General features: G+C 46.2%; 46 protein-coding genes and 1 riboswitch. Of the genes, 31 read left to right on the forward strand and 15 right to left on the reverse strand.

Features of this window, described 5'->3' with window-relative positions; translation table 11 throughout:
- Window positions 1–47: 47 nt before the first annotated feature.
- A complete protein-coding gene (locus ACLUWI_RS06435) occupies window positions 48–542 on the reverse strand; it encodes a hypothetical protein (protein ID WP_412146626.1) in 495 nt (164 codons plus the stop codon).
- A gap of 329 nt (window positions 543–871) precedes the next feature.
- Between ACLUWI_RS06435 and ACLUWI_RS06440 the strand changes: the two genes are divergently transcribed.
- The 9 genes from ACLUWI_RS06440 (at window position 872) to ACLUWI_RS06480 (ending at window position 10880) form a co-directional block, all read left to right on the forward strand.
- A complete protein-coding gene (locus tag ACLUWI_RS06440) occupies window positions 872–3028 on the forward strand; it encodes a bifunctional metallophosphatase/5'-nucleotidase (protein WP_412146670.1) in 2157 nt (718 codons plus the stop codon).
- Between the two features lie 383 nt (window positions 3029–3411).
- The gene (gene pxpB, locus ACLUWI_RS06445; protein WP_412146628.1) at window positions 3412–4143 is read left to right on the forward strand and encodes a 5-oxoprolinase subunit PxpB; all 732 of its coding nucleotides are present in this window, start codon (window positions 3412–3414) and stop codon (window positions 4141–4143) included.
- A complete protein-coding gene (locus tag ACLUWI_RS06450; RefSeq protein ID WP_412146629.1) occupies window positions 4130–5146 on the forward strand; it encodes a biotin-dependent carboxyltransferase family protein in 1017 nt (338 codons plus the stop codon). The genes pxpB and ACLUWI_RS06450 overlap by 14 nt, the downstream gene beginning before the upstream one ends.
- On the forward strand, window positions 5143–5583 hold the full coding sequence (locus ACLUWI_RS06455) for an acetyl-CoA carboxylase biotin carboxyl carrier protein (RefSeq protein WP_272208899.1): 441 nt from the start codon (window positions 5143–5145) through the stop codon (window positions 5581–5583). Before ACLUWI_RS06450 ends, ACLUWI_RS06455 begins: the two co-directional genes overlap by 4 nt.
- A complete protein-coding gene (locus ACLUWI_RS06460; RefSeq protein ID WP_412146630.1) occupies window positions 5555–6934 on the forward strand; it encodes an acetyl/propionyl/methylcrotonyl-CoA carboxylase subunit alpha in 1380 nt (459 codons plus the stop codon). Before ACLUWI_RS06455 ends, ACLUWI_RS06460 begins: the two co-directional genes overlap by 29 nt.
- A gap of 21 nt (window positions 6935–6955) precedes the next feature.
- Window positions 6956–7717 (forward strand): LamB/YcsF family protein, encoded by a 762-nt coding sequence (locus tag ACLUWI_RS06465; protein WP_412146631.1) that lies wholly within the window; start codon window positions 6956–6958, stop codon window positions 7715–7717.
- Between the two features lie 42 nt (window positions 7718–7759).
- Window positions 7760–8995, forward strand: coding sequence for an NRAMP family divalent metal transporter (locus ACLUWI_RS06470; RefSeq protein WP_412146632.1), 1236 nt, complete (start codon window positions 7760–7762; stop codon window positions 8993–8995).
- 171 nt (window positions 8996–9166) lie between these two features.
- Window positions 9167–9607, forward strand: coding sequence for a hypothetical protein (locus ACLUWI_RS06475; RefSeq protein WP_412146633.1), 441 nt, complete (start codon window positions 9167–9169; stop codon window positions 9605–9607).
- A gap of 97 nt (window positions 9608–9704) precedes the next feature.
- Window positions 9705–10880, forward strand: a complete 1176-nt coding sequence (locus tag ACLUWI_RS06480) for an MFS transporter (protein ID WP_412146634.1) — start codon at window positions 9705–9707, stop codon at window positions 10878–10880.
- Window positions 10881–10930: 50 nt separating this feature from the next.
- Here the strand turns inward: ACLUWI_RS06480 and ACLUWI_RS06485 are convergent, their stop codons facing one another.
- From ACLUWI_RS06485 to thiM, 4 genes are read right to left on the reverse strand one after another with little or no spacing between them, the layout of a single operon-like run.
- Window positions 10931–11605 (reverse strand): TenA family protein, encoded by a 675-nt coding sequence (locus tag ACLUWI_RS06485; protein WP_412146635.1) that lies wholly within the window; start codon window positions 11603–11605, stop codon window positions 10931–10933.
- Window positions 11606–11619: 14 nt separating this feature from the next.
- The gene (thiE, locus tag ACLUWI_RS06490) at window positions 11620–12261 is read right to left on the reverse strand and encodes a thiamine phosphate synthase (protein WP_412146636.1); all 642 of its coding nucleotides are present in this window, start codon (window positions 12259–12261) and stop codon (window positions 11620–11622) included.
- Window positions 12262–12272: 11 nt separating this feature from the next.
- Window positions 12273–13070: a bifunctional hydroxymethylpyrimidine kinase/phosphomethylpyrimidine kinase gene (gene thiD / locus ACLUWI_RS06495; protein WP_412146637.1), complete on the reverse strand. Its 798-nt coding sequence runs from the start codon at window positions 13068–13070 to the stop codon at window positions 12273–12275.
- Window positions 13071–13072: 2 nt separating this feature from the next.
- The gene (gene thiM, locus ACLUWI_RS06500; RefSeq protein WP_412146638.1) at window positions 13073–13861 is read right to left on the reverse strand and encodes a hydroxyethylthiazole kinase; all 789 of its coding nucleotides are present in this window, start codon (window positions 13859–13861) and stop codon (window positions 13073–13075) included.
- 80 nt (window positions 13862–13941) lie between these two features.
- A riboswitch (TPP riboswitch) is annotated at window positions 13942–14050 on the reverse strand.
- Between the two features lie 223 nt (window positions 14051–14273).
- On the opposite strand from thiM, the gene ACLUWI_RS06505 reads away from it, so the two are divergent.
- From ACLUWI_RS06505 to ACLUWI_RS06515, 3 genes are all read left to right on the forward strand, one after another.
- A complete protein-coding gene (locus tag ACLUWI_RS06505) occupies window positions 14274–15578 on the forward strand; it encodes an APC family permease (protein WP_412146639.1) in 1305 nt (434 codons plus the stop codon).
- Between the two features lie 67 nt (window positions 15579–15645).
- Window positions 15646–16554 (forward strand): alpha/beta hydrolase, encoded by a 909-nt coding sequence (locus ACLUWI_RS06510; protein ID WP_412146640.1) that lies wholly within the window; start codon window positions 15646–15648, stop codon window positions 16552–16554.
- A gap of 154 nt (window positions 16555–16708) precedes the next feature.
- On the forward strand, window positions 16709–17359 hold the full coding sequence (locus tag ACLUWI_RS06515) for a hypothetical protein (RefSeq protein WP_412146641.1): 651 nt from the start codon (window positions 16709–16711) through the stop codon (window positions 17357–17359).
- A 94-nt stretch (window positions 17360–17453) separates the two neighbouring features.
- On the opposite strand, the gene ACLUWI_RS06520 is transcribed toward ACLUWI_RS06515, so the two are convergent.
- Window positions 17454–18500 carry a helix-turn-helix transcriptional regulator gene (locus tag ACLUWI_RS06520; RefSeq protein WP_412146642.1) on the reverse strand — a complete coding sequence of 349 codons (1047 nt, stop codon included), beginning with the start codon at window positions 18498–18500 and terminating at the stop codon, window positions 17454–17456.
- Between the two features lie 611 nt (window positions 18501–19111).
- Here ACLUWI_RS06520 and ACLUWI_RS06525 point away from each other — a divergent pair.
- The 3 genes from ACLUWI_RS06525 to ACLUWI_RS06535 all read left to right on the forward strand — a co-directional run bounded on the left by ACLUWI_RS06525 (window position 19112) and on the right by ACLUWI_RS06535 (window position 21106).
- Complete coding sequence (locus ACLUWI_RS06525; RefSeq protein ID WP_412146643.1) at window positions 19112–20212, forward strand: iron-containing alcohol dehydrogenase family protein; 1101 nt, start codon at window positions 19112–19114, stop codon at window positions 20210–20212.
- A gap of 256 nt (window positions 20213–20468) precedes the next feature.
- A complete protein-coding gene (locus tag ACLUWI_RS06530) occupies window positions 20469–20714 on the forward strand; it encodes a hypothetical protein (protein ID WP_412146644.1) in 246 nt (81 codons plus the stop codon).
- Window positions 20711–21106, forward strand: coding sequence for a type II toxin-antitoxin system death-on-curing family toxin (locus ACLUWI_RS06535; protein WP_412146645.1), 396 nt, complete (start codon window positions 20711–20713; stop codon window positions 21104–21106). The genes ACLUWI_RS06530 and ACLUWI_RS06535 overlap by 4 nt, the downstream gene beginning before the upstream one ends.
- A 241-nt stretch (window positions 21107–21347) precedes the next feature.
- On the opposite strand, the gene ACLUWI_RS06540 is transcribed toward ACLUWI_RS06535, so the two are convergent.
- Window positions 21348–22508, reverse strand: a complete 1161-nt coding sequence (locus ACLUWI_RS06540; RefSeq protein ID WP_412146646.1) for an ArgE/DapE family deacylase — start codon at window positions 22506–22508, stop codon at window positions 21348–21350.
- Window positions 22509–22736: 228 nt separating this feature from the next.
- Here ACLUWI_RS06540 and ACLUWI_RS06545 point away from each other — a divergent pair, with 228 nt between their 5' ends.
- From ACLUWI_RS06545 to icd, 8 genes are all read left to right on the forward strand, one after another.
- Entirely contained in the window at window positions 22737–24260 is a 1524-nt protein-coding gene (locus ACLUWI_RS06545) for a gluconokinase (RefSeq protein WP_412146647.1), read from the forward strand.
- An 18-nt stretch (window positions 24261–24278) separates the two neighbouring features.
- Complete coding sequence (locus ACLUWI_RS06550; protein ID WP_412146648.1) at window positions 24279–25619, forward strand: gluconate:H+ symporter; 1341 nt, start codon at window positions 24279–24281, stop codon at window positions 25617–25619.
- A 139-nt stretch (window positions 25620–25758) separates the two neighbouring features.
- Window positions 25759–26766, forward strand: a complete 1008-nt coding sequence (locus ACLUWI_RS06555) for a LacI family DNA-binding transcriptional regulator (protein ID WP_412146649.1) — start codon at window positions 25759–25761, stop codon at window positions 26764–26766.
- A 113-nt stretch (window positions 26767–26879) separates the two neighbouring features.
- A complete protein-coding gene (locus ACLUWI_RS06560; RefSeq protein WP_412146650.1) occupies window positions 26880–27581 on the forward strand; it encodes an ABC transporter ATP-binding protein in 702 nt (233 codons plus the stop codon).
- Between the two features lie 9 nt (window positions 27582–27590).
- Window positions 27591–30173, forward strand: coding sequence for an FtsX-like permease family protein (locus ACLUWI_RS06565; protein ID WP_412146651.1), 2583 nt, complete (start codon window positions 27591–27593; stop codon window positions 30171–30173).
- 279 nt (window positions 30174–30452) lie between these two features.
- A complete protein-coding gene (locus ACLUWI_RS06570; RefSeq protein WP_412146652.1) occupies window positions 30453–31370 on the forward strand; it encodes an AEC family transporter in 918 nt (305 codons plus the stop codon).
- Between the two features lie 460 nt (window positions 31371–31830).
- Complete coding sequence (locus tag ACLUWI_RS06575) at window positions 31831–33183, forward strand: aspartate aminotransferase family protein (protein WP_412146671.1); 1353 nt, start codon at window positions 31831–31833, stop codon at window positions 33181–33183.
- 21 nt (window positions 33184–33204) lie between these two features.
- Entirely contained in the window at window positions 33205–34464 is a 1260-nt protein-coding gene (gene icd, locus ACLUWI_RS06580) for an NADP-dependent isocitrate dehydrogenase (protein ID WP_412146653.1), read from the forward strand.
- A 514-nt stretch (window positions 34465–34978) separates the two neighbouring features.
- Here icd and ACLUWI_RS06585 read toward each other — a convergent pair.
- The gene (locus ACLUWI_RS06585) at window positions 34979–35977 is read right to left on the reverse strand and encodes a D-2-hydroxyacid dehydrogenase (RefSeq protein ID WP_412146654.1); all 999 of its coding nucleotides are present in this window, start codon (window positions 35975–35977) and stop codon (window positions 34979–34981) included.
- A 423-nt stretch (window positions 35978–36400) separates the two neighbouring features.
- Here ACLUWI_RS06585 and ACLUWI_RS06590 point away from each other — a divergent pair, with 423 nt between their 5' ends.
- Entirely contained in the window at window positions 36401–36847 is a 447-nt protein-coding gene (locus tag ACLUWI_RS06590; protein ID WP_412146655.1) for a shikimate kinase, read from the forward strand.
- 58 nt (window positions 36848–36905) lie between these two features.
- Here the strand turns inward: ACLUWI_RS06590 and ACLUWI_RS06595 are convergent, their stop codons facing one another.
- Both ACLUWI_RS06595 and ACLUWI_RS06600 read right to left on the reverse strand, forming a co-directional pair.
- Entirely contained in the window at window positions 36906–38426 is a 1521-nt protein-coding gene (locus ACLUWI_RS06595; RefSeq protein ID WP_412146656.1) for a glutamate--cysteine ligase, read from the reverse strand.
- A 119-nt stretch (window positions 38427–38545) separates the two neighbouring features.
- Complete coding sequence (locus ACLUWI_RS06600; protein ID WP_412146657.1) at window positions 38546–39532, reverse strand: LacI family DNA-binding transcriptional regulator; 987 nt, start codon at window positions 39530–39532, stop codon at window positions 38546–38548.
- Window positions 39533–39745: 213 nt separating this feature from the next.
- Here ACLUWI_RS06600 and scrK point away from each other — a divergent pair, with 213 nt between their 5' ends.
- Together scrK and ACLUWI_RS06610 are read left to right on the forward strand one after the other, a co-directional pair.
- Window positions 39746–40621 (forward strand): fructokinase ScrK, encoded by an 876-nt coding sequence (gene scrK / locus ACLUWI_RS06605; protein ID WP_412146658.1) that lies wholly within the window; start codon window positions 39746–39748, stop codon window positions 40619–40621.
- A 134-nt stretch (window positions 40622–40755) separates the two neighbouring features.
- A complete protein-coding gene (locus ACLUWI_RS06610; protein WP_412146659.1) occupies window positions 40756–41538 on the forward strand; it encodes a ChbG/HpnK family deacetylase in 783 nt (260 codons plus the stop codon).
- Between the two features lie 392 nt (window positions 41539–41930).
- Here ACLUWI_RS06610 and ACLUWI_RS06615 read toward each other — a convergent pair whose 3' ends face one another.
- Together ACLUWI_RS06615 and ACLUWI_RS06620 are read right to left on the reverse strand one after the other, a co-directional pair.
- Complete coding sequence (locus ACLUWI_RS06615) at window positions 41931–42716, reverse strand: ABC transporter permease (protein WP_412146660.1); 786 nt, start codon at window positions 42714–42716, stop codon at window positions 41931–41933.
- A complete protein-coding gene (locus tag ACLUWI_RS06620; RefSeq protein ID WP_412146661.1) occupies window positions 42709–43347 on the reverse strand; it encodes an ATP-binding cassette domain-containing protein in 639 nt (212 codons plus the stop codon). The genes ACLUWI_RS06615 and ACLUWI_RS06620 overlap by 8 nt, the downstream gene beginning before the upstream one ends.
- A gap of 144 nt (window positions 43348–43491) precedes the next feature.
- Between ACLUWI_RS06620 and ACLUWI_RS06625 the strand changes: the two genes are divergently transcribed.
- The 3 genes from ACLUWI_RS06625 to ACLUWI_RS06635 all read left to right on the forward strand — a co-directional run bounded on the left by ACLUWI_RS06625 (window position 43492) and on the right by ACLUWI_RS06635 (window position 44801).
- On the forward strand, window positions 43492–43890 hold the full coding sequence (locus tag ACLUWI_RS06625) for a hypothetical protein (RefSeq protein ID WP_412146662.1): 399 nt from the start codon (window positions 43492–43494) through the stop codon (window positions 43888–43890).
- 17 nt (window positions 43891–43907) lie between these two features.
- Window positions 43908–44282, forward strand: a complete 375-nt coding sequence (locus tag ACLUWI_RS06630; protein ID WP_412146663.1) for a VOC family protein — start codon at window positions 43908–43910, stop codon at window positions 44280–44282.
- 174 nt (window positions 44283–44456) lie between these two features.
- Window positions 44457–44801 (forward strand): hypothetical protein, encoded by a 345-nt coding sequence (locus ACLUWI_RS06635; RefSeq protein WP_412146664.1) that lies wholly within the window; start codon window positions 44457–44459, stop codon window positions 44799–44801.
- Between the two features lie 214 nt (window positions 44802–45015).
- Here ACLUWI_RS06635 and ACLUWI_RS06640 read toward each other — a convergent pair whose 3' ends face one another.
- Both ACLUWI_RS06640 and mgtA read right to left on the reverse strand, forming a co-directional pair.
- Window positions 45016–45156 (reverse strand): hypothetical protein, encoded by a 141-nt coding sequence (locus ACLUWI_RS06640; protein WP_412146665.1) that lies wholly within the window; start codon window positions 45154–45156, stop codon window positions 45016–45018.
- A gap of 14 nt (window positions 45157–45170) precedes the next feature.
- Window positions 45171–47924, reverse strand: coding sequence for a magnesium-translocating P-type ATPase (gene mgtA, locus ACLUWI_RS06645; protein WP_412146666.1), 2754 nt, complete (start codon window positions 47922–47924; stop codon window positions 45171–45173).
- A 264-nt stretch (window positions 47925–48188) separates the two neighbouring features.
- Here mgtA and ACLUWI_RS06650 point away from each other — a divergent pair, with 264 nt between their 5' ends.
- Both ACLUWI_RS06650 and ACLUWI_RS06655 read left to right on the forward strand, forming a co-directional pair.
- Entirely contained in the window at window positions 48189–49979 is a 1791-nt protein-coding gene (locus tag ACLUWI_RS06650; RefSeq protein ID WP_412146667.1) for a DUF2207 domain-containing protein, read from the forward strand.
- A gap of 163 nt (window positions 49980–50142) precedes the next feature.
- Window positions 50143–51141: an amidohydrolase family protein gene (locus ACLUWI_RS06655; RefSeq protein WP_412146668.1), complete on the forward strand. Its 999-nt coding sequence runs from the start codon at window positions 50143–50145 to the stop codon at window positions 51139–51141.
- Between the two features lie 80 nt (window positions 51142–51221).
- On the opposite strand, the gene ACLUWI_RS06660 is transcribed toward ACLUWI_RS06655, so the two are convergent.
- Window positions 51222–52166: a phosphoglycerate dehydrogenase gene (locus tag ACLUWI_RS06660; protein ID WP_412146669.1), complete on the reverse strand. Its 945-nt coding sequence runs from the start codon at window positions 52164–52166 to the stop codon at window positions 51222–51224.
- Between the last annotated feature and the right edge of the window lie 337 nt (window positions 52167–52503).

Here is a 52503-nt window from a genome sequence, read left to right on the forward strand (position 1 = left end):
AAAAAATCCCGGTCACAGCCTTAACAGTGATCGGGATAATTTTGTATTTATGCCTTTTGATTAGCGGTTTCTTCACGTAAACGCTTTTGCTGGTCTGCAATGAGCTGTTTGGTATGAGCCCAGACATCGGGGTGTTTGGTACCATTGACCCAGTAGTCGACATCAGCAAAGATTTCGGCTTGACTGGCTTGATCATAGTCATGATGCAAAAAATTGGCAGTAGCTTCAGCAGACTGTTTTTCCCACATTGCGGCCATGATAAACTGGCTGCGCGTCCGTTGCAGTTTTTCTTCAGCTGGACCGAAATCGCGAGCTTCGACATCGCTGACCTTAGCCGTAGCAATCGGCGGCTGAACTGAGTTGCTCGGCAGGTACGGTGCTACCGGCACGTTCATCAAAGCATTGTGCATTACTTCATTCCAACTGTTACCGTAAGTATCCAAACGATGCTGCAGACCTGGTTCAACATCATTAGCAATTAGATAGTCACGTTTTTCACCCCAACTAAGAGTGACATGAGCAACAAAAACTTTTTCGGACATAATCGTTCACCTTCTGATTGTTTACATATTCACAATAATTATAACGCGAATTTAAATTTATGAAAGCCCCTAAAAGTGACCCTTGATCTCAAATGTAAATTAAAGGTTTAACTTTATTTTTTTAATATAATAAAATAAAAAAATAAATTTTAAACGCTAATTTCCGCTATAAATAGCGAATTATTAACTAATTACTTACTTTAATCAAGTGCAGGACTTGGCGATCTATGCTAGATTGAAAACGCTTAAGTTTAGATATTGGGGGAATTTAAGATATGCGAAAAAGAAACTATATCTACCTATTCGGTTCAGCAATTTTGGGATTAACGATGTCGGCAATGCCGGTCAGTGCCGATGATACGACGGTAGCAGCGCCAGCTAACCAGGCCAGTTCTGTTCAAGTAGTTACCAATCCAGATTCGGCCAGTCAGCCGGGGCAGGCTGCTGATTGGTCGGATCCTTCCAAATATCAGGGATACGTACCAGTTCAAATACTTGGCATCAATGATTTTCATGGTGGCCTTTCTAATACCGGCACCGCTCAGATTGGCGATCAGACCTATCAAAATACGGGGACGGCCGAAAGACTGGCTGGCTCTTTGAATCAAGCCGAAAGTGATTTTAAGACGACCAATCCAGAGGGGACAACAATTCGTGTCGAGGCTGGTGACATGGTGGGTGCCTCGCCTGCCAACTCGGCGCTTTTGCAGGATGAATCGACCATGCATGCGCTCAAGGCAATGCATATTGAGTATGGCACGCTGGGCAACCATGAATTTGACGAGGGACTGGGCGAATTTAACCGGATCGTTACCGGTGGTCAGCCAACCAAGCAGTATAATGACGCCGAAATGGCTTACCCACACGAAGCCTCCGATATTAATATCATTACGGCAAATGTGATTCTCAAGGGCACCAAGACCGATGATAATTATGGCGAGATTCCATATGGTTTCCAGCCCTACATCATCAAGGAAATCCATACGAGTGACAATAAAATCGTTAAAATCGGCTTTATTGGTATTGAAACAACCGATCTGCCAATTTTGACACTTTACGACAACTATAAGGACTACGAGATTCTTGATGAAGCCGAAACTATTGCGCATTATGAAAAGATTCTGCGCAATCAAGGCGTCAACGCGATCGTCGTCTTGGCACATACTGGGGTGGAGACCAAGAATGGTGAAACCAAGGGCACAGCGGTTGATATCATTGAAAAACTCTACCAAATCGATCCTGATAACTCAATCGACATCTACCTGGCTGGGCACTCGCACCAATATGCCAATGCCACGGTTGGTTCAGTCAAATTAGTGCAAGCTATTTACACCGGTAAGGCCTATGACGACATTATTGGCTACATCAATCCAGCGACCAACGACTTTGCGTCTGACAGCATCGTTTCTCATGTCTTCCCAGTTCTTTCTGAAAAAGACAATCCAGCTGCCGTCAGTGACCAAACCGTTGCGGGGATCGTTGCGGATGCTACCAAGCGAGTTGCACCAGTTATCAACCAAAAGATAGGGGAGGCAGCAACTCCAGAAACCATCACGGGTCGTCTGCATAACACGGCAACGCGGGAAAACCAAGCTGGCGAACTGGTAGTTGATGGACAGTTGGCTGAAGCTAGAAAACTGGGCGTTAATGCTGATTTTGCAATGACTAATACTGGTGGGGTGCGGGCCGATCTGGTAGTTGAACCGGACCGCACGATTACTTGGGGTGCCGCTCAGGCAGTGCAGCCATTTGGTAACATTCTGCGGGTAGTTGAGATGACTGGCCAGCAGGTGATCGATGCCTTAAACCAACAGTATGACGAGGATCAGAAGTATTATCTGCAGATTGCTGGGCTTAAGTATTACTACACTGACAACAACGACCCTAACCAACCATATCGCGTAGTGGCCGCCTATGATGAAAACGGGCAGCCGTTAGACATGAACAAGACTTATCGTGTGGTCATCAATGACTTTTTGGCTGGCGGTGGTGACGGCTTTACGGCCTTTAAGGGTACCAACCAGATTGCAGTAATTGGTGCGGATACGGAAGTCTTTATGAACTACATTGCTGATCAAACCAATGCTGGTAATTTGATTAAGGCGCCAATTACTGATCGCAAAAACTATTTGACGCCGGCAGAAGCTGAAGCCATGCTGCATCCTATCGTGCCTGATACTCCATCAGACAGCCAAAATGACCAGACTGATACTGAAATTACCGGTAATACTAATAGTTCAACAACTGAGGCAAATCAGAGTCAGGAAACCACGTTCGGCAATTCGGCAGTTGCGCAATTGAAGATCGGCAATGGTCAAACAGCTCCAGTTATGGTTGCGGTTCAGTCAACTGAATCAAAACATGGTCAGACCGCGCTGCCGCAAACCGGTAATGATGAAAAATCTGCCTTGGCATTGCTTGGTACGGCGCTGATTGGGCTGTCAGGCATGCTTATAATTCGTCGTCGGCCACGGCGGCAAAAATAGTTTGATCAATCAGCGGTAAATTTAGGATTGAATTGCAGAAAAACATTCTCAAATGACGATGAGAACTGTTTGACAGAAATACAAAATATTTGATCGCGTTATGTCGGATTTCAGCATCCAGGCATGACGCTTTTTTAAAATGAAAATTTTTTTAAAATATGAAAATTCTTATTTTTCTTAATTTTTAAGATTATTTTATTTATTTTATTAAGAAAAACTAAGGAAGTAGCTTTGGCTGAAAAAGTAAAATAAAATTGTCGATTAACATTGAGTATGTGCAAGGTTGACAAGTTAGGACGATTACAATAGCATGAAAGTTACTCTAATCATTTTATAATGATTAATTCAGAAATTTAAGTCACTGGCTGAAGGGGGGATGTTCAGTGACCAGCTATCAGATTATCCCGGTTGGTGATCAGGCTTTAGCCATTGAGTTTGCCAATCGGATTGATCCAGTTGTCAATCGGCACTTACAACAGATTGGGCGTTACATCTTAAAACAGCATTTATCGGCAGTCAAAACGATTATTCCAGCCTATCGTACGCTGACGGTAACCTTTGATGGCGGCCAGACCAGCTTTGAAGAACTAAAAGATCAGCTTGAACCGTTAATTGAGAAATCAATGAGCGCGCCATTGCCACCATCCAAGACCTGGCTGATTCCGGTCTGTTATGGTGGTAAGCATGGTCCTGATTTGGATGATGTCGCGCGTTTTGCCGGGCTGAGCACTGAAGAAGTCGTTAATGAACATGTTTCCAAAGCGTACTTGATCTACTTTTTGGGCTTTTTGCCTGGTTTTGCCTATATGGGTAGTGTTGATCAAAAAATTGCCATGCCACGTCTTGAACAGCCGCGACTGGAGATTCCCGCGGGTAGCGTCGGCATTGCCGGCAAGCAGACGGGTTTTTATCCAGTTGCTTCACCAGGCGGCTGGCGAATTATTGGGCAGACACCTTTGAAACTCTATGATGAAAAAAATCCCGCAAGTTTTTATCATGCCGGTGACAGTGTTAAGTTCTTTGCCGTCGATGAAGACGAGTTTCAAAAAATTCAGCTGGCTGATCAATTGGGAAAGTATCAAGTAAAGGCGGTGACAAGCGATGCCGATGATTAATGTAATTGAGCCAGGACTGCAGACTACCGTACAAGATCTGGGACGACCAATGCATCAGATTAATGGTTTTCCGGCTTCTGGGGCAATGGATCAGACTGCTTTGCAGGTTGCTAATTTGTTGGTAGGCAACTCGCCGTATGCCGCTGCTTTAGAGTTTTCACTGACTGGGCCAACGCTGCGCTTCATGACGACAACGTTCATTGCCTTAACAGGGGCTGAATTTCATGCTCAGCTTAATGGTCAGCCAGTCAAAGGATATCGCTGTCTACAAGTACATACTGGCGACATATTGAAAATCGGACCCGCAATCAGAGGACGGATTGGCTATCTGGCAGTGGCGGGTGGTCTGCATTTGCCATTAGTACTTGACAGTCGTTCAACCACGCTGCGTTTAAAACTGGGCGGTATGGATGGACGAGCGTTAGTCAGTGGCGATCGCTTGCCAATCGAAGCTAAACCTACTTTAGTCAGTTATTATCATCGACACGCACCAATGCCGGAATTGCCTGATTTGAAAACCCCAGTTAAGATTCACGTTTTAAAAGGACCACAGTGGGAAAAATTTGATGAAAAAGATCATGAGCGATTTTTGTCTGAAACGTATACGGTGACGAATCAATCTGATCGAATGGGTTACCGATTAAAAGGCGATGCCATGCAGACCAAACAGGAAAGCATGTTATCGGCAGCCACGGTAATGGGTGGCTTACAGGTGCCAGCCAATGGTGAACCAATTGTTTTAATGGCTGATCGACAAACGACTGGCGGCTATCCACTATTGGCAGTCGTGGCGACAGCAGACTTGTCTAAACTGGTGCAATGCTGTCCAAAACAGCAGATTAAATTCGAACTGATCGAGCTGAATGCAGCCCAAGAACTGTTAAAACAGCAGCAGCAAAATTTAAAAGAGCTGCGTTATCGCATCAAAATGGCACGCTACCAGATGCCATATGGAATTACGCGCGAGGCCAGCCAGCGCATTCAACGACTTTTTAAGGGGTGATAGATTTGGATACCAAAAATATTGAAGAATTGATCAAACTGCTCAAGGAAAACGATCTAACTGAACTGGAATATGAAAAAGATGACGAGCATATCCGCATTAAACGTGCCAATAGTGAATCGTTTGCGCAGCCGGTCAGTGTTAGTCCACAGCATAGCAATCCCAGCCATCACATCATGGCCCCTAAAGAAGTCGTTACCAGCAGCAATACGATTAATGCACCAACGATCGGTGTGTTTTATACGGCTAAATCACCACAGGATCCTCCATACGTCAAGCCAGGCGACCATATTAAGCAAGGCGATGTCGTTGGGGTGATCGAAGCCATGAAGGTCTTTACCAATGTGGTTGCTGATCGTGACGGCATCGTTGAAAAGGTTTTGGTAAATAATGAAGAGGGGGTTGAATATGACCAGCCACTTATTCAAATTAAATAATTCCGTTAGTAAATGGCCCTTTCATAAGGTGCTGGTAGCCAATCGCGGTGAAATTGCGGTTCGGATCATTCGTACCTGCCGGGTATTAGGCTTGGCAACAGTGGCCGTTTATTCCGAAACCGATGCCAAATCGCTAGCCGTTCAGCTTGCAGATCAAGCAGTCTGCATTGGTCCCGACAACGTTAATGCCAGTTACCTCAACATTGCAGCCATCATCTCAGCGGCCCAGCTGACTGGCGCTGATGCCATTCATCCTGGCTATGGCTTTTTGTCAGAAAGTCCTGAATTTGCCGATGCCTGTCTGGAAAACGGGATTAAATTGATTGGCCCAAGTGGTGATGTAATGCGGCTGCTAGGCGATAAGGAACAGGCGCGGATGACGGTGGCTAAAGCTGGTCTGCCGGTCGTCAAAGGTAGCAGTACAACGATTGACAATTTGGCTGATGCTTTGGACCAGGCTCAAGAGATCGGTTACCCAATTATGGTTAAAGCTAGTGCAGGTGGCGGCGGGAAAGGCATGCGGATCGTTAATTCGCCTAAAGAAATGGCGGCTAAGTTTACGGTTGCCCAAGACGAAGCCAAAGCCGCATTTGGCAGCGGTCAGATGTATCTGGAACAGTATCTGGCCAATCCGCGGCATATTGAGGTTCAGATCGCTGCTGATCGATATGGTAATGCAATTGCACTGGGCGAGCGAGACTGTACGATTCAGGCGCGCCATCAAAAAGTTATGGAAGAAGCACCGGCTGTGGTAGTGCCCGCGCGAATTCGTGATGAGATGCTGCGGCGTTCAGCAGATGCGGTTGCCCAATTGAATTACGAGGGTGTCGGGACGATTGAGTTTTTGTATAACCATGATGGCTCTTATTACTTCATGGAGATGAATACCCGGATTCAAGTCGAGCATCCGATTACCGAAATGATTACCAATGTGGATTTGGTTGAGCTGCAGCTTAGATTGGCGGCCGGTGCCGAATTGGAGCCGCAGTTGGTTGCCACGCACGGCTTTGCTTTAGAATGCCGCATCAACGCTTTAACGCCGGGTAAGATTACCGGACTGCATCTGCCTGGCGGTCAAGGTGTCCGGGTTGATACGGCAATCTATCAAGGCTATGTCGTACCCAACAGCTATGACGGCATGATTGCTAAGATCATCGTCTATGGTGATCGCCGCCAGCGGGTTCTCCAACAAATGCAGGCAATTATTGATGAAACGGTGATTACTGGAATTCAGACCAACCTGGGATTGCTGGCACAGATTTTAAAGGAGCCATCGTTCCAACGGCTAACAGCAACAGTCAACTGGCTTGATGAACTGCAGAAAAAAAGCACTAGCAGGAAAGATAAATGATCTAAAGGGAGGGGCTGCAAAATGAAAGTTGATTTGAACAGTGATCTGGGTGAAAGCTTTGGTCATTATGTTTTGGGAAATGACGAACAGATTCTGCCGCTGATTACCACGGCCAACGTTGCCTGTGGGTTTCATGCTGGTGATCCCAACGTTATGGCTCAAACGGTAGCAATTGCTGAAAAAAATGGCGTGGCTATCGGTGCCCATCCCAGTTATCCAGATCGGATTGGCTTTGGTCGTCGGCGCATGGATATGCAGCCGGAAAACGTTGAAAATATGATTACCTACCAAGTGGCGGCACTGCAAGGCTTTGTCAAAGGACATCGGTTGCATCATGTAAAACCGCATGGCGCGCTTTACAATGCCGCGGCTAAGAGTCTGCCATTGGCACTGGCAATTTGTCGCGGGATTAAGCGCGTTGATCCTGAATTGCCAATTTATGGGCTGGCTGGCAGTCAACTGATTACGGCAGCTCGTGAAGTTGGTTTGCCTTATGCCAGCGAGATCTTTGCTGATCGGGCTTATCAAGCTGATGGAACGCTGGTACCTCGGGTCAAGCCGCATGCAGTGCTGCATGATCCGCAAGAAGTTGCCAAACGTGCGGTCCATATGATTCAAGATCAGGCCGTTACCGCAATTACTGGTGAGCATGTTGAGCTGCAAGTCGATACGATTTGCGTGCATGGTGACAATGAAGAAGCGTTGGCAATCGTACGGGCGCTGCGCTCAGCACTTAAAGATGCGGCAATTGAAATCGCACCTTTTGATCCCCACCATGCTTGATTTTGTAACTAACGACAGATTGCATAAGGGAGGAAGATGTCTATGCAAAAGCACTCAAAAAATGGCGCATCTGAGCTGCCGGCAACTCATGATAAAAAACTTCGCTCGGCCGCGATTGGTGGCGCGTTTTTAATGGCCATGTCCGCGGTTGGTCCTGGCTTTTTAACGCAAACGGCCACTTTTACGGGACAATTAGGAGCAGACTTTGGTTTTGCTATTTTGATCTGTATTTTAGTTGATATTGTCGTGCAGCTGAATATTTGGCGCATCATTGTCGTTGCCGGCAAACGGGCTCAGGTTGTTGCCAATGACGTTTTTCCTGGCTTGGGCTACCTGCTTAGTGCATTGGTGGCGATTGGCGGTTTGTTTTTCAATATTGGAAACGTCGGCGGGGCTGGCTTAGGGCTTAACGTTTTGTTTGGCATCTCACCACAAAATGGGGCAGTTTTGATTGGAATCTTTTCTATCATCGTCTTGGTAATTAAAGACGCGCTTAAAGCGGTTGATCGTACGGTCCAGGTTCTGGCGGCCATTATTGTCCTGGTTTTAATCTATATTCTGTGCGTTATGAAAGTACCTTATGAAACGGCCGTAGTTCATACGTTTAAGCCAGCGCACATTGACTTTTACTCGATTTTGACGATTGTTGGCGGAACCGTTGGCGGCTACATTTCGTTTGCCGGTGGGCATCGTTTATTGGCTGGCGGTGCCAATGGTCAAAAAGACATCAAGTACGTCAATGAAGGCGCTTTAACTGGCATCGGCCTGGCATCGGTTGTACGAGTAATGCTTTTCTTGGCAGGGCTGGCAGTGGTTACGGCTGGCTATAAGTTAGATCCAACCAATCCAGCGGCCTCGATCTTTAAGTATGCAGCTGGCAATTTTGGCTACAAGTTCTTTGGGCTGGTTTTGATTGCGGCTGGGCTGTCTTCCGTTTTAGGTTCGACGTTTACTTCAGTTTCGTTTTTGGACTATGCGGTCAGCAAGAAGGGCAATGCCAAGTTTGATCAGTTCCGCAGCTGGATTACGATCGGCTTTATTGTTTTTGCCACGACGATCTTCTACTTCATCGGTCAGCCAGCTAAGGTCCTGGTTGTAGTTGGGGCTTTGAACGGCTTTATTCTGCCAATTGCATTGGGAATTTTACTGGTTGCCGCGCACAAGGCCAAGATTATGGGGAGCGATTATCACCATCCTGCTTGGCTGACTTGGACAGGCTGGATCGTGGTTGCCTTTATGGCCTACTCCAGCATTGCCGCGGTTATGAAACTGCTTTAAGATGATTCATGACTGATGTGCTTAACAGTGCATCAGTCTTTTTATGCCAAAAAAGTACAACGTTGTACGTCTTTTTAGCATAGGATTGGAAACGATTGCTAAAACGTTACGAAACATGTTATCATGGAACGGTAAGATATCACGTGGTTTATTTTCAAGGAGGGGATAACAATGAAGAAAACTCGCATGATGATGTTTAGTCTGGTTCTGTTTGGTCTACTGCTGGTGGCAGTTCCCGCGCAGGCAGCCAGTATCGGGGTCACGGAAAGTACTACTTCGGCGTTATCATCCTTGAATAGTCTGCCGCTTGCTGCTGCCGGTGATGACGGCTGGGCAGTTTTGGGGGCTTTGGTAGTTGCTTTGCCAGGCGCGTTTTATTTTGGCAAGAAGACTGATGAAAAAAGTCGGCAGGCGATGCAGTCTGGCAATCAAGATCGAATGGTGCTTAACTATCGCGGGCATCAAGGCACTGTTGAACAAATGAGCGGCAAGCAGGGGCTGTTTGGCCATGTCGTTGGCGCGCGTCATTTAGTACTGTATGAGGGTCGCACCTTTGAAGAGTTGGAAAACGATTTTCACGAAGCAGTCGATGAATACCTAGCTAAATATTAAAAACAGAGCACGGTCGTTAAAAACGGCGGTGCTCTTTTATTACGTTGATTATTAGAGTATAATGATAAATTATTATTGATTTATGAGGAGTGGCATTTTGGCAAAACGGGAATCAATCTATACCAAAGACGTGATTTTAGTCATGATTGCGTCTTTTTGTTTTATGTTCAGCAACATGTACTGCAATCCGCTGATTAATGGCTACGCACAAAAACTGGGGGCCAGCAGTACCTTTGCCGGTGTAATTGCGGGGATGATGAGTCTGGTGGCAATGTTTCTCAGACCGATCGCCGGCAATATGACGGATCGCTTTTCCAAGTATCGACTTGCATCAATCGGTGGCCTGCTGAGTTTTATCGGTGTCAGCGGCTATGTATTGGCACCAAACAGTGGCCTTTTGATGTTGTTTCGATTGATCAACGGGACCGGCTATGTCTTGTGTACCGTCTGTATGACGACCTGGCTGGCCAGTCTGGTGCCGTTGTCGCATGTTGGCGAGGCAATGGGGCTGTATGGCATCATGAACGCATTGGCAATGGCCTTTGCACCGGCCGTCTCCATCAATTTGTACCATGTGATCGGCTATCGGCATGCCATCATCATTTCGGCTGCTTCGGCACTCCTGGTTGCCATAATCGTTCAGTTCGTTAGCGATCGCTCAGTGCCCAAAAATAAGCCACGGTCAAATCGGTATGGGCACATCAAGATTATTCAAAAAAATGCCTTGCCAGTAGCAGCTATGACGGCTCTGTTTGCCATCCCATACTTTGCCACACAGGCTGATATCGTGACCTATGTTGAGCAGCGCCACTTAACGGTTGCCGTAGGAGCTTATTTTATGATCTATGCCGCCGTTCTGCTGGTGATTCGGCTCTGCTTGCGCACTAAGTTTGATACGGTACGCTTTGGTAAATGGCTGATTGCCAGCTTGATTGCCAATGTTTTTTATCTGATCATGCTTTCAATTATGAGGACCAATTGGGAAATGGCTTTGGCGGCTGCTGAAATGGCGATGGGATACGGCATCATCTACTCAGTCTGTCAGTCAACGGCTCTGATGCTGGCGCCACAAGGAGAGCAGGGACTGGCCAGTTCAACGTTTTTCCTGGGCATTGACATCGGGATGACGCTGGGGCCAATTTTAGGCGGTCTGATTGATGAATATCTGCCGCTCAAAGCCTTTTATCCGGTCATGTTGGTCATTGTGCCAATCATTTTCTTGATCTATTTGGGAGATCGCAAAGAGTTAAACGATGCGGTCGCAAAACATTAAAAAAACGCTGGGTTGTCAGACGCAATCCAGCGTTTTTAAATCGTGGCTGTTTAATTATTGAGGTCGGCCCAGGTCTGGTGAGTGTAAGCCATTTGCCAAAATCCCAGCTCATAGCTGCTGCTGCGCAAAAAGGCCGTCATCATCTGCTGCTTGACGGTTTCATTGTTGTTAGCGGCCAACTCATTGACCAGATCAATCAGCTGCTGTGTGCTGGTATCAAAGCCAACCGTCTGATAGCTGTCAAAGAAGGCTTGATATACAGGCACGGGACTGGTTTGATTTTTCCAATAGTCGGCAATCTCATCATAAAGCCAATAGCATGGCAACAGACCAGCCACGGCCGCCGCGGGATCAATACTCAGCTGATGCTCCATATGAGTAATGTAAGCGTAGTTGTTGGGAGCAATGGGAGCTTGTTGGATCTCTTCTGGATTAAGATGCAGCTGTTGGAGCATGGGACTGCGCTGAATGTCTTCTCCGGAACCATTGGCCAGCTTTAAGAGCAACGCGCCCTGTGATTGAGGAAGCAGGGCGGCGGTTCTTTCATGCAGCTTTTCAAACGCGGCCAGGTATTTGGTATCCTGCGTCAGATAATAGCGAAAGGTTGCTAATGGCAGTTTGCCGCTGGCCAGTTCAGTGATAAATGGATGGTGAATGCTTTTTTGCCAGAGTGGTGCAGCTGCTTGATGCAGTTTTTCAGAAAATTTGGTTGAGTTTGCGTTCATATTGTTTCACCAGCTTAGTATAAGGAGTTGACGGCGGTGACTGTCTTTTTGATATCAGGACTTTGCAGAATCATCGAAATCATGGAAAGCCCTGCCACGCCAGATTCAAGCGTTGATTGCATGTTGGCCTCACTGATGCCGCCAATGGCTACGATTGGATGAGTGCTTAGTTTGACCAGTTCATGCAGTTTTTCAAGGCCCATAGCTGGATCGGCGTCATTTTTAGAGCTGGTCGGGAAAATCGGTCCACTGCCGACATATGCTACCGGCAATTGGTTGGCGTGCTCGATCTGTGCTGGCTGATTGCATGAATAGCCGACAAACATGATATTCCCAACCGCGGCTAAGACCTGTTCGATACGCTGATCTTTTTGCCCAACATGGATACCATCAGCGTTGATAGCCTGGGCCAATTCAACGTCATCATCGACGATCAGCGGAATGTGATGCTGATCGGCAAGACCACGCAGCTTTAGTCCCAGCTGTACGCGCTGTTTTTGGTCAAGTTGGCTGGTGCCTTTTTCGCGATACTGAAAGGCGGTAATGCCGCTGTCCATTGCGATTGATACGTCGTTTAGAAAACGTTTTGGATCATGATTGACGTCTTGGGTGCCGCCAACCAGGTAGCAATGCAGCATTTCTTTTCTAAATTGCATCGTGACACCTCCTAGACAGCCCAATGATTCAAAGGACCATGCCCATGACCAACTTGGATGCCATCGCGAATCGTGGCTTCTACGTAGGCTTTGCCAATGCGAATTGCGTTTTCCATTGATACGCCCTTGGCCAATTCCGCAGTAATGCAGGCCGAAATCGTATCACCAGTCCCATGCGTACGTTTGGTATCGATGCGCGGCGAGCTCATCCAGAAGCTGGACCCGTCAGCCAGCAATACAAAATCACTGGCCTGTTTTTGATCGTTAAAATGACCGCCCTTGACCAAAACGTTCTTGGCGCCTAAAGTCAACAGCCGCTGCCCAGCTTTTTTCATGTCTTCATTGTTCTTGATCGTCATTTCTGCTAACGCCTCTGCTTCCGGCAGGTTGGGCGTTACCAGATCGGCGAGGGGAAGCAGCTTGGCTCTGACCGTGCTGATTGCCTCGTCGGTCAACAGATGTGCGCCGCCTTTGGCAATCATGACTGGATCAACTACCAGTGGTCCAAAGTCGTATTGTCCGAGATTGGCGACGACGGTTTCAACGGTTTCAGTATCAGCCAGCATGCCAGTTTTGCAGGCGCGAATCTTTAAGTCGGCGTTTAAAGAGGCAAACTGTTCATCAATGATTTTTTTAGGCAGCGGCATGGCATCTTGAACGCCCAACGTGTTTTGTGCCGTAATCGCGACTAAAACAGTCGTGGCAAATACATGCCGCATCTGCATGGTTTTTAGATCTGCCTGCATACCGGCGCCGCCACCTGAATCAGAGCCGGCAATTGAAAGGGCTTGGGGAAATTCATTGATCATCTTTAGTCTTCTTTCTGTAATTCGGTTTGCCAGGCTGCAATCAATTGATCATCAGCTTGGTAAAGATTATCCAAAAACATGTCGTACCAGCGGCTTGGCATTTGGGTCTGCTTGGCAGCGGCCTGGCCGGCTAGGGCAAACACCTCACAAGCCGTGGCAGCCGCTTCTAAGACACTGCCTCCCAAACCGATAAAGGCCGCGATAATACTAGAAAGCATGTCGCCAGTTCCTACATGAACAGCAAATAAAGGCGAGCCAAATGGAACCTTGATGACTTTTTGACCATCAGTAATGATATCTACGGCTCCAGTCATTGCAACGACGGTCCGATATTTTTGGGCACATTTTTGCGCGATGACGGTCAGATCACCATCCCCAGATCCCGCGTCGATTCCGTGGCTTTGCCAGTCAATCCCGGCTAAGGCCGCAATCTCGCCGGCGTTTCCGCGGATACAGGCAAAATGATACTTATTCAAAAGCTCATTGGCGACCTGGGTACGATAGGCGCTGCCGGCACACGCAACCGGATCAAAAACGGCTGGTACCTCTAAAAACTGCGCGGCGTCCATAACCGCCAGCATTTCTTTTCTTTGTTCGGCTTCAACGGTTCCTAGATTAATCGTCACGGCCTGGGCGATTTTAACCATGTCTTCAGCTTCTTCAGGAGCCTTGGACATGATTGGTGAAGCACCTAAAACGTTTAAGCCATTGGCAACGTCAGCGGGCGTGACCATGTTGGCTACCGTCAGCACTACTGGATTTTGCTTGCGCAGCTGAGCAATCAGACTCATTTGAATTCCTCCTTTGATTGGCTGAAATAAAAAATCCGCGAACTTGTCAAAACGCTCGCGGATCTGGTTGATTCCAATTCAAAAAAGAAAAAGCACTTTCCTTCGCAAGCATCGACTTAACAGGTTCAAAGAGTTTACGCGTCACTGCGCGCGTCTCAGTCCAGAACATGGACTCCCCTAGTGCGGAAAAATATTCAACTTGGTTTCAGTATAGCAGAAAATCTCAAATAGAAAAGGCCTTGTTGATTTGAATCGTACCGTCTTTTAGATGATTTTGCGATTCTTGCAGGTCAGACGGCAATTTAAAAAAGCTGATCAATAGTTTACCCACCAGCAAAAAGCTGACAAACAGCTTAAAGCAGTGATAAATTATTGATAATAAGACTTTTTTATTATTAAAGAGGTGACGGTCATGTCGAACCATAAAGCAGGTAAAATCAGCTTTGCCTCGGTGTTCTTATTTGGCATCAACAGCATGGTTGGCTCCGGAATTTTTCTTTTGCCTGGCGTGCTGTTTCAAGAAGCAGGCAACTGGAGCCTGATTTTGATATTGCTAGCGGCATTGGCGGTTTTAGCAATGACTTACTGTTATGCTGAAATGGCGCATCACTTTTCAGGCAATGGCGCGGGTTGGTACTATACTTATAAGGAGTTTGGCCGATTTTGGGGTTTTGAGATCGGACTGTTTACCTGGCTGCAGGGAGCCGCGGCAATTGCTACTGAGATCGCGGCTTTTTTGCGCGGACTAAGGCCATGGCTGCCTGAGCTAAGCGAGCTTGCGGTCTATCGCTGGGCGGGGGTTGGCCTGATCTTGATTTTGCTGACGATTCGGCTGTTGGGCAAAAAGGCATCAGTCTGGGCCAATGATCTTTCTACGGCCTTGAAACTGACGATTTTGGGGCTGTTTATCGTGCTGGGGATCTTTTATCTCGATCTGGATAATTTTAATGTGGCCGCCAGCTCCTCAGCCAGAAATTTTGATCATGCATTTATGTTGATCTTCTTTATGTTTCCAGGCTTTTCATTTTTGCCGGTGCAAGCCTCATCTATTCATAATTCTAAAAAGAACTTGCCAAAACTTTTGATCAGCGTAGTCGTTTGCGTTGCACTGATCTATATAGTTACCATGAGCGTGGCAATCGGGATGCTTGGCAATCAGATCGACAACGCAGATGCACCATTGGCTTGGGCATTTGGTCAGCGGTTTGGCAAAATTGGCGAGATCGTGATTATGATCGGGATGCTGGGATCGATTGCCGGCGTGGCGATTTCAATGTTTTACAGTACGCCATACGTGGTTTCTTCCTTGGCTAATGAAAAAGCGCTGCTGCCTAAGTTTATCGGCATTAAGACTAAAAATGGCGTTCCATACGTGGCTACGCTTTTAACGGCCGGAATCGTTTTGATTTTGGTAATGACAGGAGATTATCTGGCGCTGATTCCCTGCAGCATCATGATTGCCGTCGTGCAGTACGCTTTTGTGGCCATGGCAACGATTAAGCTGGAGCTGGCAGATTTAAAACGGCGGCGTCAGCAAGGTAAAATTGATCACATCGACATTTATGAGATGATCTTGGCAATAATTGCCTTGTTGTGCTGTCTGTTTCTGGCTCGCTTTGTAACGCCTCTAGCAATTGAGATTACGGTTGGGATTGCGTTAATCGGGTTGATCAGCTATCTGGGTCAGCAGTTCAGGCGGCGGCCAGCTAAGCATTAACCAAAGACAGCGCTTTTTATCAGCGTTATAATCGGATTAGATGATTTAGAAGCGGAGGGGATTTTTAATGACGGAAATCAATTCATACGTTGACCCAAAGTGGTTGCCGATTGCAGATAAATTCTGTCATGAAGCTAAAGAAAATGACGATGCACGTGACGCAGGACTGAATCCTTATCCCGAGAACGTCGATCGCTTCGATAATATTCGTTATGGCGATCATGGTGAATCCAACCTGCTGGATCTTTATCGGCCACATCGCTACGAAGGAAAGGTGCCTGTAATCGTCCATGTGCATGGTGGCGGCTACGTGTATGGTACCAAGGAGACCTATCAGTTTTATGGCTTGGCGCTGGCAAGAATGGGCTTTGCCTTTATCAACTTCAACTATCGTAAGGCGCCTGAAGTTGAGTATCCAAGCGAATTGCGTGAAACCAATCAGGTCTTTTGGTGGCTGGCTGAGCATGGCGACAAATACGATCTGGATCTGAATAACGTCTTTATTGCTGGTGACAGTGCCGGAGCTCAGATGGCTGAGCAGTATCTGGTCATGTATACCAATCCGGAATATGCGCAGCTATTAGGGATGACGATGCCAAATTTAAAATTGAAAGCGGGACTGCTTAACTGCGGCTGCTACTTTTTAGAGCGGCAGCTGGCTCAACCAAGCATTTTGGATGCCTATTTTACGGGGCATGCCCGTTCACTGCATCCGTATGATCTGAAAGTCGAAAACTACATTACCAAAGACTTTTTACCGGTCTTTATCATGACTGCCAACCAGGACTTTCTGCATGATACAGCCGTTCGTTTCGATCAGTATCTGATTGATCGTGGTATCTTCCATGAGTTCAGAAGCTATGGCGACTCTCAGCATCCCCGCGGTCACGTCTTTCACGTTAATCAAAAAGATTCCGAGATTGCGGCACGTTGCAATGCCGATGAACTTGACTTTTTGCGGCGTTTTATTGATTAGCATTAAATCAGTCGGCACCGCTTAAAATCAAGAAATCTTTAAATTTTAAAAGCTGCCCGTTTCATGGCGAGACGGGCAGCTTTGAGTTTAATGACTGATTCATCTATAATTGACCAATAGAAATTGACCAATAGACTTTAATGGGGGGATCGGAATGGATCATCAGCCGGATACGCGTGACTGGTCATTTGCCAAGCGTGCCTTAGCTGAAATTGAGCAGGCTAAGCGCAAGAAATGGTACAGCTTTTGGGTGCAGGTTGAATTGCCAAATGGAGAAAAGCATTGGTATCAGCTGCCTAAAGACGTTCAGTACGCCATGCGCCAGCACGAAAGAAAGCACCACCAAGACTGGTTTTTGATCATTAAAGGCGCCTTAATCAATGTGCCGGTTTCTGCTTATGACAAAGAAGGCAATGTTAAGATTAAGACTGGCATTATCCGACGTGCCGAAAAACGACATCAGCATACGTTTGATCCAGCCAAGATCTCGCGCAGTCAGTTCGTCCAGCCACGCTATTGCTGGTGGGGGATCAGCAATCAAAAAGAGATGATTGTCTATTTGCAGCATGACCATAATGCCGCTAATCGCGATGAGATCAAACAAGACGTTCGCATCATCAATCACAAGTGGCAAAAAGAGCATTGGCAGCATCCCTGTCAACTGGGAATTAAATCCGGTCTGCTGGTCAGTGCATTGATGCTAATGGGCTTTTGGGCACCGTTGCGCATTCTGCTTTTTGGCGGCGCCATTTTGGTATTTTTAATCTCACTTTTGTTAAATCTGTATCTTAATCAGGTTAAATAAAAAGAGGCTGAGAATTAACGCAACCTCTTAACCGCTTTATAGATAGTAATGTCTCAGCGCATCAGCTCTCTTTGCCATTTGAGCATGAGGGCTTTTATTGATAGTTGGCCAGGGCAGCCGTAAGCTCACTTTTGATTTTTTCGACCAGCGCAGTTGGCTGTAAAATCTTGACTTGTGAACCAGCGCTGAGCAGCCAGATCAAAGCACCTTGAATATTGGCCACGTGCGTTTCAATGACGACGTTTTCTTCATCCGCAGCCAACTGATTAAAGTCAAATGATTCTTGTTTTCTGGCATCATAGATCGGTGTCGTCAAGTCGGATTCATGATAAACCTTGGCAGCGTATGGGAATTTATCGAGTGAAGGCTCAATGATGCGACGCGCGCAGCGGAATACGATTTTTTCGACCGTGCCATTAATGCTGCCGAACATATTGGCCAGACTGTTGATGTTGGCGCTACGGCTGGTTTCAATAGCATCGGGATCGCAATCGATTGGCAGGCTGGTCAGACTGGCCTGCCGGATGCGATCAATGCGATAGTTTCTGATGTTGTTAGCTCTTTCTGGCACATTGTATAGGATCGCGCGCAGATAGAAGTAGTGGTCATTAAAATCGATACTTAGTGGATCCAATTCACGTTGGGCAACTTGACCATGTGCATCTTGATAGACGATTTTTAAGACGTGTTGATCAGACAAGGCATGACAGATCGTCTCAAAAATGTTGACGTCAACCAGCGATTGAACGGGCTGATACTCATCGCGGCTAGGTTTTAAAAGCACCTTTAAAAGCTCATCTTTATTGACGACTTTAAATGGTGCCAGCAATCCTTTGATAACCGCGGAAAGATCGGCTTCGCTGAAGGCTCGGCTGGCAATGATAATCTTGGCAATAATCAATGTCCGGCGAAAATCGATGGTTTTGGGTGCCGTATTTAACCGAAAAATACGGTCGTGATCGTTAAATGGCTGAACGGTAATTTCCATTGGGGCCAGCCACTGTTTGATTTTGTTAAAATTTTTGTTGATGGCATCTGATTTGACATTGGCAACTGCTTCGATCTCGCTACTGGTTACCATCCCTTCCGTCAGCAGCTTGATCAGCATAAAGCGTGCGGCTTTTCCTTTCGTATCGGCCATTGAAAACTCCCCCTTAATGTAAGCAAAAATATTATAGCAAATGAAGAGCAGTCAGGTTAATCGCCTGGTGATCGAACGGATTGATTGATGAGAGTCGAACTAATGATTTACTAATCTCTTTAAAAGGGGCTATCTTGCCAGATGACAATTATTTTGTGTTTACAGTAGCTGCAGTTGAAAACGCCGATTGTCGATGAATTCAACGCTCGGCAATAGTATTCATCCTCGTTTGACATTAACTTATTTTAATAAATCAAACTAATTAATTTTAATTTAAATTAGAAAACATATTGACATTTTAATTTAATTATCATAAACTAGCACCATCAAATCATGACACGGGTTAAAATAGAAAGGAGCCGTTACTAATGAAAGCTCAATTAAAAGTTCAATTTAATCATCAAACGGCTTCCAAAAAACAAGCCCTGCTGATGCTGACTATCAAGGACCCGATTATTATTCAGTGTTGACTGAAAATAATTTGGCCCTTATTTAGCTTAGCTGAGGGCCTTGATCAAAGCTCTCATTCAAAGCGAATGGGAGTTTTTATTTTGCCGGTCATAGGTTTGCTAAACGACACAACATAAGATACATGAAAGAGGGAATCTACCATGATGTTTTCACAATGTGGACCACAACGTTTTATCTCTGACAATGATGCCTACGCATATCTGCCAACTTACTTTGAGGAAGGCAACGTTAAAAAAGTGCTGTTCCTGCATGGTGAAAAATCATGGACTGCCGCAAAGCCATACATGCCAAAGATGCCAGCCAGCGTTGAGATTGTTGACGTGCCTTTTAATGGTGAATGTTCATACGAAGAAATCGCGCGCGTTAAAGAAATTGCCACGCAAAAGCAGGTTGACATGGTCATTGCCTTGGGCGGCGGTAAGTGTCTGGATACTGCTAAAAGCGTTACGACTGGAACGCACTTTAAACTGGGCCTGATTCCAACTTTGGCCAGCAACTGTGCCCCATGGTCGGCTTTGAGTGTGCACTATCATGAAAATGGCGAGCACATCAACCATGAAATCTACCAAGAAACGGCTGACATTATGCTGCTTAATCCTAAGGTAATCGTCAATTCGCCAATTAACTATTTTGTTGCCGGGATTGGCGACACGCTGGCTAAATACTATGAATCAGAAATGATCTTTGAAAACATGAAGCCAGAACAGTTTAACGTACAGCTGACGATTTCGCGGGCAATGGCGCAGGCCTGCCGCGATGATCTGCTGGAAAACTCCGAACAGGCGATTGCCGACATGAAGCAAGGCAAGGTAACGCCAATCTTCCGCAAAGTTGTGGAAACGGTGATCGTAACGTCTGGTCTGGTCGGTGGCTGGGGCGACTACTTTGCACGAGCAACCGGTGCTCATTCAGTTCATGATGCACTGACCGTCTTCCCTGAAACCAGCGATTCGCTGCATGGCGAACGGGTTGCTTATGGGATTCTGGTGCTTTTGGCTCTTGAAAAGCGTGAGGATGAAATGGCTGAGCTTTTGCCGCTTTACCGCAGCATGGGCCTGCCAGTATGTCTGGAAGACTTGAATCTTGATGGCAGTGATCAAGATGTTGTAGCTCAGATTGCCCGCGATACTTCCGCAGATGGCACGCAGATTCACTTCCTGCCAATCGACACGAGCGCGCCAGAAGTTGCAAAAGCTATTAAGCGGGTTGAAGAAATTACGGCTAGTGAAACGATTGCTTAAAAACTTTCGGTTGGATGGTGCGATGTTTTATCAGTAAAAAATTAACAGATAAAATTTAGCTATGCGGCTTGATGGCGGATTTTCCGTAGTCAGGCCGTTTTGCTTGCAGACCTGCGCTTAGTTTAAAAAATCCTAAATCCCTAAAAATTCAGTTATGTTTTGGAGAAAAAACGCGACTGTAAGGGTTATGAGGGCAATTAGCTCTAAATGACTTTTGTAACTACAATATGTTATTATGTAATTACGAGGTGATTATATGATTAATCTGACGGGTAAATCCAAACTCTTCAAAACGGGCAACTCATTTGGCCTGCGATTGACTAAAAGTGATAAGGAATTTCTTCATGCCAACCCAGGCGACGAGTTTGAAAAAAGTATTTCACCAGATGGTCAGACCATTACTTTTCGCAAAAAACAAGAGGTTAGTGACGAGACTAAAGCAATGATCAAGCAGCTTTTTGATGATAACAGCGAATTGATGGAACGGTTAAAAGATAAATGATCTATTTAACACAAGCAGAAATAATCGCCGTTAATCAATATGCACTTGCAGGGGTAGGGCAACATTACCAGGGTATTCAATATCCTGCTGGCCTTTCATTAGTAGTTGAACAGCCACAGATGATTGTTTTTGGACGAACTCTTTATCCTACGATTTGGCTGAAAGCTGGTTATATCATGCAAAAAATTACCAAGAAGCATATTTTTGTAGATGGAAACAAGCGAACGTCATTTCTTGCAACCCTACTTTTCCTAAGAAAGAACGGCTATCTGGTGAATTTCACAACTGATGAAGGTGAAGCACTGATGATACAGATTACCATGGCAGAAGATACCGAAGACGAAATGATAAAAATCTCAGAAATTCTTGAGCAGCATAGTATTCATGTGTAGTCTAAGATTGAAAAGATAAGTAATTAAAGATTGGCTTGATTATGGTCTCGATATTCTATCGGTGATGCAAAACAATTAAAGCAACTGACGCGGCTTGATTGCGGTTTTTTCCGTAGTCAAGCCGTTTTTTTAGCTGAATTTTGAGATTAGAAAAGCCCATTGAGTAACCAGATGAATTTTTTGATTCGTCTAGTTACTCAATGGGCATGATAGATACTGGCTTGATCGAAATTCTTTGGGTCTAGTTAAGATAATCACGGGCAATCTGCTTGTAGATGTCAATCATGCTGAGATATTGATCCAAGTCGATATACTCGTCAATCTTATGGGCCGTGGCGTTACCGGGGCCAAATACCAAAACGTCCATGTCGCGATTGGCTTTGGTCATTTCTGAAGCATCCGTGCCAAAAGCAATGCCGCGGACGTTAAAGCTGCGTTTTAAATGATCGGCGGCAGCCTTTTGAGCAATGTTAACGATTTCCGCATTACGATCGGTGGTTACCGCGATTTTGCTGCCGAGGATCTCTATGGAAAGCTGGGCGTGATCCTGTTTGTTGATCTCAGCAATAATACGTTTTATACGGGCGATGATATCGTCATTGTTTGTTTCGGGGATGGTTCTGAGCTTGACGAAAAGTTCCGCGTGATCGGGTACGGCATTGAGCTGCTCGCCGCCATCAATCCTAGTGACTACCGGCACGGCACGTCCCAAAACCGGATTTTCATATTGAGTTACCAATTCATGGAAGTATTGCTCTTGTGCCTGATAAAAATGAATCAGAGGCGTAATGGCATTGAAGCCCAGATCAGGTCGCGAACTGTGAGCTGCCTTGCCGACCGAGTCAATGCGATAGGTGATCGATCCTTTATGCGCGTAGGCAATATCGGCATTGGTTGGCTCAGCAAAAATGGCTGCCGTGATATTGTCAACATATCCATCCTTGGCAAACTGCTGGGCACCCTGCATGTGATTGATCTTGGAGCTTTCTTCGGCAACGGTTCCTAAAAGTTCGAGCTTGCCATTCAAGGTAATTCCCTCATCCTTTAGCTCAGCCAATGCAATTGCCATGGCTGCCAGGCCACCCTTCATATCAGCCGTCCCACGCCCATACATACGCTTGTTTTCGATATGAGCACTGAATGGTGGAAAGTGCCACTTAGCGGGATCTTCAGTCTTTACCACGTCTTGATGACCACAAAATGCGAGTGCCTTGCCATTTTTACCCGTGCCAAGCTGGGCATAAAAATTGCTGCGCCCAGGCATGACCGGCAGCAGGCGACAGCTGACGTCATGCTGGTTCATAAACGACTGCAAAACGGTGGCAACGCGGTCTTCAAAGCCGCCTGCCGTATCGATTTGGATCAGCTGTTTCAAAAAGTCGATGCGTGCTTGATTATCCATGAAAAAGACCCCTTTAAAATCCATTTTAGAAACCATCTTAGCGTATGGAACGGGGTCTGTCTAAAAAAATTTTAAGGAGCAAAAAGCAGCGTTATCAAGGTATTTCGGTTTATCGATTTCCCAAATTTGCCTGAAAGCGTTGACAAAATATGAAAGCGCATTTATTATACTAGGTGTATCGATAACCCAAAGCGTTTTCAAAAGTGTAAAGACAAGGGAGAGTTGAAGATGAACTATCTGATTGGGGTAGATGTCGGCACGACCAGCACGAAAGCGGTCCTGTTCGACGAAAAAGCACAAGTGATTGATTCATATAAAGAACTGTATCAGCTTTATCGTGATGGCAACGGAATGGCCGAACAAAATCCAGATGATCTGGTGGCTGCCGTTGAGAAAGTGATCCATGATGCGGCTGAGCGTGCAAAGATTTTGAATGGCAAGGTATTGGCAGTTTCATTTTCCAATGCCAACCAAAGCGTGATTTTGCTGGATCAAAATCACCAGCGCTTGACGCGAGCCATGACCTGGGCTGATACCAGGGCGCGCGATGTTGCGGCACGTTTAAAGGCAACGCCGGATGGAGCCAGAATCTATGCCCAGACTGGGACGCCAATTCATCCAATGTCGCCTTTGACCAAGCTGATATGGCTGAAGCGGACGCGGCCTGAAAAAATGGCGGCGGCTGCTTATGTTGCTGATATCAAGTCGTATCTGTTTTGGAAATTGTTTGGTAAGTTTCGAGTCGACATCTCAACGGCCAGCTGTACGGGACTGTTTAACATGCACACTCAGGACTGGGACGATGAGATTCTCAAGTTGACTGGCATTACACGCGCGCAGCTGCCAGAGATCGTTGACGGTACGACTCAAGAAACCGGCCTGACGCCGGCAGCCAAGCAGGCAACGAGACTTGATGATGACACGCCGTTTGTCTATGGTGCGTTTGATGGCGCGCTTTCAAATCTCGGTGTGGGGGCAACGCGGCAAGATACGGTTGCGATTACAATTGGTACTTCGGCAGCCGTGCGGGTCGCGACTGATCATCCAGTAGTTGATCCTGAACAGCGGCTGTTTTGCTACTCGATTGATCGACAGCGCTGGGTGGTTGGCGGTCCTTTGAACAATGGCGGTGATGTTTTCCAATGGGCGGCTAATCATTTGGTCGACAGCTCAGCGGCCAAAAGCGAGGACAAATCAGTCTATGATATTGCCAATGACGTAATTGCCAGCGTACCAGCGGGGGCTCACGGACTGTTGTTCCATCCATTTTTGGGTGGTGAACGCGCGCCACTGTGGGATGCCAATGCGCGTGGCAGCTTCTTTGGTCTGAATCCGCTGCATACGCGTGCTGACATGCTGCGCTCAGTGATGGAGGGAATCTGCATGAACATTGCGACGGTCTATGACGCGGTCTGTGATCTGGTCGGCAAGCCTGCCAGCGTAACGGCAACGGGCGGTTTTGCCAGATCTGAAGTCTGGAAGCAGATGCTGGCCGATGTCTTGGATGTCGCGGTCAACATTCCTGAATCATATGAATCGGGTTGCTTAGGTGCGATCACCATGGCGATGAAGAGTCTGGGCATGGTTGATGATCTGGATGCGGTGCAAGACTTTATTGGTAGCGTTGGCGCTTATCAGCCAGACGCCGCCACGGTCCAGGTATATCAAAAGTATCTGCCATTGTTTAAACAGGTTGAAGGATTGCTCAAGCCGGCCTACTCAACGATTGCTCGGCTGCAGCAGGAAAATTAATCGCAAGGGGGAAGTATTATGCCACTGCTTATTGTTTTACTAGGGGTTTTGATTCTGATCTTTTTGATCGTTAAATTGAAGCTCAATACGTTTGTCTCACTGGTCGTAACGTCATTTATCATTGCGCTTTGTCTGCAGATTCCGGTTGCCAAGATACCAACGGCAATTGAAACCGGGATCGGCGGTCAGCTGGGCCACTTAGCAATTATTTTCGGATTTGGTTCCATGCTGGGGCAGCTGGTCTCTGATGCTGGTGGTGGCTACCGAATCGCTACGACATTGATCAACAAGTTTGGTCGGCGCTGGATTCAAGTGGCCGTAATCCTGGCCTCATTTATCATTGGGCTGGCTCTGTTCTTTGAAGTTGGTCTGGTTGTTGTCTTGCCAATCATCTTCATCATTGCTCGTGAGCTGGACATGCCATTGATGTACCTAGGGATTCCAATGGCCGCTACGCTGAACGTCTGCCATGCCTTCTTGCCACCACACCCGGCACCAACGGCCATTACCGACATTCTGGGTGCTACTTTAGGTCACGTGCTGCTTTTGGGGATTATTGTTGCCATTCCAACGATCATCATCTCTGGTCCAGTCTTCAACTACTTCCTGCACAAGCTTTACCCATCTGTTTACCGCAAAGACGTTGATATTTCTGTCCTTGGTGAATACAAGGAATTCAAGCTGGAAGAAACGCCTGGTTTTGGTATCTCAGTTCTGACGGCCATGATGCCGGTTATTCTGATTGCCGTTGCCACGATCTGCTCTTTCGTCCTTTCTAAGACCAACCCAGTCAACGAATTCATTCAATTTGTCGGTGCTCCCGATGCGGCCATGCTCTTGTCACTGCTGTTTGCGGTCTGGACGATGGGCCTGGCGCGCAAAGTAAAGATGAGCGAGATTTCCAAGTCGATGACCACTTCCGTTAAGCAGATTGCGATGATGCTTTTGATCATCGGTGGTGGTGGTGCCTTTAAGGAAGTGCTGGTTGAAGGTGGCATCTCCAAGTACGTTTCAACGCTGTTCTCTGGCACCAACATTTCACCAATTCTGGCAGCATGGCTGATTACGGCATTGCTACGGGTATCGCTTGGATCCTCAACCGTTTCCTCAATGACGGCAGCTGGTTTGATTGCACCAATGACGGCCCACATGTCGCCAACGATGAGTGCTTTGATGGTTCTTTCGATCGGTGCCGGCTCGGTCTTCTGTGACCATGTTAACGATGCTGGTTTTTGGATGATCAAGGAATACTTTGGCCTTTCCTTAAAAGAAACGCTGCTCTCCTGGTCGATTTTGACCTCAGTACTTTCGGTTGCCGGTCTGGCCAGCGTCTGGGTGCTGTCGTTGATCGTCGCCTAGCTTATTATCCAGCTGCTCTTCCTAGCTAAAAATTCATTTTCTAAAGTACGTACCAATTATGGCTGCGTACTTTTTTAATTGATGCGTAATTATGGTAAAATAAACGTTACTAAGCAAACAGTCTAAAAGGAAGAATATTATGTCACAGCATGTAACAATCAGTGATGTTGCCAAGGCAGCGGGGGTTTCGGTAACCACGGTATCGCGCTATTTGAATGGTCGCTATCAAAAAATGAGTGCGCAAACCAGAGAGCGGATCGATGCTACAATCAAAGAGCTTCACTATGTACCGGCAGCCTCGGCCAGACGACTGCGACAGACGCAGAGTCATCTGGTTGGCGTCTTGGTTGGGGATATTTCAAACCATTTCTCGTCACTGCTCAGTAAGGGAATCTATGACGTCTTGCAACCAGCTGGCTATGACGTACTCCTGATGAACACCAACAACTCGCAGGAAATGGAGAAAAAAGCCTTAAACGATCTTTATCAGCAGCGTGTTGACGGCATCATCGTTCAGCCGAACTCACGCAGCTTTGCTCAATATCAATCAGTGCTGCGCAATCAGATTCCACTGGTGCTGGTTGACCGGGAAGTCGATGATCAGCCATTGACGGTGGGGAAGGTAACCAGTGCTAACTTTGATGCCAGCTATCGGTTGGGACGCAAGCTGGGATCGCGCGGGTATCAAAACGTAATCACCGTTAGTTCACGCTTTGCCGAGGCGTCCGGTCAGCATCCACGAATCAAGGGCTTTCAGCTGGCGGCTGCCGAAACCGGCTTGACCTACCGTAACATCGAAATCAAAGGGCATGATGATGATTGGCTGGCAAGGGAATTGACGCGCGTGATGGGACAGCTGAGCGGCAGAACAGTCGTCATTTCTTTGATGGGGCCGACTCTGTTTACATTGCTCAAGATCTTCAAGCATGAAAAAGTGACCTTCCCCAAAGATCTGGGCTTGATCAGCTTTGATGATTGGAGCTGGTCGCAATATGTTGGTGAGGATGGCATCTTCTTGCTGCGCCAGGATATGGAACTGATGGGCAATCTAGCGGCGCAAAAACTGCTGAACCAGATTGAGAGTCACTCTATGATCAGCGATACGTCGATTTTACCGGTAACCATTGATGAGCATGCCTCGATTTAAAAATATATAAGCAACGGCTGACCAAACCGGTTGGCTGTTTTTTAATTAAGCGGTAACATTTCTTGATAAATCCCTTAAAATATAAGAAAAGCTTTCTGATAGGGGATGATTAAATGGCACTGATCGAGGTTTCAAACAATACCAAGATTTATCAAACCGGCACGACCAAGCTTTATGCCAATCACGATATCAGCTTTTCCATCGAAAAAGGTGAGTTCGTGATCATCTTGGGTGCATCAGGTGCTGGCAAGTCAACGCTGCTTAATATCTTGGGCGGCATGGATACCAATACAAGCGGTTCGGTAATCGTGGCCGGTAAAGACATTGCGCGCTACGATCGCCGGCAATTGACAACTTATCGGCGCTTGAACGTCGGCTTTGTTTTTCAGTTTTATAATTTAATTCCCAATCTGACAGCTAAGGAAAACGTTGAGCTGGCTTCTGAAATCGTACCGGATGCTCTGGATGCCACGGCGGCTTTACGTGCAGTGGGGCTGGCCGAACATATTGACAAGTTTCCGGCCCAGCTGTCAGGAGGCGAGCAGCAGCGTGTGGCCATTGCACGGGCCGTGGCAAAAAATCCGCAGCTCTTGCTTTGTGATGAGCCGACGGGAGCCTTGGATTATGAAACCGGCAAGCAGGTACTCAAGATTTTACAGGATATGAGCAAAAAACATGGCTCAACGGTAATCATCGTGACGCACAATGCGGCATTGGCCCCAATTGGCGATCAAGTGCTGCACATTCATGATGGTCGACTGGTCAAACAGGAGCGCAATGAGCATCCAACTGACATTGCGACGATCGAATGGTAGGTGAGCGTCTTGAGCAAGCGAATTTTATGGAAAGATGCCTGGCAAGCCATTACGCACTCGTTTGGTCGCTTCGTGGCAATCTTTTTATTGATGGCAGTCAGTGCGCTGGCATTGATCGGTCTTAAGATTACGGGGCCAGATATGCGAAAGAGTGCAACCAGTTTTTTTGCTCAGCATCAGTTGGCTGATCTGACGGTAACCTCAAACTATGGTCTGGATAGTCAGGATCAAAAAATTATTCGTCAACAAAATGGCGTTAAAAAAGTTGATTTTGGCTATCTACAAGATGAAACGATCAAACAGACCGGACAGGCGTTGCGCATCTTTTCAAAAACTAACGGCGTGTCGGGCTGGCAGACGGTAAGTGGCCATTTGCCGCGCTCAGATCAGGAAATTGCCATCAGCTATTTATTAAAGAATCAGTATCGACTGGGGCAGTGGATTACCTTAAAGCAGGCAGGCAGTTTAAAATATCGTCGCTTTAAGATCGTTGGCTTTGTTCGTTCCAGCGAGTATCTGGATCGCAGCGACATTGGTCAGACGACGGTCGGGACGGGGCAATTAAGCGGCGTGGCTCTGGTCAAAAAAACGGCATTCAAATCAAGCAGTACCTATGCGATTGCACGCATCGTTTATACCAGGGCAGCGCGGCTGAATCCTTATTCAACGCGTTATCGTAATTTTGTTGAGACTAAGCAGAACCAGTTGAAAAAATTGCTGGATCAATCAGGTCAGACGAAGTATCAAGCCTTGCAAAATCAGCTTTCAATGGCCGAACAACGGCTACAGGCGGCTAAAAATCAGCTTGTAGTCGCGCAGCAGATGGGGATGACTAATGATGCCAATCCTAGTTTGCAGCTTGAGCAACAGACCGCAGCGCTGGCCCAAAAACGCAGCCAGCTCAATCAGCTTGGCCAGCCTTCGTATATAATCAATGATCGTACCAGTAATCCCGGGTATGCCATTTTCCAATCCAATGCCGAGCGCGTAGATATTTTAGCCAACGTCTTTCCAGTACTGCTGTTTGCGATTGCAGCACTGGTCAGTTTGACGACGATGACGCGGTTTATCGAAGAAGAACGCATCAAGATTGGAACCTTAAAGGCGCTTGGCTATTCCAACCTGGATACGGCCAAAAAATTTACGCTGTTTAGCCTTTTGTCCAGTTCACTGGGAGTCATTGTCGGTGCAGCAGGGGGCTTTTTCGTATTGCCCAAGGTTATTTTTCAAGCTTATGCCGCCAACTCAACGCTCAGCAGCTTTTACGAGCAATTTTCCTGGCCATTGTTGCTGACGACCTGGCTGATTGCAATTCTTTGTACGACTGGGGCAGCACTGTGGGCATTGCATCGTGACTTAAAGGCTCAGCCGGCTGCCTTGCTATTGCCCAAGCCGCCCAAGGGAGGTTCGCGAATTTTATTGGAACATTGGCACTGGCTTTGGAGTCAACTCAGCTTCAACTACAAGGTCACGATGCGCAATCTGTTTCGATATAAGAGTCGCGCTTTGATGACGATCTTTGGCGTGGCAGGCTGTACTGGGCTGTTGGTGATGGGCTTTGGCATTCGCGACTCACTCAGTGGTATCAGCAATATTGAATACAGCCGCATCATCAAGTATGATCTGGTTGCCGTACAAAACAATGCCGCAGCTGCCCAATCAAAGCAGCGGCTGCAGACCGTTTTGAATGATAAGAACGTCAAGGGACATACCGGCGTCTATTATCAGCAGCTGACCAAAAAGGCGGGTGAAGACCATGCCGTTCAGCAGATCTCAATGATTGTGCCGCAAAATAAAAAGTCATTCAGCAGGTATTTTGCCATTAAGAATCGGCAGACGCAAAAGTCACTGCCGTTAAACGATCATGGCGTTGTCATCTCAGAAAAGCTGGCGCGGCTCTTAAACGCAAAAGTCGGCAGTACCATCAGACTCAAAGACGATGCTGGAAACTGGCACTCAATGAAGGTATCCGGCATCATGGAAATGTATATTGGTCATTATGTCGTCATGAGTCCACAAGCCTATCAGCATATCTTTGGTCAAAAATATCAAGTCAATGCCCAGCTGATTACGCTTAAAAAGACCAATGATCTGCAGCAAATATCGCGTCAATTGATCCAGACCGGGGCAGTTTTGGGAATCAATCAAAACGTCAATAACCAGCGGACAATCGACAATATCATGGGCAGCCTTAATCGCGTGATGGTGATTTTGATTGGCATGGCGGCCCTGCTGGCACTGGTGGTAATCTATAATCTTTCCAATATCAATGTTGAAGAGCGCATACGGGAACTTTCAACGATCAAGGTACTGGGCTTTTACGACCAGGAAGTTACGCTCTACATCTACCGAGAGACAGTGATTCTATCATTAATCGGTATATTGTTCGGCTATCTGATCGGCATTGGTCTGCACCGGTTCATTATTCTGAGCCTGCCGCCAGCCAATGCAATGTTTGATCCAGCGATGACGCTGGCCAACTTTATTCTCTCTGCTTTGATTCTAGCTGTCATCACGGCAGGTGTGGCGATAATTATGCACCGCAAGATCAGAAGCGTTGATATGCTGGATGCGTTAAGCTCTGTTGACTAGTTTTTAAACCTTAAAGTCCGTCTCAATTGGGATGGACTTTTTTAAATGACTAAATGAAAAAATCAATTTGCATTGAAGAGAAAATATCCGGATGCAGCCGCGATTTTAAATTTGCAAATCCATTTGACAGCCTTATTTAGCGAATCCAGCGTTTGATAAAAACATAAAAGTTAATGGTTTAGACCACAGATAATTAATAAATTACACAATTATTAGAATATTATTAAACAATCGCCGGGCAGCTGTTATGATTGTCAGCACCAACTAAAAAAGGGGCTGATGAATTTGTTAAGTACATTGATTTTTGCTTTGATTCCAATTTTTGTAACGATTGGGCTTGGCTATCTGGCGGCCAGACGTGGGATTTTTAACGGCCAGGACAGTAAAAGATTCGTCAAGCTGGTTTTGACGTTCATGCTGCCACTGCACGTGTTTGGCGGTTTATGGGGGACCTCGCGCCGGATTTTGATTGAGAACGTGCCTTTGATGGGCTGGCTGATGCTTTCCATGACGGTCTGCTATCTGGTTATGATTCTGGTGTATCGCTTTGGTTTTAAAAACTCGCGCCAGCTGGCCACACTGCGCGCCATGTCGATTGCCAATCCGTCCGTGCCGTTTATTGGCTCCGCCGTTTTGCCATTATTATTCAGTACCAGCAACAGTGCCATTACGATTGGAATCTGCTCTCTAACGGTTAACATCATCATGCTGCCGATTGCATTTGATTCACTGAGCAGTGATCGTTCGGCGGTTAAGCGGCTGGCCGACACGTTTAAAAAGCCATTGGTGATTGCAGCGATTTTAGGATTCTTGCTGACACTGGGTGGATTCAAGATGCCGACTCAATTAACCAGTACGTTTGATCTGCTGGGTAAAGGAGCTGGTGGGGTGGCGATCTTTGCTGCCGGTATTGTTTTAGGGACGCGTCAGCTGTCATTTGACAAAACGATTCTGACCACCGTGATGATGAAAAACATCGTCTTCCCGTTGGTTGTCTTGCTGATCATGATGGCTGCCGGCGTATCGCATGACCTTATTCGGTTGGTAGTGATTGCCCTGGCCATTCCAACCGCAACAATGCCATCGACTTTGGCCATCCAATTCAACGTTAACGAAAAAGAGCTGGCCTCAACCCAGTTCTGGAGCACGGCTTGTTCATTGATCACGCTGTCGGCATTTGTTTTGGCACTGGCTTAGCAAAAATTTACAAAAGAGAAACATGCATGTGATCTATTTCTTTACAATTATTGACTATGCTTAATCATGGAAACAGAAAAACACCTCGGCTTGATACGCTGACCAATCGGGACTTTATTCGTGTGATTCCTCGCCCATTTTGAGTCGCCTTAGGGGTCTGGCTGACTCAGATCATAAATTTCGATTGTTGATCATGCGTCAATTCGAAATCTGTTCGTTTTGCTGTTTCCAAGGCAAGTCAAGAAAGTTCCTAGAATTAGACAAAAACGTACCATACTCTTAACCTGAGCACGCATGCTTCTCCCAGCAGATGCGTGCTTTTATTTTTTAAATCGACCGATGAATACGTTTGTTTAAAAGACGATTTAAGCTGGTTGTGTATTGTTGATGAATCAGGGTCGTGATAAGCTTGAGCCAAACCATCACAGCATATTTTAATGAAATCAAGGAAGGCGAAAGCTTGGTTTGGGAAAATACACAAGGCGATCAGCTGGTGGCCAAGAATCGACACAATATTGCCAAAACGCAGTTAGTTCCTTATTTTAATCTGGTTGTGAAGTCAGCGCGAGGATCGATCGTAACCGATGTTGAAGGCAAGCGCTATATTGATCTATTGGCAACTGATTCGGCAATGAACGTTGGGCACAATCATCCCCGTGTGATTACGGCAATGAAAAGACAGATTGATGAATTTATCAGCTACGATACAGGATATTTCACCAATCCCACCACGATCAGATTAGGTGAACGGCTGGCAAAACTAGCGCCCAATCCAGGTCATAATAAGGTTGCATTTGGCACGTCTGGATCTGATGCGACTGAAGCGATGATTAAATTTGCTCGCGCCTATACGCACCGTCAGTATATCGTTTCGTTTGAAGGCGCCTATCATGGAACGACGTATGGGGCGCTGAGTATGAGTGCCTGCAATGTGGATATGGCTCGCGGAATTGGCCCAATGCTGCCGGGGATCGTTCATGTACCGTTTCCCAATACCTACCATTGTCGACCTGGTGAAACTGAACATGAAACAGCGCAGCGTGCATTTGCTGACTTTAAGCGTCCGTTTGCCGAATTTTTACCGCCTGAAGAAACGGCTGCCGTGATTTTGGAGCCGATTCAAGGGGATGCCGGCATTATTGTACCGCCGCGTGAGTATATGGAGGCAGTCGATCGATTTTGTCATCGCCATGGCATTCTGATTGGGGTCGATGAGGTCAATCAAGGATTGGGCAGAACGGGCAAACTATGGTCATATCAGCATTTTGGTCTGCATCCGGATCTGATTGCCACGGCCAAGTCCTTGGCATCAGGTCTGCCACTCAGCGCGGTAATCGGCTCAGCCGCGATTATGGATGCACCTGGAACCTCAGCCTATTGCTTTACTGGTGGGGGCAACCCAGTCAATGCTGCGGCGGCACTGGCGACGCTGGACGTTTTGCATGATGAGCATTTGATCGAAAAATCGGCCGTTGATGGCGAATATGCCAAAGAAAAATTCATACAGCTGGCGCAAAAACATCCATGCATCGGTGACGTACGCATGCTGGGACTCAATGGCGGCATTGAGATTGTTAAGAATCGCCAGACCAAAGAGCGTGACTCACTGACGGCAGCTAAGATCATCTATCATGCTTTTCAAAAAGGTCTGATCATGGCCAAGTTGGGAGGCAACGTTTTGCGTTTTCAGCCACCATTGACGATCTCACGCAATCTGATCGATGAGGCACTGCTGATATTGGACCAGGTAATCAAAGATGTTGAAGAAAACCAAGTTGAGCTGCCAGACGAATTACGGCACGATGGCTGGTAGAACTAACAAGGAGTGATTTTTTTGAGTGAACTGATAAAAATGAAAAATGGGCAGCTGCGGGTTCCGGATAATCCAGAAATTCCCTACCTGCAAGGTGACGGAATCGGTTCAGAGATCTGGCAGACTGCTCAGCCGGTCTTTGATGCGGCTGTTTTGCACGCCTACCATGGCCGGCGAGAGATTGAATGGCTGCCGTTGCTGGCTGGTGAACGAGCCTTTGAGCTGACTGGAGAATGGCTGCCAGAAGAAACACTGGCAGCATTGAAAAGACATCTGGTTGCCATTAAGGGCCCCACGACGACACCGGTTGGTCAAGGACACCGCTCGATTAACGTTGTCTTGCGTCAGACACTGGATTTGTATGCGTGCTGGCGACCTGTTCGCTATTTTAAAGGAGCCCCTTCACCGGTCAGACATCCGGAACGAGTGAACATCGATGTTTTTCGAGAGAATACCGAGGACATCTATGCGGGTATTGAGGCACCAGCTGGATCAGATATGGCCAAGACATTGGAGAATCTGCTGCAAGAAACTGGTCAGCTGAGTCGCGTTCGTTTTCCAGCTACTTCGGCATTTGGCATTAAGCCGATTTCAAAAGAGGGCTCACAGCGTTTGGTTCAAGCTGCGGTTGAGTATGCCTTGAAGAATCATCGCCATACCTTGACACTGGTTCACAAGGGCAACATCATGAAAGAAACTGAAGGCGGCTTTAAGCGCTGGGGATATGAGCTGATCGAACAGAATTATGCTGAGCAGGCCTTTACGATGGCACAGTTTGCCAGGATCAAAAAAGAGCATGGTCAAGAGCTGGCTGAGCAATCATTGAATCAGGCTCGTAAACAAGGAATGCTGATTATCAATGATGTCATCTGTGATAATTTCTTTCAACAGGCCCTGCTTTTTCCTGAGCACTTTGAGGTTGTGGCTACGATGAACCTAAATGGCGACTATCTGTCAGATGCCCTGGCGGCTCAGGTTGGCGGTTTGGGAATTGCGCCGGGCAGCAATATCAACTATCAAACCGGGCATGCAATCTTTGAAGCCACGCATGGGACGGCACCACAGCTGGCAGGTAAAAATCTGGCTAATCCGACCTCACTGATTTTATCGGGAGCGATGATGTTGGAATATCTAGGCTGGCAGCACGCCGCCGAAATAATTTTCAAGGCAGTCGGTCAGGCAATTGCCGCTCAAAAGGTCACACCTGATCTGGCGCCGGAGAAAACTGCGCTGTCAACCAGTGAATATGGTCGCTTATTGGTCGAACTCATCAATTCTTAATTTAATATTCCAGTTGGTAAAAGTTGCTATGATTGATGCTAAAGGGAAATTTAGGATCTGTTAATGAACTAAAATACGAACAATAATAAAGACGGTAGTATTAAACTTCTTGATAAAATCAAATAATTTTAAAAATTTAAAAAATTCGTGGATTATTTCATTGATTTTAAATTTGAAAATAAATTCGCAAATTTAAAAAATATGGTTGACATCAATCAAGCATAGGGTTAATATAATAATCGTAAATTAAAAGTTGATAAGAAACAAAGCATCCTTAACGGAAAAGATTCGCTTAAAACTGCAATCCTGTAAGCATTAAGGGTCAATCTTATCAGTTCTTAATCTTCCACAAAAAAACTGCGCATAATCTTAACGATCGCGTACGAAAAAACGCCAGTGGCTTTTCGGTCACTGGCATTTTTGTTTTTCAACGAATTTTGGAACGTTTTATAATTCATTATATAAAAATCCCTGTCTGAAATGGGCAGGGATTTTAATCAGTTACGTTGTTTTATTAATAGCGAATCTCGTTGCGGGAGCGGCCGCCATTGGCAATCGTAACGGCATCGTTGGAGGCGATTTGAACCATATTGCGAGCCGCCGTTTCGGTAAAGAAGGCAACGTGTGGGGTGATGACAACGTTTGGCATAGCCGCCAGTTCCTTGTAGTCGCTTGGAACGTCTTGTGCAGCAACGTTGGTTTGGCCAAAGAACGTTGTTTCATCAGCCAGCGTATCCAGACCAGCTCCAGCAATTTCGCCATCCTTTAAGGCCTTGATCAATGCTGGCGTGTCAATTAAAGCACCGCGAGCAACGTTGATCAGGTAGGCGTTTTTCTTCATCTTCTTGAATTCTTTTTCACCGATCATGCCGCGCGTGCTTGGTAAAAGCGGCGTGTGCAGCGAGATGATGTCTGATTCCTTAAAGATGGTTTCTCGATCAACATATTCGGCAAATGGCTCCAGAGCAGGATCGTAGGCAATATCGTTGACCAAAACGCGGGCACCCAAAGCTTTGTAGATCTGGGCGGTAGCCGTGCCAATGTGACCGGCACCGATCAGGCCAACCGTACAGTTGTAGATCTCGTTGCTGATGAGCGTTTCGTTCCAGCTGAAATCGTGATCCTGGTTCATTCGCTGATCAAACACGCCAATCCGCCGCAGCAGGTACATTGCTTGGGCAACACCCATTTCAGCAATGGCGCGTGGCGAGTAGCTGGCAACATTGGTGATGATTAAATTGTTTGCCTTGGCAGCATCCAAATCAACCATGTCAACCCCAACCATGCGGCAGCTGATTTGCCTGATGCCGAAGCTGGCAAGTTTTTCGTAAACTTTAGGACTACCTAATGAACCAGTCTGTAAAACCGTGATGGCATCAAAGTCTTTTGCCAGTTCAACCGTTTCATCGTTAAGAGGCTCATCGATCATCTTGAGCTCAGTCTGCGTCTGTTCAGCCCATTTTTCAGCGTAAGGCTTTTCATATGGGTGCGTACTGTACATTAGCACTTTCATTTTAATAAGTCCCTCCTGAAATTAACTACAAAATGACTAATATAATCATATCACGAGTTGAATAAAATAAATAAAACAAATCGTAAAAAGTGTTGAAAACAGTTGCATAAGGATTAAAACTTAATAATCATTTGCAGTTTGACTTGTCGATGAGTTGTTAAACGATTAGCCAACGAAAAAAACAAGGCGGAATGAAAAAGGGGAGTCAGATCATAAGGACATTTGAGCGCTGTTACAAGCATAGTTAAGTTATCGCAGCGGCATACTTAATTTTGTTAAAAATTGATCAATCATTATTAATAGGCAGCCATGATTTGTTTAATTTTACAAAAATTCGTTTTAAATGATTGACATTCAAAGCTGACTAACTTAATATGATTACAATTCAATTAGAAAAATATTAGAGGAATGGAGGCATTCATTATGGATTTAGTCGTTGTAAATTTCATGGAAGATAACCAAGCAGGTGTCAGCCGACTGATTAGCGAATTTCTGCATCGTCCCGTCACGGATCTGAATCAAGAAATCGTCAATTTAAGTGGGCAGACGATGGATCAACTGACGATGAGCCGTGGTGAGGAAAGCCTCCATCAAATCGAGCATGACGTTTTCGGCGCCAAATTGGCAGAACGAAATATCGTTTTAACCGCGCCCAGTCATGTTCTGACCCGTTACGAAAATCTCAAGATGCTGCAGGAAACCGGTGCGTTTGTGGTCGTCTTGAAAGATCAAAAAGCTGCGGACAAACCGTTTGAAGCAATGCTGGAACAAAGCTTTGGGCATGATCGGATGATTGACGCGGCTAATCTTTCAACTAGAGAAGCTGTTCGACGCGTTGCTGCTTGTTGGAGTACTCAAAAGGCTGCCTAGCGAAATAACTCGATTTCTAAAAAAGACTGATCAGTAAAAAGCTGGTCAGTCTTTTTCTTTAGTATTCATCGTTATTGATTTCCAAGACTTCTGGGAAAAGCGAGAGCAGGTATTCGCGCGGCCCAATCTGGTAATCAAACGTAACATGGATGGGGAAGATCTCTTCATGATCCTTAAGTTTCAAATGCAAGTGGCGTTGGTCAAGCCGTACTTTGATGCCCAGCTCCACGGCTTCACGCAACAAAGACTGCAGACTGGCAGAGCATTTGCCTTTCAGTGCTGCCAGCGGCTCGGTATATTCAGCAATCCGTTTGCGATCGGCCATGGCGGTTGCTAAGCCAAATTCTAAAAGATCGCCTTGCGGACTGATGTGATCAAGTAATTGGCCACTTAGCGTCAATTTGGGATTTTCCAAACGTTGTTCAGCCAGTTTAAGACTCTTGGCGTATTTGTCCTTGTCCGGCAAGGCTAGTTTGGAAGCAGTAGCGTGCATCTGCTCAAGCAGCGGGGTGGCCAACGTTTTGACCCAGGCAAACATTTCGGCGGGATGCTGCAAGGCGATTTGTTCATTGCGCTGGTCAGCAAGTCTTAATTGTTCAGAAAGTTTTTCAGGAAGCGGCTGCAGCAGAGCATTGATTAAAAAGAGTTCCAAGAAATTCAATGCCGCTGGACTGACGCGGGCGGGGGAAAATGGATCCAGGTCAAACGAGCGGAATTCCAATCGTTCGGCACCATTTTTTCGCAGGTCGTCCAAACTGTCGCCACGTCCCTTTAAGCGAACGGGACCATAAAATTCATGCGGTGAGAAAAACTGATGGTGATCGATGCGTTCCTCTAGCTGAGCAAGCTGTTCTTCAAACGAGTCATACGTGATCGCCTCGTCTTTTTGATTGGCATAGCCATATGAGCTGCTGCGAAGGCTACGGACGGGGAAACGCAGATCTTGCGGCATCCCGCTTGGCAAATTGCCAGCAACCGGACTGGCCCCAAAAAAGTAGGTAAACAGCCAGCGCCACAACACAAAACTCTGGGCCAGCTTGAAGTTTAAAGCATTCTTAAAGTCGGCCAGCGTGGCGAAGTCCTCATTAAAACCATGGTCCCACAGTGATTGCACCAGGGTTTGGTTGATGCTGTAGTTGACGTGGACACCGGTAAAAATCTCACGGGCCGTCCCATATTTTTGCTGCAGGTAGTCGTGGTATTCAGCCATCCAAAAACGGGTGTTGAATGAACCGGCAAAGTCTAGGTCATCCTTAGAAAAGACAGGCGCAATGCTTAGTGGCCAGATGACCTCGTCTGCTTGGAGATGATCAGTGACCAGCTGCTGGAGCATTTCAAGATTGGCTAGATTCTCATTGGTGCCCTGTGTTGGTGTTCCAGCGAGCTCCAGCATGTTGTCAGCAAAATCAGTTTTTAAATATGGATTATGTCGCCTTGACAAAAAATCGGCTGGGTAGGGATAGCGGCTGATGCGACCGTCCTTTAGCAGGCGATGCTCCTCCAGCTCTAATCCCATGTAGTTTTTCGCTAACAGACTACTTAGATTGTTTTTAGCAATGATTTGACTTAACTTGCTCATAATGCTTCCCCCATATCGATAAATGGATGTTCGGAGATATTATAACGAAAAAACTGATTCTGTCTAATTATTTATTCATCATATTTTAAATAAGCTGGTTAGCTGCGATGAGCGACAAACTAAGCTGTCTTGCCATTACAGATCGTGACAGGCAAAACTACGGATTTAACTTTTTGACCATTGATGCGTGCCTGCAGCAACTGAACCGCCAGATCAGCCATTTCATCGATGGGCTGCTGAATCGTAGTCAGTCCCGGTAAAAGCAGACGGGTAACGTTACCGCCATCATAGCCGACAATCTTTAGGTCTTCAGGGATTCGCTTACCGTATTCGCCGGCTAGATTGATGATCGTACTGGCATCCGTATCGTTAGCGGCAAAAATACCATCGACTTCGGGATGTTCTTCAAAGATGCGGCGGAAAACCCGTTCCTTATCAATGGTACTGATATTAAAGTCCAAATGGTAGGTAATAGCCGGCAGATTGTTTTTGGCCATCAGATGCTCATATGCTTCGCGCCGTTTTTGCGTTGGCGTGTCCAATCCAAGCGGGCCGTTGGTGTGGATGATGTGGCGACAGCCGTCATCCAATAGGCGCTGAGTAGCAAGCAGACCACCCTGGTAGTTATCTGAGGAAACCACTGGAATATTTTTGCCGACGACCTGATCAATGGCCACGACCGGTAAATTGGCATGTTGATAGCCGATCAGACCACGATTTTGAGTTCCAACGATCAGACCATCGACTTGGTGCGTCAACAGCTGTTGGAGATAGTTTTCTTCTTTTGCTGGGTCATTTTGACTGTTACCGATCAAAACCTTATAGCCATTGCGATAAAGCTGCCGTTCCATTTCGGCTTCAAGCTGACTGAAAAACGGGTTGTCAACGGTAGGAAAAATCATGCCGACCAGATCCGTTCGCTGCTTATATAGCTGACGAGCGATGATGTTGGGACGATAATCCAGTTCCTGCATTGCTTTTTGAACCTTGACAATTGTTTTTTCGCTTAGGTAGCCGCGATGGTTCAAGACGCGCGAGACAGTGGTCTTAGAAACGCCGGCCGCAGCAGCTACGTCTTCTAATTTAGGCCGATGAGTGGCTTCCATATTAGGCATTCCTCCATTATTCTTAAAATTGCTTATTATTCATGTTACACGTTTTCATGAATAAAAGCCATTCGCGAGCGTATATTTGCTGTCGGCGATCAAATAATTACTGACAACCGGTTGACAGTAATTATGGTAAGCGTTAACATGGAACTCAAAGATGAATGAAAGCGTTTTGAAATAACGTTCAATAAGGATTCAGAGGTGACATTTATGTTGTTGGGAAGCATTGAGGCTGGCGGGACAAAATTTGTATGTGCAGTGGGGAACGAAGACTATCGTATCGTGGACAGTACTAAGTTTCCGACAACGACACCCGCAGAAACTTTGCAAAAATGTATTGACTACTTTAAGCAATTTGACGATCTGCAGGCAATCTCGATTGCTTCGTTTGGCCCAATCGAGATTCGGCGCAATTCGCCAAAGTACGGCTACATTACCAACACGCCCAAATCAGGCTGGGCTGATACTGATTTTGTTGGGACGCTGAAAAAAGTCTTTAACGTACCAATTGCCTGGACGACTGACGTCAATGGATCAGCATATGGCGAATATGTCCTTTCAACGCTTTTCAACCAGCGGCTGCGCTCTTTGGTCTACTTTACAATTGGAACCGGTGTTGGCGGTGGGGCAGTTGTGGATGGTCATTTTCTTGGCGATCTTGGACATCCCGAAATGGGGCACATTCGCGTGAAACGCCATCCTGATGATCTCGATTTTAAAGGCATCTGTCCGTTCCACGGTGACTGCCTGGAAGGTCTGGTCAGTGGACCAACCTTTGAGGCACGAACCGGCAAAAAGGGTCAAGATGTGCCGCTTGATGATCATGTCTGGGACATTATGGCATATTACGTGGCGCAAGCTGCTCTTGATACGACTTTGATGATGCGGCCAGGTAAGATCATTTTTGGTGGCGGCGTGGTCAGTGAGCCATTCCTGGCAAAAGTGCGGGATCAATTCGCCAAGCTTTTGGATAATTACGTTGAAGTAGGCGATCTAAAGGATTACATCACGATGCCGTTAGCAAAGAACAATGGCTCAGCGACGATTGGCAACTTTGCGCTGGCATTGAAGGCCATCCTTGAATAAATAAACACGATGTTTCGTAAAGATACTCTGGCAATCCCGAATGCTGGAGTATTTTTGTTTTTTCGAAAATCCAATAATGATATTATTACTCATTAGAAAGGTTGAAAAGGTTTAAAGGACGGAGGAAACGTCAAATGAAAAAGATAATTGTTCGTGCTGACGATCTGGGATACTCATGTGCCGTCAACTACGGCATCTATGAGGCAACGCATCGTGGCATTGTTAATAACGTCTCGCTGATGGTTAACCTGCCATTTAGCGAGCATGGTTGGGAACTGTTAAAAAACGAACCAGACACGGATATTGGCCTCCATGTCGTAATCTGTGCGGGCAAACCGCTCAGCGATCCAAAACTGGTATCGAGTCTGGTACAGGAAGATGGAAGTTTTAAACGTTCGCAGGTTTATCACGATGCCTTTGAACAGGGAAAAGACATTGTTGATTACGAAGACGCGGTCAGAGAAGTTGAGGCGCAATATGAATGTTTCGTGGAGATGACTAAGCGTGAGCCGGACTATCTGGCAGGTCATACGATACTAAGCCTTAATTTTATCCGAGCGCTGCGTGACGTGGCCAGTGAGCATCAGATTCCATATTTAAGTTTTGATGTTGAGCATGACTTTGAGTTCCAAGGACAGAAACTGACGCCATTCATGGAAGATTTCAGTTTGGACTACGATCCGTTGGCAACGCTGGCGCACGTGCTTTCGGCTGCTGAAAAGCGCCCACATGTAATACCTGAACTGATTTTGCATCCCGGCTTTTTGGATCAGTTTATTCTGCAGCATTCGCATCTGGTCTACCCAAGAACGCTGGATGTTGAAATGGCAACCAGTGGCCAGGCGATTGAAATGATTGAGCGGCATGATGTTCAACTGGTTCGGTATTCCGAGCTGGGCGATTCAGCTAAAGCATAATGTTTGATAATGAAGGTGAATGCCTATCAAGCAAAAGATTGTATGACATGAAGCTGGCTTTAGTACGGTTCAACTGAAAATAAGTGTGGAAACAGGTGGCTGAATCAGGCTTAAATATCTCAATTGGTCAAAAATAATATAAAGTAAAGCTTTTGGCTGTAGGTTAGCTGAGCATGCGATGAGTTGACAGATTCATCGCATGCTCAATTTTTTGTGATTAAAATTTTCGTAATTTAAATATCGGCACGACAGTATTAATTTACCTTAACTAAAATTATAAAAAATCAATGAGTTAGGGACAAATAAAGGCACTGTAATGAAAAAAGGAGCATCTCGCTAAGCAGCAGGATACCCCATTTTTCAAAACTTAATAATATTTATATCAATGAGTACTATTTTTGATTTTCCTTTGCCAAATGATCAATCAGCTGCAGGTCGTCTGAGAAGAAGCGATGATAGGCGATGTAGCATGAGCATACCGATCCCAGACTGGTAGCCGAAAGCAGCATGAAAACGACCATGATCTGATATTTGATGGCATATACCGGATCGACACCAGCAAAGATCAACCCTGACATCATCCCCGGTAGGCTGACGATGCCATAGGTTTTAGCAGAATCAATCGTTGGCTGCATACCGGTTTTAATGCAGGTTCTAACAATGTCGCCGCTGGCTTGAAAGGCGGTCGCGCCAAGGGCAAGCCGTTCCTCAACTGATTGATGCATATCATGAAATTTGGTTTTCATCTGTCGGTAGCAAAGGCCAATGGCAACCATTGAATTGGAGGCAATCATTCCGGCAATTGGCACGATCTGTGAAGGGATGAATTTGATGGCTCCAGACCAAACCAAACCGCCCATGGTAATGCCGGTACTAATCAAGATCGCCAAAAAGGATGGCCAAAATAGATTGGGGATGCCGCTGCCACGTCCAGCTGCATTGTGAGCAGCATTGAAGATGATGATTAAAACCATGGCACTGGTGACCCAGACGTTGTCCAAGGCGAAGATATACTTCAAGATGTAGCCGACAATCGTCAGTTGAACGATTGCCCGGACAACGCTGACGATCATGTCGCGATTTAATCCTAGTTTTTGTCGATAAGAGATAAACAGGGCAATCAAAACCAGCCCTGCGGCGTAGAGCAGACTAATGTTATTGACGTGAACGCTATTCATGAAGCTGACCTCCCTCAACCGTAACGATTTTTTCGGCTTGTGTCAGTTCTTCTTGATCGTGAGTGATCGCTAGAATGGTGCCTTTTTGCCGATAATTGTCAATTAATTGATGGACGATCTGCTTGTTTTCAGCATCCAAGCCGGTTGTTACCTCATCCAAAAGCAAGACGTCTGGTTCAAACATCAAATTGCGAATCAGGGCAATGCGCTGTTTTTCACCACCTGATAGACTGGCGATGCTTTTTGAAAGGTAATCGGCAGGCAGGTTGACCTGGTCTAAAAGTGCGTGCTGCTTTTCTTGATCGGGTGCTTGATTGCGAATTTGAAAGGGAAAATTCAGATTGTCGGCAACCGTCTCTCCAAATAGAACCGGTTGCTGAAAACAATATGAGACGTGGCGTCGATAGTCCTGAGGTGCCATTGAAAAGGCATTACTTCCGTTGTATAAGAGCTCGCCGTTGCTGGGGGTTAAAAGGCGGGCGCAGATTTTAAGAATCGTACTTTTCCCAGCCCCAGAAGGACCAGCCAGCGTGATGAAGGATCCCTTAGGAACGCTAAGATTAATATCTTTTAACAGCGTTTTTCCCTGTATGGTCAGACTGATTTGGCGCAGCGTCAAAATATCGGTCATTATATTCACCTCGAATGTTTTTTATCATGGCCTTATTTTAATAGCTTTAATGAAGTCGCTCAATAAATTGAACCTGTAGGCGCTGCCAGTTTTTGATATAATTAAATTAAAAATAGACGACAGATAAAGCTTTGGGGGAGAATCATGCGAAAAACCATTAATAAGAGTACTGGTGAGATGCCGGTCAGTCTCAATCAAAAGCCATTTGAGCCGCTGCAGGATTTGGATCAGGATCCCAGCGGCTATGATCATGTCTATGTACGGGCATTTTCCGGGATTGAGTTTGTTGTTTTGCTCAGCGTTATTATCCTATGTTTGTTTTATCGGTTTGGGTTGGCACTGGCAGTATTGCTTGGCGGCTTACTGTTTTATCAAAAAGTCGGCATTCGTGATCCCAAAACCGGTCAGTCATGGGTCGTTTCGCGTCGGCAATGGCACCAGTATTGCCGATACAATGGCATTGACTGGAAGAGATGGAAAGATCAAAGCCAGGCTGGTGCAGTTACCAAACACATTAAGCAGCGCCAATCAAAGCAGCGATAGTGAGACGGGGTGTTAAGATGCTGCAGTCAATGAATGTAATGGTTTATGTCGATGACGTTGAAAAAGTAGCGGCCTTTTTTGAACGGGTGGCCGGGACGCCGCGAACTGAGGAAAAAACGATGATCGATGGCTCAAAAACAGTGACGGTACCGGTTTTGCCAGAAGTCAGTCTCCAGTTTTACAGCCGCGCGTTTATTCAAAAATACTCGCCGGAAGTGATGCTCAATTCACCTTCACTGATGTTTTATGTTGATGATCTGGCCTCAGCCCATGCCAGATTGCTGCAGATGGGGGCTACGGTCAACGAGATAGTCTTGGTTGGTGATCAGCAGACGTTTAATTTTGCCGATCCTGAAGGCAACTGGTATGCTGTCGCCGAAAAAAACGTCTAGTGGGCTGTCGAAAAATTGATGGCAATTTTTCAGAAAGCGGACTTTGTTAGACAGAATTGATGGTCAGCAGATTTAATCAAGCAGTGCAGTTTCATTTTTTAAAGCAATTCATCCGTACAAACATTTATCTGCTGCGCTATAATTAAAGTACCAATTAATATAGGGGATGGAGACATGGGAAAAAATAAGCTGCCGCTGCAAAATGAGGCTACGATGGAATATGATCGGGTATTTGAACGTCTAATTCCGGTTGGGCAGTTCTTCTTTTTGATGTTGGCAATTGCGTTCGCTTTGTTCATGCAGTTTGCGTTGGCTGCAATATTGCTGGTGCTGGGACTGTTGTGCGGTATTCGCGTTTCGATTCGTGATCCTAAGACAGGCCGATCATGGAGCGTACCGCGGCAAAACTGGCAGCACTATTGTGAGTACAATCGAATCGGTCACAGTCTCAGACAGCAAATGAATGTATCGGCAATTACGGCAGCCATCAAGCAGCGTCAAGCACGAACTGATAAATAAAAAAGAGAGTGAGAAAAAACGCCGAAAATCAGCTTGCAACCGATTTTCGGCGTTTGTCTTCGAACCTCCGCCAGGATGGCTAGGTTGGTCAAACGCTGATTTATCAGCGTTAGAACTGCTAGCCAGCTACTGCGTGATGCATTACTATCTATAAAAGCAGTTGAGAGGTTGAGTTAATTCCCAGCCTCATTTTAATTTATCCGGATCCATTTAATCAAGAATGCTTATGGGACTGCTTTTTGGGTGGCAGCAGCCAGCAGATCAGATTCATCACGACAATGATTGCTAATACGATAATCAGACCAATCCAAAATGCCTTGGCCGGGTGAAATGCACTTAACAGAATCGTCAGCATGATAATCACCTTCCTTAAAGCAGCTCGCCAAAGTGACGAATATAAGCTTTTTTAATACTGGTAGCCAGAATCATATAGCACAGCACACATGGAATCAGATACCAGAAATAGCTGCCTGGTAAAGCAACAAATCCCAATGCCCGACCAATCGCAGTAAATGGAATCAAGGTAGCCAAGGCGATGCCGATCGTGGAGAGCAAAATCAGCTCAGCTGAGGCGCGACTCTGAATAAATGGAATCTTGGGTGTCCGAATCATATGGATAACCATGGTCTGACTCCACATCGATTCAACGAACCAGCCGGCCTGAAACATTCCCACGTATTTAAGCTGCATGGCTGCCAGAGCCGCACCGGTAAAGTGGGCTGGCAGATCGGTATATAAAATGCCATGTGAAACAAATAATGGACAAAAGACAAAGTACATAAACAGATAAGTCGTCAAGTCAAAGACAGAGCTGGTTGGTCCCATCCAGATCATAAAGCTGCCGATTGAAGAAGCATCCCATTCACGCGGTACTTTTAGATAGTCGGCATCAACATTGTCCCATGGAATAGCCGTGCAGCAGCAGTCATAGATCAAATTGAGCAGCAGCAGGTGAATGCTTTTCATCGGTAAGAATGGCAGGAGTGCTGCAGCAATTAAAACGGAGAAGATGTTCCCAAAGTTGGAAGAAGCAGTCATCTTGATGTATTTAATCATGTTGGCATACGTCTTGCGACCTTCTACGATTCCGCGTTCCAAAATCATCAAGTCTTTTTGCAGCAAGATGACATCAGCGGATTCCTTGGCAACGTCAACGGCATTGTCAACTGAGATACCAATATCGGCGGCTTTCATGGCTTCAGCGTCATTGATGCCATCCCCCATGTAGGCAACGGTATGACCCTTGGCACGCAGCACAGAGACGATACGCGATTTTTGGTCGGGGGTCAGCTTGGCAAAAACCTGAGTCTGCTCAACTTGCTCAGCCAGCTCTTGATCAGACATCTTGACCAGATCCTCACCCAACAATAGGTGCGACACGGACATACCGACTTCTTGGCAAACCGTGGCTGTAACCTTGTCATTGTCACCAGTCAGAATCTTGGTTGTTACGCCATGTTCCAAAAGGGCTTTTAAGGCACGACCCGTTGATTCCTTAGGTGGATCGAGAAAGGCCAGATAGCCCATCAGTACCATGTCTTTTTCATCCTTGGCGCTCAAGACGTCGACCGGTGCCGGATCAGTCTTTTGGGCCAGAATCAAAACACGAAAGCCCTTGTCGTTCAGTCGATCTACCATGTCCATGACTTGTTTTTGCAAATCGGGCGTCAATGGCTGAATACCGGCTTTGGTTTCGGCATAGCTGCAGATAGAAAGCATTTCTTCAACTGCGCCTTTGGTTACCATCTGTCGCTTGCCATTTGGATCTTTGACAACGATGCTGAGTCGGCGCCGCTTAAAATCAAACGGAATCTCATCGACCTTAACGTAGTCATCTTCCAGATTCTGCAGTTCAGGATGTGATTCGGTATCCTCAGCCTTGGCGATGATGGCTTTGTCCATGACGTTTTTATAACCGGTTTGAAAATAGCTGTTTAAAAAAGCATGTCTCAAGACACGATCATCGGATTGACCATCAATGTTCCAGTAACAGTCCAAGACGATTTTGTCCTGCGTCAGTGTCCCGGTCTTATCGGTACAGAGAATATCAGCGGCTCCGAAATCTTGAATCGAATTGAGATTTTTGACGATCGTCTTCTTTTTGCTCATGGCAATTGCACCCTTGGCCAGGCAGGTGGTAACGATCATTGGCAGCATTTCCGGCGTTAGACCGACTGCTGTCGAGATCCCAAACAAGAAAGCCTCCAGCCAGTCATGCTTGGTTAGACCATTGATGAAAAATACCAATGGCACCATGACCAGCATAAAACGAATCAGTACCCAGCTGACGGAATTGACGCCTTTGGCAAAGTTGGTTTCGACCTTTTCTTTGGAGACGGCACCAGCCATTGAGCCAAACATGGTATTGGAACCGACCTCGATTACCAGACCAAGGCCGCTGCCTGAGATGACGTTGCTGCCCATCAAGGCGATATTTTCATAATCGGTAATCTGCGGTTTTTTAACCTCATCAGCCGCACTTTTTTCAACGGGACGACTCTCACCGGTCAGCTCAGATCGATTGACGAACAGGTCGGTATTTTCCAAAATTCTCAGATCGGCCGGAATCATATTACCCGCAGAAAGATGGACGATATCGCCAACCACGACGTCATTGAGATCGATGTCTTTTTCTTGACCATTACGCGTTACGGTGCAGGTAGTCTTGATCATTGCCAAAAGCTTGGCCGTTGCATTGCCGCTGCGGTATTCCTGAACAAAGCGCAGTACACCGGAGATCATGATCATGGTAACGATAATGACGACCGTCGCGCAGCTGAAGTTGGCCGGCTTGCTGCCAAATAATGAAAAATAGGGAAAGATTATGTCGGTAAACGTTGAGACAATGGCCAAAATCAAGAGAATGGCCGTAAATGGATTGACAAAGGCACTGATCAGCCGCTTGCCGATTGACTGCTGCTTTTGCTGCTGGACTTTGTTGGCACCAAATTGTCTGCGGCTCTGGGCTACTTGAGCATCACTCAGTCCCTGCCTGCTGGTGTTGAAATGCTTTAAAAGCTCAGCTGCCGAATGCGTGGCGGCATAGTCGACGCGGGCCTGGCGAGCCTTTTGTGCCGCAGCTTGCTGTTGGTCAGCTGCAGCCTGCTGTTTTTGATTGCTCATCATTAAAACCCCCTTGTTTAATGAAGATCCTGCACATCCCATTTCGTCTTCATTTTAGCGCAATTTTAGCAAGCGGTTTCAATTAAAGGTGAATAAATAGACAGTTGTGGCAGATTGTATCGCTTTATTCATGACTGCAAGCTGAGAAGTTTTCTGATGTTGCCAATGATGATAAAAATGCAGTTCATAAATTTATGGCAGCGCTATATTTGCCAGTATGGGTCTGGTAAAATTAAAGAAATATTTAAGAAAGCAGGGGAATCAATGAAAAAGCAGACAGCGTGGCTGATGGGAATCATTGCCTTGATGGTCATAATTCTGATACCGCTTCGGGGGCTCGCGGATGGTGATTTTGACATCAAGCAATACCAGGTTGGCATTGAGGTGCTAACAAACGGGGATGCGGATCTGACGCAAAAGATTACCTATGAATTTGACGGTGATTTTCATGGCGTGTACTACAATCAGGATCTAAAGGGAATCGGTAAGGCTGATCAGATTTCGGCAGCCGTTGAGCAAAACGGCTATTTAACCAAGCTGCCAATCAGTCAATCGGGGCAAAATGATACTGTAAAAGCCACCCAAACCAATGATTGGCTAAAGCTAAAGGTTTATCACCAAGTCAGTGATGAGGATGCTACTTTTATATACCATTATCGGCTGCATAACGTGATTACCAGCTATCAGGATACGGCTGAGTTAAACTGGAAAATCATTGGTACTGGCTGGGATGAGCCACTGCACAACGTTTCAATTACGGTGCAGCTGCCAAGCAAAAACATTGATTCACTCAAGGCTTTTACCCATGGACCGCTTAATGGCAAGACGGTAGTTTATAAAAAACAGGGGCGAGTCAAAATGACGGTTGATCGCGTACCGGCGCACCAGTTTGTTGAAAGTCATCTATTGTTTGACAATGCCGTTGTCCCCAATAATACCAATCACGTAGATAAAAAGGTATTGGCTGCTAAGCTTAAGCAAGAACAAGCACTGGCTAAAAAAGCCAATGCCAAGCGGGAACAGCAAAAACGCCGCTTGAAAATTATCAAGATTGGCTATAGCACAGTTAGTATCTTAAGCATGCTGACATATGGCTGGTGGTTTGTCAAAAAACGGCCGCCGATGCCTAAACAACGGTCCTTGGTTCATTCGTTTGAGATACCGCCCTATCCAGTTGAGCAGGCTTATGCAATTGATAAAAACCAGCTGCCCAATGCTCGTGTCCTCAGTGGATACTTAATGCAGCTGGCAGGGGAGTACAAGATCGAGATTCGAAAAATAACAGCTGATGATTATCGTTTTACCGTTAAAAAACCAGCCGTCCTGGCAGAAAATCAACTGCTGCCACTGATGTTTGAACAGTGTGGCGATGGTCAAAGCTTTACGCTCAGTCAGCTTAAAAAATGGAGCAAAAAGCGTCAGCATGCAAAAAAACTTGCCAAGTCCTTTGATCAATGGGCTCAGGACAGTCTTGAAAAAGCTCGCCAGACTGGCTATTACGATGAAAATGCGGATCACTTTAAGCAGCTCAATATCTTTTGGACAATCATCATTGCCTTGCTGATTTTTGGGATGATCTTTGTTGTCGATGGTTTGATATTAAAGATCGTAATCGGCGTGCTGTTTGTACTGACGCTGGGATGGGGCGCATGGTACAGCCATCGTCTTTTGCCGTACACACCTAAAGGACAGCAGATGAAATACGATCTAGATTGTTTTGTTTTGATGTTAAAAGACATTGGCGACTTTAAGCTTAAAGAAGTCGGTGACATCATCTTATGGGAGCAGATTCTGCCATATGCCACCGCATTTGGCTTGGCTAAAAAAGTCATCAAAGAACTGAAATTATCGTTTACCGATGCTGAGCTTAATGACAGCATTTTAATCAGCTACCCGTGGATTTTTGCCAGCGATCCATGGACGGGCACTTTTGAAAGCACCTTTGAAAAGGCACTGGATCTTGGGAACTCGTCTTCAGTATCTGGCGGCTCGGGTGGCTTTTCGGCCGGCAGTTCAGGTGGTTTTGGCGGTGGCTCGGGTGGCGGTGCCTTCTAAAGTGACAAGCAGTTATGGTTGGATGCAGCGAAAAGAGCTTGTTTCAAACTACGGATCAGATCAAGTAATGTGCGACTGATAATAATTTGAGCCAACGAAACGATCTAAAGGTGCTAAAATGTAGCCATCGTAAAGTGAATTGACTAAGGAAGAAGGAATCATTTTGAAAAAAATCGAAGGACACATTCATTTGATCCGTGCCATGGCCGGCTCAAAAGGACAGGGACGCATGAGTCCACTGGGTAACGGCTACGGAATCTGGGATGACGGCGAGATTATCCACTTGTTGCCAGAGGGTTGGGGTGATGATAATTTTTTGGCAGAGAAGTACCTACCGATCATGGACGCCGAAAATATTGAAAAGGCCGTTTTACTGCAAGGAACACTAAATGGCTATCAAAACTATTACACTTATCAAGTCATCAAACGCTATCCAGATCGCTTTATCGGCGCCTTTTCCGTGGATCCATTCGCTGAGCGGGCTATGGCAATCGTTAAGCGACACGTTGAGGAGCTGGGTTTTCGGGCCATCAAGTTCGAGATCAGCCAAGGTGGTGGTCTGCATGGCTTTCATGAACCATTTAGACTGGATGAGGATACGTGTGTGAGCCAGATTATGCATTATCTTGCCGATTATCCGGGCTTTGTCGTAACCATCGATTATGGCGATTATACCCAGACCAGCTATCAGCCGGAAGCCGTCGTTAATCTGGCAAAGCGTTATCCGAAAATGGATTTTGTCGTTTGTCATCTGTCATTTCCCAACGCTGATCACCTAGCTCGCCTTGACAACGTGCTGCAGCAGTTTGCGCCATTTAAAAATATCTATCTGGATATTTCAGCAATCCAAGATATTGATGGGGAAAAGCCCGCTGACTTTCCTTACCCACGCTGTCAAAAAACGGTGGCGCTGGCCAAACAGATCGTTGGGGCACAGCGTTTGATCTGGGGCACTGATTCACCATGGTCAGCGACGTTCAACACTTATCATCAACTGGCAACTTGGCTGGAGCATACCGATTTGTTTACGCCTGATGAATTAGAAGACGTGATGTATAATAATGCCAATCGGGTTTACTTTAAGCCAGCTAACGTTGATGCCGCTAAAACTGCTGATGATCCAGTCATTGCCCGTTTTAAAGGTGAGCATGATAAAAATTGAGTTGAAGGCGTAAAAAAAAACACCTGCCAGTAGACCAAGCGCCTACAGCAGGTGTTTTTACGTATTGTATTAATGTTTGATTAATCGTTGAATTGAGGCTCATTGACGTTCCACTGCGGCTTTTGGCCATTCAGTACCCGCACGACTTCGCTGGCGGCGTCTACAGCCATGCGATCCATGCATTCTTTGGTATTGCCAGCAAAATGCGGTGTCAATAAGACATTGGGCGTGCTCAGCCAAGGGTCGTCTTTTGGCAGTGGTTCTTGATCAAAGACGTCAACGGCGGCCGCAGCAATTGAGCCGGTCTTAAGAGCTGTTTGCATGGCTGCTTGATCAACCAGGGCAGCGCGCCCAAAATTAAGCAGCACGGCGGAATCTTTCATCATGTCGAATTCACGCTGACCAACGCTTCTGGTGGTTTCAGGCGTTACCAGCATGTTCAGCGAGATGATATCAGCTTCTTTAAAGACAGTATCACGATCAACCATCTCGGCATTGCCATCTGAACGATTTGATGGCGTGTAGGCAATGATTTTCATGTCAAATGCACTGGCCTTTTTGGCAATCATACGACCGATTCGTCCATAGCCGATGATGCCAAGTGTTTTGCCGGCCAGATCGAATCCTGGGTGCGCAAACGTCCAGCCCCAGTCACCTTGACGCATATGTTCAGTAGCCGGCACTAGATTTTTAGAAATTGCCATCATGGCTGCTAGCGTGGTTTCAGCAACGGTTGAGGCATTGGCGTTTTTAGCAATGGTGACCCAGACGCCCTGCTTAGCCCAAAATTCAGGGTCAACATTGTCATAGCCAACGCCATGGCGGGCAATTACCTTTAGCTTGGGCAGCTGCTCGGCCAGGCTGTTTGGAAATGGTTCCGTCATCAGAATAATACCGTCTGCGTCCGCGGCTTCCTTAACTAGGGTAGCGGCGTTTTGGTTTTTGGTTTCGATTAATTCAAAGCCGCGGCTGGTTAAATAATCCTTACCAGCTTGCGACATAATGCTTGGTACGGCAACTTTCATAGTTTTTCACTCTTTTCGTGGTTAAAATCAAATCTCAGTGGCCAAATGCAGCCGCTGTTTGCGTAAATATTAAAGAAGATCGCCGTAAAAGTCAATTTGCGATCTACGCTGTCAATGTGGCGGTTAGCTGACACTGATCTGTCTAAAAGCAATCTAAAACTTTACAAAAACAATACCTAAAAAACGAGAGAATCTTTACAAAGCCTAGTTAGACTGATTAATGTTGAGAAAGCTTTTAGCGGTCTCACAGTCCATTTCAGGTTCTCTCTAAACTGCAAGTCCCGCATTCGGTTGGCGGGGCTTTTTTTGTCCAAACAAAAATCGTCGCTGCATTTGG

Source organism: Limosilactobacillus mucosae, assembly GCF_046939755.1.
Classification (GTDB): Bacteria; Bacillota; Bacilli; order Lactobacillales; family Lactobacillaceae; genus Limosilactobacillus; species Limosilactobacillus mucosae_A.

What these genes read in the sequence shown, in the direction of transcription:
- ACLUWI_RS06435 (WP_412146626.1), bottom strand. Translation starts at nt 542, where the DNA reads ATGTCCGAAAAAGTTTTTGTTGCTCATGTCACTCTTAGTTGGGGTGAA.
- ACLUWI_RS06440 (WP_412146670.1), top strand. Translation starts at nt 872, where the DNA reads ATGTCGGCAATGCCGGTCAGTGCCGATGATACGACGGTAGCAGCGCCA.
- ACLUWI_RS06450 (WP_412146629.1), top strand. Translation starts at nt 4,130, where the DNA reads ATGCCGATGATTAATGTAATTGAGCCAGGACTGCAGACTACCGTACAA.
- ACLUWI_RS06460 (WP_412146630.1), top strand. Translation starts at nt 5,555, where the DNA reads ATGACCAGCCACTTATTCAAATTAAATAATTCCGTTAGTAAATGGCCC.
- ACLUWI_RS06465 (WP_412146631.1), top strand. Translation starts at nt 6,956, where the DNA reads ATGAAAGTTGATTTGAACAGTGATCTGGGTGAAAGCTTTGGTCATTAT.
- ACLUWI_RS06470 (WP_412146632.1), top strand. Translation starts at nt 7,760, where the DNA reads ATGCAAAAGCACTCAAAAAATGGCGCATCTGAGCTGCCGGCAACTCAT.
- ACLUWI_RS06475 (WP_412146633.1), top strand. Translation starts at nt 9,167, where the DNA reads ATGAAGAAAACTCGCATGATGATGTTTAGTCTGGTTCTGTTTGGTCTA.
- ACLUWI_RS06485 (WP_412146635.1), bottom strand. Translation starts at nt 11,605, where the DNA reads ATGAACGCAAACTCAACCAAATTTTCTGAAAAACTGCATCAAGCAGCT.
- thiE (WP_412146636.1), bottom strand. Translation starts at nt 12,261, where the DNA reads ATGCAATTTAGAAAAGAAATGCTGCATTGCTACCTGGTTGGCGGCACC.
- thiD (WP_412146637.1), bottom strand. Translation starts at nt 13,070, where the DNA reads ATGATCAATGAATTTCCCCAAGCCCTTTCAATTGCCGGCTCTGATTCA.
- thiM (WP_412146638.1), bottom strand. Translation starts at nt 13,861, where the DNA reads ATGAGTCTGATTGCTCAGCTGCGCAAGCAAAATCCAGTAGTGCTGACG.
- ACLUWI_RS06505 (WP_412146639.1), top strand. Translation starts at nt 14,274, where the DNA reads ATGTCGAACCATAAAGCAGGTAAAATCAGCTTTGCCTCGGTGTTCTTA.
- ACLUWI_RS06510 (WP_412146640.1), top strand. Translation starts at nt 15,646, where the DNA reads ATGACGGAAATCAATTCATACGTTGACCCAAAGTGGTTGCCGATTGCA.
- ACLUWI_RS06515 (WP_412146641.1), top strand. Translation starts at nt 16,709, where the DNA reads ATGGATCATCAGCCGGATACGCGTGACTGGTCATTTGCCAAGCGTGCC.
- ACLUWI_RS06520 (WP_412146642.1), bottom strand. Translation starts at nt 18,500, where the DNA reads ATGGCCGATACGAAAGGAAAAGCCGCACGCTTTATGCTGATCAAGCTG.
- ACLUWI_RS06525 (WP_412146643.1), top strand. Translation starts at nt 19,112, where the DNA reads ATGATGTTTTCACAATGTGGACCACAACGTTTTATCTCTGACAATGAT.
- ACLUWI_RS06530 (WP_412146644.1), top strand. Translation starts at nt 20,469, where the DNA reads ATGATTAATCTGACGGGTAAATCCAAACTCTTCAAAACGGGCAACTCA.
- ACLUWI_RS06535 (WP_412146645.1), top strand. Translation starts at nt 20,711, where the DNA reads ATGATCTATTTAACACAAGCAGAAATAATCGCCGTTAATCAATATGCA.
- ACLUWI_RS06540 (WP_412146646.1), bottom strand. Translation starts at nt 22,508, where the DNA reads ATGGATAATCAAGCACGCATCGACTTTTTGAAACAGCTGATCCAAATC.
- ACLUWI_RS06545 (WP_412146647.1), top strand. Translation starts at nt 22,737, where the DNA reads ATGAACTATCTGATTGGGGTAGATGTCGGCACGACCAGCACGAAAGCG.
- ACLUWI_RS06550 (WP_412146648.1), top strand. Translation starts at nt 24,279, where the DNA reads ATGCCACTGCTTATTGTTTTACTAGGGGTTTTGATTCTGATCTTTTTG.
- ACLUWI_RS06555 (WP_412146649.1), top strand. Translation starts at nt 25,759, where the DNA reads ATGTCACAGCATGTAACAATCAGTGATGTTGCCAAGGCAGCGGGGGTT.
- ACLUWI_RS06560 (WP_412146650.1), top strand. Translation starts at nt 26,880, where the DNA reads ATGGCACTGATCGAGGTTTCAAACAATACCAAGATTTATCAAACCGGC.
- ACLUWI_RS06570 (WP_412146652.1), top strand. Translation starts at nt 30,453, where the DNA reads ATGAATTTGTTAAGTACATTGATTTTTGCTTTGATTCCAATTTTTGTA.
- ACLUWI_RS06585 (WP_412146654.1), bottom strand. Translation starts at nt 35,977, where the DNA reads ATGAAAGTGCTAATGTACAGTACGCACCCATATGAAAAGCCTTACGCT.
- ACLUWI_RS06590 (WP_412146655.1), top strand. Translation starts at nt 36,401, where the DNA reads ATGGATTTAGTCGTTGTAAATTTCATGGAAGATAACCAAGCAGGTGTC.
- ACLUWI_RS06595 (WP_412146656.1), bottom strand. Translation starts at nt 38,426, where the DNA reads ATGAGCAAGTTAAGTCAAATCATTGCTAAAAACAATCTAAGTAGTCTG.
- ACLUWI_RS06600 (WP_412146657.1), bottom strand. Translation starts at nt 39,532, where the DNA reads ATGGAAGCCACTCATCGGCCTAAATTAGAAGACGTAGCTGCTGCGGCC.
- scrK (WP_412146658.1), top strand. Translation starts at nt 39,746, where the DNA reads ATGTTGTTGGGAAGCATTGAGGCTGGCGGGACAAAATTTGTATGTGCA.
- ACLUWI_RS06610 (WP_412146659.1), top strand. Translation starts at nt 40,756, where the DNA reads ATGAAAAAGATAATTGTTCGTGCTGACGATCTGGGATACTCATGTGCC.
- ACLUWI_RS06615 (WP_412146660.1), bottom strand. Translation starts at nt 42,716, where the DNA reads ATGAATAGCGTTCACGTCAATAACATTAGTCTGCTCTACGCCGCAGGG.
- ACLUWI_RS06620 (WP_412146661.1), bottom strand. Translation starts at nt 43,347, where the DNA reads ATGACCGATATTTTGACGCTGCGCCAAATCAGTCTGACCATACAGGGA.
- ACLUWI_RS06625 (WP_412146662.1), top strand. Translation starts at nt 43,492, where the DNA reads ATGCGAAAAACCATTAATAAGAGTACTGGTGAGATGCCGGTCAGTCTC.
- ACLUWI_RS06630 (WP_412146663.1), top strand. Translation starts at nt 43,908, where the DNA reads ATGCTGCAGTCAATGAATGTAATGGTTTATGTCGATGACGTTGAAAAA.
- ACLUWI_RS06635 (WP_412146664.1), top strand. Translation starts at nt 44,457, where the DNA reads ATGGGAAAAAATAAGCTGCCGCTGCAAAATGAGGCTACGATGGAATAT.
- ACLUWI_RS06640 (WP_412146665.1), bottom strand. Translation starts at nt 45,156, where the DNA reads ATGCTGACGATTCTGTTAAGTGCATTTCACCCGGCCAAGGCATTTTGG.
- mgtA (WP_412146666.1), bottom strand. Translation starts at nt 47,924, where the DNA reads ATGAGCAATCAAAAACAGCAGGCTGCAGCTGACCAACAGCAAGCTGCG.
- ACLUWI_RS06650 (WP_412146667.1), top strand. Translation starts at nt 48,189, where the DNA reads ATGAAAAAGCAGACAGCGTGGCTGATGGGAATCATTGCCTTGATGGTC.
- ACLUWI_RS06660 (WP_412146669.1), bottom strand. Translation starts at nt 52,166, where the DNA reads ATGAAAGTTGCCGTACCAAGCATTATGTCGCAAGCTGGTAAGGATTAT.